This window comes from Streptomyces sp. NPDC002018, assembly GCF_042890865.1.
Classification (GTDB): Bacteria; Actinomycetota; Actinomycetes; order Streptomycetales; family Streptomycetaceae; genus Streptomyces.
Genome location: NZ_JBIASO010000032.1, coordinates 1 through 53419, shown reverse-complemented (window position 1 = coordinate 53419; position 53419 = coordinate 1). Strand labels below are relative to the sequence as shown.

General features: G+C 72.5%; 40 protein-coding genes. 20 read left to right on the top strand and 20 right to left on the bottom strand.

Annotated features, from left to right (window positions below; all coding sequences use genetic code 11):
* Positions 1 to 452 precede the first annotated feature (452 nt).
* Positions 453 to 905, top strand: a complete 453-nt coding sequence (locus ACFYYH_RS32670) for a PTS glucose transporter subunit IIA (RefSeq protein ID WP_388558922.1) — start codon at positions 453 to 455, stop codon at positions 903 to 905.
* Positions 906 to 995: 90 nt separating this feature from the next.
* The gene (ptsP, locus tag ACFYYH_RS32665; RefSeq protein WP_388558919.1) at positions 996 to 2666 is read left to right on the top strand and encodes a phosphoenolpyruvate--protein phosphotransferase; all 1671 of its coding nucleotides are present in this window, start codon (positions 996 to 998) and stop codon (positions 2664 to 2666) included.
* Positions 2667 to 2743: 77 nt separating this feature from the next.
* On the opposite strand, the gene ACFYYH_RS32660 is transcribed toward ptsP, so the two are convergent.
* Both ACFYYH_RS32660 and ACFYYH_RS32655 read right to left on the bottom strand, forming a co-directional pair.
* On the bottom strand, positions 2744 to 3724 hold the full coding sequence (locus tag ACFYYH_RS32660; protein ID WP_388558916.1) for a hypothetical protein: 981 nt from the start codon (positions 3722 to 3724) through the stop codon (positions 2744 to 2746).
* A gap of 112 nt (positions 3725 to 3836) precedes the next feature.
* A complete protein-coding gene (locus tag ACFYYH_RS32655) occupies positions 3837 to 5828 on the bottom strand; it encodes an acetoacetate--CoA ligase (RefSeq protein ID WP_388558913.1) in 1992 nt (663 codons plus the stop codon).
* Positions 5829 to 6116: 288 nt separating this feature from the next.
* Between ACFYYH_RS32655 and ACFYYH_RS32650 the strand changes: the two genes are divergently transcribed.
* Positions 6117 to 8465 carry a TIM-barrel domain-containing protein gene (locus ACFYYH_RS32650; protein ID WP_388558931.1) on the top strand — a complete coding sequence of 783 codons (2349 nt, stop codon included), beginning with the start codon at positions 6117 to 6119 and terminating at the stop codon, positions 8463 to 8465.
* A 194-nt stretch (positions 8466 to 8659) separates the two neighbouring features.
* On the opposite strand, the gene ACFYYH_RS32645 is transcribed toward ACFYYH_RS32650, so the two are convergent.
* The gene (locus ACFYYH_RS32645; RefSeq protein ID WP_388558910.1) at positions 8660 to 9253 is read right to left on the bottom strand and encodes an NUDIX domain-containing protein; all 594 of its coding nucleotides are present in this window, start codon (positions 9251 to 9253) and stop codon (positions 8660 to 8662) included.
* Between the two features lie 61 nt (positions 9254 to 9314).
* Between ACFYYH_RS32645 and ACFYYH_RS32640 the strand changes: the two genes are divergently transcribed.
* The 4 genes from ACFYYH_RS32640 (at position 9315) to glpK (ending at position 13396) form a co-directional block, all read left to right on the top strand.
* A complete protein-coding gene (locus tag ACFYYH_RS32640; protein WP_388558907.1) occupies positions 9315 to 10259 on the top strand; it encodes a M15 family metallopeptidase in 945 nt (314 codons plus the stop codon).
* A 119-nt stretch (positions 10260 to 10378) separates the two neighbouring features.
* On the top strand, positions 10379 to 10726 hold the full coding sequence (locus tag ACFYYH_RS32635) for an Mpo1-like protein (RefSeq protein ID WP_388558904.1): 348 nt from the start codon (positions 10379 to 10381) through the stop codon (positions 10724 to 10726).
* 310 nt (positions 10727 to 11036) lie between these two features.
* Entirely contained in the window at positions 11037 to 11795 is a 759-nt protein-coding gene (locus ACFYYH_RS32630; RefSeq protein WP_388558902.1) for an MIP/aquaporin family protein, read from the top strand.
* 89 nt (positions 11796 to 11884) lie between these two features.
* Positions 11885 to 13396: a glycerol kinase GlpK gene (gene glpK, locus ACFYYH_RS32625; protein WP_388558899.1), complete on the top strand. Its 1512-nt coding sequence runs from the start codon at positions 11885 to 11887 to the stop codon at positions 13394 to 13396.
* 156 nt (positions 13397 to 13552) lie between these two features.
* Here the strand turns inward: glpK and ACFYYH_RS32620 are convergent, their stop codons facing one another.
* The 4 genes from ACFYYH_RS32620 to ACFYYH_RS32605 are packed head-to-tail and all read right to left on the bottom strand — an operon-like array spanning position 13553 to position 17843.
* Entirely contained in the window at positions 13553 to 14161 is a 609-nt protein-coding gene (locus tag ACFYYH_RS32620) for an ATP/GTP-binding protein (protein ID WP_388558896.1), read from the bottom strand.
* Positions 14142 to 14537 carry a DUF742 domain-containing protein gene (locus tag ACFYYH_RS32615; protein ID WP_388558893.1) on the bottom strand — a complete coding sequence of 132 codons (396 nt, stop codon included), beginning with the start codon at positions 14535 to 14537 and terminating at the stop codon, positions 14142 to 14144. The genes ACFYYH_RS32620 and ACFYYH_RS32615 overlap by 20 nt, the downstream gene beginning before the upstream one ends.
* 10 nt (positions 14538 to 14547) lie before the next feature.
* Entirely contained in the window at positions 14548 to 14991 is a 444-nt protein-coding gene (locus tag ACFYYH_RS32610) for a roadblock/LC7 domain-containing protein (protein WP_388558890.1), read from the bottom strand.
* Positions 14988 to 17843, bottom strand: a complete 2856-nt coding sequence (locus tag ACFYYH_RS32605) for a nitrate- and nitrite sensing domain-containing protein (protein WP_388558928.1) — start codon at positions 17841 to 17843, stop codon at positions 14988 to 14990. The genes ACFYYH_RS32610 and ACFYYH_RS32605 overlap by 4 nt, the downstream gene beginning before the upstream one ends.
* Before the next feature lie 418 nt (positions 17844 to 18261).
* On the opposite strand from ACFYYH_RS32605, the gene ACFYYH_RS32600 reads away from it, so the two are divergent.
* The gene (locus ACFYYH_RS32600) at positions 18262 to 18711 is read left to right on the top strand and encodes a hypothetical protein (RefSeq protein WP_388558887.1); all 450 of its coding nucleotides are present in this window, start codon (positions 18262 to 18264) and stop codon (positions 18709 to 18711) included.
* A 147-nt stretch (positions 18712 to 18858) separates the two neighbouring features.
* Here ACFYYH_RS32600 and ACFYYH_RS32595 read toward each other — a convergent pair whose 3' ends face one another.
* From ACFYYH_RS32595 to ACFYYH_RS32580, 4 genes are all read right to left on the bottom strand, one after another.
* The gene (locus ACFYYH_RS32595; protein ID WP_388558884.1) at positions 18859 to 23643 is read right to left on the bottom strand and encodes a hypothetical protein; all 4785 of its coding nucleotides are present in this window, start codon (positions 23641 to 23643) and stop codon (positions 18859 to 18861) included.
* A 43-nt stretch (positions 23644 to 23686) separates the two neighbouring features.
* Positions 23687 to 24574, bottom strand: coding sequence for a hypothetical protein (locus tag ACFYYH_RS32590; RefSeq protein WP_388558881.1), 888 nt, complete (start codon positions 24572 to 24574; stop codon positions 23687 to 23689).
* Positions 24575 to 24793: 219 nt separating this feature from the next.
* Entirely contained in the window at positions 24794 to 26341 is a 1548-nt protein-coding gene (locus tag ACFYYH_RS32585; protein ID WP_388558878.1) for a hypothetical protein, read from the bottom strand.
* Positions 26342 to 26412: 71 nt separating this feature from the next.
* Complete coding sequence (locus tag ACFYYH_RS32580; protein WP_388558875.1) at positions 26413 to 27138, bottom strand: GntR family transcriptional regulator; 726 nt, start codon at positions 27136 to 27138, stop codon at positions 26413 to 26415.
* Between the two features lie 146 nt (positions 27139 to 27284).
* Between ACFYYH_RS32580 and ACFYYH_RS32575 the strand changes: the two genes are divergently transcribed.
* From ACFYYH_RS32575 to ACFYYH_RS32550, 6 genes are all read left to right on the top strand, one after another.
* Positions 27285 to 28562, top strand: coding sequence for an MFS transporter (locus ACFYYH_RS32575; protein ID WP_388558872.1), 1278 nt, complete (start codon positions 27285 to 27287; stop codon positions 28560 to 28562).
* A gap of 25 nt (positions 28563 to 28587) precedes the next feature.
* A complete protein-coding gene (locus ACFYYH_RS32570) occupies positions 28588 to 29352 on the top strand; it encodes a LamB/YcsF family protein (RefSeq protein WP_388558869.1) in 765 nt (254 codons plus the stop codon).
* A complete protein-coding gene (locus ACFYYH_RS32565; RefSeq protein WP_388558866.1) occupies positions 29349 to 29978 on the top strand; it encodes an allophanate hydrolase subunit 1 in 630 nt (209 codons plus the stop codon). The genes ACFYYH_RS32570 and ACFYYH_RS32565 overlap by 4 nt, the downstream gene beginning before the upstream one ends.
* Positions 29975 to 30853, top strand: coding sequence for a biotin-dependent carboxyltransferase family protein (locus ACFYYH_RS32560; RefSeq protein ID WP_388558863.1), 879 nt, complete (start codon positions 29975 to 29977; stop codon positions 30851 to 30853). The genes ACFYYH_RS32565 and ACFYYH_RS32560 overlap by 4 nt, the downstream gene beginning before the upstream one ends.
* A gap of 151 nt (positions 30854 to 31004) precedes the next feature.
* Positions 31005 to 32987 (top strand): hypothetical protein, encoded by a 1983-nt coding sequence (locus tag ACFYYH_RS32555; RefSeq protein WP_388558861.1) that lies wholly within the window; start codon positions 31005 to 31007, stop codon positions 32985 to 32987.
* Between the two features lie 5 nt (positions 32988 to 32992).
* A complete protein-coding gene (locus ACFYYH_RS32550) occupies positions 32993 to 34477 on the top strand; it encodes an ABC transporter substrate-binding protein (protein ID WP_388558859.1) in 1485 nt (494 codons plus the stop codon).
* A gap of 8 nt (positions 34478 to 34485) precedes the next feature.
* Here ACFYYH_RS32550 and ACFYYH_RS32545 read toward each other — a convergent pair whose 3' ends face one another.
* The 6 genes from ACFYYH_RS32545 to ACFYYH_RS32520 all read right to left on the bottom strand — a co-directional run bounded on the left by ACFYYH_RS32545 (position 34486) and on the right by ACFYYH_RS32520 (position 44136).
* Entirely contained in the window at positions 34486 to 38100 is a 3615-nt protein-coding gene (locus tag ACFYYH_RS32545; protein ID WP_388558856.1) for a hydantoinase B/oxoprolinase family protein, read from the bottom strand.
* Positions 38097 to 38978: an SGNH/GDSL hydrolase family protein gene (locus tag ACFYYH_RS32540; protein WP_388558925.1), complete on the bottom strand. Its 882-nt coding sequence runs from the start codon at positions 38976 to 38978 to the stop codon at positions 38097 to 38099. Before ACFYYH_RS32540 ends, ACFYYH_RS32545 begins: the two co-directional genes overlap by 4 nt.
* Positions 38979 to 39232: 254 nt before the next feature.
* Positions 39233 to 40405, bottom strand: coding sequence for a glycosyltransferase (locus ACFYYH_RS32535; RefSeq protein ID WP_388558853.1), 1173 nt, complete (start codon positions 40403 to 40405; stop codon positions 39233 to 39235).
* Positions 40402 to 41520 (bottom strand): glycosyltransferase family 4 protein, encoded by a 1119-nt coding sequence (locus ACFYYH_RS32530; protein WP_388558850.1) that lies wholly within the window; start codon positions 41518 to 41520, stop codon positions 40402 to 40404. The genes ACFYYH_RS32535 and ACFYYH_RS32530 overlap by 4 nt, the downstream gene beginning before the upstream one ends.
* Positions 41521 to 42054: 534 nt before the next feature.
* Complete coding sequence (locus tag ACFYYH_RS32525; RefSeq protein ID WP_388558847.1) at positions 42055 to 43473, bottom strand: HEAT repeat domain-containing protein; 1419 nt, start codon at positions 43471 to 43473, stop codon at positions 42055 to 42057.
* Positions 43474 to 43743: 270 nt separating this feature from the next.
* Positions 43744 to 44136: an ankyrin repeat domain-containing protein gene (locus tag ACFYYH_RS32520; protein WP_388558844.1), complete on the bottom strand. Its 393-nt coding sequence runs from the start codon at positions 44134 to 44136 to the stop codon at positions 43744 to 43746.
* A 252-nt stretch (positions 44137 to 44388) separates the two neighbouring features.
* On the opposite strand from ACFYYH_RS32520, the gene ACFYYH_RS32515 reads away from it, so the two are divergent.
* Both ACFYYH_RS32515 and ACFYYH_RS32510 read left to right on the top strand, forming a co-directional pair.
* Positions 44389 to 44583, top strand: a complete 195-nt coding sequence (locus tag ACFYYH_RS32515; protein ID WP_388558841.1) for a hypothetical protein — start codon at positions 44389 to 44391, stop codon at positions 44581 to 44583.
* 40 nt (positions 44584 to 44623) lie between these two features.
* On the top strand, positions 44624 to 46288 hold the full coding sequence (locus ACFYYH_RS32510) for a hypothetical protein (RefSeq protein ID WP_388558838.1): 1665 nt from the start codon (positions 44624 to 44626) through the stop codon (positions 46286 to 46288).
* 78 nt (positions 46289 to 46366) lie between these two features.
* On the opposite strand, the gene ACFYYH_RS32505 is transcribed toward ACFYYH_RS32510, so the two are convergent.
* Complete coding sequence (locus tag ACFYYH_RS32505) at positions 46367 to 47866, bottom strand: PLP-dependent aminotransferase family protein (protein WP_388558836.1); 1500 nt, start codon at positions 47864 to 47866, stop codon at positions 46367 to 46369.
* 271 nt (positions 47867 to 48137) lie between these two features.
* On the opposite strand from ACFYYH_RS32505, the gene ACFYYH_RS32500 reads away from it, so the two are divergent.
* From ACFYYH_RS32500 to ACFYYH_RS32485, 4 genes are all read left to right on the top strand, one after another.
* The gene (locus ACFYYH_RS32500; RefSeq protein ID WP_388558834.1) at positions 48138 to 48761 is read left to right on the top strand and encodes a YitT family protein; all 624 of its coding nucleotides are present in this window, start codon (positions 48138 to 48140) and stop codon (positions 48759 to 48761) included.
* Positions 48758 to 49522 carry a glycerophosphodiester phosphodiesterase family protein gene (locus ACFYYH_RS32495; protein WP_388558831.1) on the top strand — a complete coding sequence of 255 codons (765 nt, stop codon included), beginning with the start codon at positions 48758 to 48760 and terminating at the stop codon, positions 49520 to 49522. Before ACFYYH_RS32500 ends, ACFYYH_RS32495 begins: the two co-directional genes overlap by 4 nt.
* Positions 49523 to 49563: 41 nt before the next feature.
* Entirely contained in the window at positions 49564 to 50928 is a 1365-nt protein-coding gene (locus tag ACFYYH_RS32490) for an MFS transporter (RefSeq protein WP_388558828.1), read from the top strand.
* A gap of 254 nt (positions 50929 to 51182) precedes the next feature.
* Positions 51183 to 51557 (top strand): RNA polymerase-binding protein RbpA, encoded by a 375-nt coding sequence (locus ACFYYH_RS32485; protein ID WP_003959706.1) that lies wholly within the window; start codon positions 51183 to 51185, stop codon positions 51555 to 51557.
* 113 nt (positions 51558 to 51670) lie between these two features.
* Here the strand turns inward: ACFYYH_RS32485 and fxsA are convergent, their stop codons facing one another.
* Together fxsA and ACFYYH_RS32475 are read right to left on the bottom strand one after the other, a co-directional pair.
* Positions 51671 to 52279: an FxsA family membrane protein gene (fxsA, locus tag ACFYYH_RS32480; protein WP_388558824.1), complete on the bottom strand. Its 609-nt coding sequence runs from the start codon at positions 52277 to 52279 to the stop codon at positions 51671 to 51673.
* A gap of 48 nt (positions 52280 to 52327) precedes the next feature.
* Positions 52328 to 53113: a polyprenol monophosphomannose synthase gene (locus ACFYYH_RS32475; protein ID WP_388558822.1), complete on the bottom strand. Its 786-nt coding sequence runs from the start codon at positions 53111 to 53113 to the stop codon at positions 52328 to 52330.
* Positions 53114 to 53419: the final 306 nt, after the last annotated feature.

Sequence of the window (53419 nt, the reverse complement as noted above, 5' to 3'; positions counted from 1 at the left end):
ACTTTTGGCACGCTGTTGAGTTCTCAAGGAACGGACGCTTCCTTTGTACTCACCCTCGCGGGCTTTCCTCCGGGCTTCCCTTCGGTCCTGCTGTTCTACTTGTCTTGCTCTTTTTCCGTGTTGCTGTCTTGCGTCTCCGACTCTATCAGTCCTTTTCCCTCTCCTTGACCACCGATTCGCAGGCATGCCGATACGGTGTCCGAAGAATGATCGAGAATTGATAGCCGCCTCCGACCCCCGACTCAAAGTCACGTTGGGGTCAGGCAGGAGTACGACCCTACATGCCGTCGACCGACGCAAGCAAATCGTTTCCGGTCTCCGGCAGGGTCCACCAACCGGATGGTCTCCCTCGGAACCGGCACTTCCTATGACTTACCCTTCTGAACAGCACGTCGTCCCCTCACGGAGGGTGACGGCGGCCCCCGATCTCCGCCCCACTGGGAGGCTCCCCCATGACCACCATCGTGACCGCCCCACTGCCCGGCCGTGCCATCGGACTCACCGCTGTTCCCGACCCGGTGTTCGCCGGCGCGATGGTCGGACCGGGTATGGCCATCGATCCGGTCCGGGAGCCCGGTGAGGCCGTCTCTCCGGTCGAGGGGGTCGTGGTCTCGCTGCATCCCCATGCTTTTGTCGTCGTGGACGCCGAAGGCCGTGGAGTGCTGACGCACCTCGGTATCGACACCGTCCAGCTCAACGGTGAGGGGTTCGAGCTGCTCGTCAACAAGGGGGACAAGGTCACGCGCGGGCAGGGGGTCGTCCGCTGGGACCCGGCCGCCGTCGAGAAGGCCGGGAAGTCGCCGGTCTGCCCCGTGGTGGCGCTCGAAGCCACCGCCGACTCGCTCTCCGACGTCCGTGAGGACGGCGAGGTGGAGACCGGCGACACGCTCTTCGGCTGGCAGTGACGCCGGTGCCGTATGTCAGGGGCGAGCGTCGGGCGCTTGTCGTACTTCCCTCGCGGCGACCGGCTCGCCGCATAACCGGAGACGGGTGAGATGGAGACAACGCTGCGAGGCGTCGGGGTCAGCCACGGAGTGGCGATCGGCGAGGTCAGGCATATGGGGACCGCGGTGCTCGAACCGCCGGCCAAGCAGATCCCGGCGGAGGAGGCGGAGCGGGAGCAGGGCCGTGCCCGTCAGGCCGTCGACGCGGTGGCGGCCGATCTGATCGCGCGCGGCAATCTGGCCGGCGGAGAGGCCCAAGGGGTCCTCGAAGCCCAGGCGATGATGGCCCAGGACCCCGAGCTGATGGCCGATGTGGACCGGCGGATCGCGGTCGGGAGTACGGCCGAGCGCGGGGTGTACGACGCGTTCGCCTCGTACCGCGCGCTCCTCGCCAACGCCGGGGAGTATCTGGCCGGGCGGGTCGCGGACCTGGACGATGTGCGGAACCGTATCGTCGCCCGTCTGCTGGGCGTGCCGATGCCCGGTGTGCCGGACAGCGACGAGCCGTATGTACTGATCGCCCGTGATCTGGCGCCCGCGGACACCGCGCTGCTCGACCCGGCCCTGGTGCTGGGTTTTGTGACCGAGGAGGGCGGGCCGACGAGCCACAGCGCCATTCTGGCGCGTGCCCTCGGGGTGCCGGCCGTGGTCGCGCTGCCAGGTGCCCAGGAGCTGGCCGAGGGCACGGTGATCGCGGTCGACGGCAGCACCGGTGAGATCTTCGTCGAGCCGAGTGCGGAGAAGCGGGCGGAGCTCGAACGGGCCGCCGCCGAGCGCAGGGCCGCGCTGTCCGCCTCCACCGGGCCCGGTGCGACCTCGGACGGTCACACGGTGCCGCTGCTGGCGAACATCGGTGGCCCCTCGGATGTGCCGGCCGCTGTGGAGGCGGGCGCCGAGGGTGTCGGGCTGTTCCGTACCGAGTTCCTCTTCCTGGACGACAGTGAGCGGGCGCCCTCGGAAGAGAAGCAGGTCGAGGCGTACCGCGCGGTGCTCGAAGCGTTCCCCGAGGGCCGGGTGGTCGTACGGGTGCTGGACGCCGGCGCGGACAAGCCGCTGGCGTTCCTCACTCCGGCCGACGAGCCGAACCCGGCGCTCGGGGTACGTGGTCTGCGGAGCCTGCTGGACCATCCGGACGTGCTGCGGACGCAGTTGACCGCGCTGGCGAAGGCCGCCCAGGGGCTTCCGGTGCATCTGGAGGTCATGGCGCCGATGGTGGCGGACCGTACGGACGCGAAGGCGTTCGCGGACGCCTGCCGTGAGGCCGGGCTGCACGCGAAGTTCGGTGCCATGGTGGAGATTCCGTCGGCCGCTCTGCGGGCGCGTTCCATCCTCCAGGAGGTCGAGTTCCTTTCACTGGGGACCAACGATCTGGCGCAGTACACCTTCGCGGCGGACCGGCAGGTGGGCGCGGTGTCGCGGTTGCAGGATCCCTGGCAGCCCGCGCTGCTGGACCTGGTGGCGCTGTCGGCGGAGGGTGCCAGGGCCGAGGGCAAGAGCTGTGGGGTGTGTGGTGAGGCGGCCTCCGATCCGCTGCTCGCGTGTGTGCTCACCGGTCTCGGTGTGACCTCGCTGTCGATGGGTGCGGCGTCGATTCCGTATGTACGGTCGGCGCTCGCGAAGCACACGCTGGCGCAGTGTGAGCGTGCCGCTTCCGCGGCGCGCGCCGCGGACACCGCCGAGGGGGCCAGGAAGGCCGCGCAGGCGGTGCTGTCCGGCGAGTGACCTGGGCGGTCCGACGCCGGTGACGGTCCGACGAAGGGGCTTCCCGCCGTGCGTGCGGCGGGAAGCCCCTTCCGCCTTCAGTGATGGGTGCCGGTGTCGTCGAGATGGAGGGCGAAGCCCGCGCGGTACTCCACGCCGGATTCCGGGGAGAGCGGCTCTCCGGTGTCCGCGTCGGTGCAGTACGCGTTGAAGACCTCGGCCTCGGTGAGCGGGACGGGTTCGCCGCGGTCCAGACGCCAGCCGTGCAGCCGGTCGGGGAGGTCCGGTCCCGTGGTGCGCAGGACGATTCCGCCGGGGCTCTCCAGGGCGATGCCCAGGGCCAGGACACTGACGAACTCGGCTCCTTCGGAGGAGCCGAGCAGGGCGGGTGCTCCTTCGGGCCGGTCGGTGTGCAGGACGGCCAGGAGCTGTTCGCCGGCGGCGGGGACGCTGCACACGAGATGGTGGGCGCCGGGTCCCGCCGCGTCCAGCAGCCTCAGCAGGATGTGGGAGGCGCGGTCGAAGGCCGCGCCTCCGATGTCCTGTCCGCACTCGGCGCACTCCCCCAGATCGCCGAGGACCGCCGTCGCGTACTCCCAGGTCGCCCTGCGGACGGCGGTGCTGATGAGCAGGGGCACGAGACGGTCGACGGGCTGTCCCGTATGGGCGAGGGCGGCTCCGCTCGCGGGGATCGTGGCGGTGAAGCGGTTGCGGGCGGCAACGGAGTCCGGGTCGAGTCCCCTCTCCGCGCAGTACTCCGCGAACTCCTCGGGGTCGAAGAGGCCGACGGTGGTGTGCACGCCCCGGGACGCCAGGGAGGTGAGCAGCCCGTCGATCTGCCGCAGATAGGCGGCGTGGTCGTCGAAGGTGAAGGTGCGGTAGCGCCGCATCGCGGTGAAGTCCTGTTCGTCGGCGAGCAACCCGACGGTGCTGGGGATCTCCCGGCGCAGTCTGCGCCGGGTCCTCCTGGCCGTCCCCCTCGGTCCTGGCCCGCCGGACCCGGACCTCTTCGGGCTGTCGGGCCGCGGCTGTCCGGTCCGGGGCCGTTCGGTCCGTCGGTGGCGTTCGGTGTGCGTCATGTCTCCCCCTGAGCGCTGTCGATCACTGTTCACTCACCGTAACCGGGGGGTCGGACAATGGTGCTCCGCCGCGGGCCGGCGCCGGTGGTGGGCCGGCGCCGGGGAGCGGCCGTCAGGAGCGGGTGCGGGCCAGTTCCTCGTAGAAGCGCAGCAGTTCGAGGTTGTCGACGGAGCCCGCGTTGACGGCCTTGTCCAGCGCCGTGCCCTGGAGGAGGCGTTTGACGGGGACCTCGATGCGCTTGCCGGTCAGGGTGTGCGGAATACCGGGGACTTCGATGATCTCGTCGGGGACATGACGGGGGGAGAGCCGCTCACGGATGGTCTGCTTGACCTGTGCGCGGAGTGTGTCGTCGAGGACGGCGCCGGGGGCGAGATGGACGAAGAGCGGCATCCAGTAGCCGCCGTCCGGCTCCTCCAGGCCGATGACGAGGGATTCGCGGATCTCGGGGAGGCGTTCGACGGCTTCGTAGATGTCGGCGGAGCCCATCCGGACTCCCTGGCGGTTCAGCGTGGAGTCGGAGCGGCCGTGGATGACGACCGAGCCGTGGCCGGTGAGGGTGATCCAGTCGCCGTGGCGCCAGACGCCGGGGAACATCTCGAAGTAGCTGTCGCGGTAGCGGCTGCCGTCGGGGTCGTTCCAGAAGCGCACCGGCATGGACGGCAGCGGGTTGGTGACGACCAGTTCGCCGACCTCGCCGACGAGTGGCTTGCCCTGGGGGTCCCATGCCTGGAGGTCGGTGCCCAGACAGGGGGCCTGGAGTTCACCGATCCGGACGGGCAGGGTGGGTACGGCTCCGGCGAAGCAACTGCACACGTCGGTGCCGCCGCTGACGGAGGCGATCCAGAGGTCCTCGGCGACATCGTCGTGGAGCCAGCGGAAGCCGTCGGGCGGCAGTGGCGAGCCGGTGGTGGCGACGCACTTCACCCGGGAGAGGTCGTGGTCGCGGCCGGGGTGCGCCTCCGCCTTGCGGCAGGCCATGACATACGCGGCGGAGGTGCCGAAGACCGTGGTGCCGGTGCGCTCGGCGACGGCCCACTGCGCGTCGACGGCGGGATGGCCGGGGCTGCCGTCGTACAGCACGATCGTGGTGCCGGTGAGCAGCCCCGAGACCAGGAAGTTCCACATCATCCAGCCGGTGGAGGTGTACCAGAAGAAGCGGTCCTCGGGGCCGAGGTCGAAGTGGAGGCCGATCTGTTTGAAGTGCTCCAGCAGGATGCCGCCCTGGGACTGCACGATCGCCTTGGGCAGGCCCGTGGTGCCGGAGGAGTAGAGGACCCACAGCGGGTGGTCGAAGGGGACCTGTTCGAAGACGGGGCCGGGGCCGCCGGGCGGTGTGGCGGCCGCGGTGAGGGCCGACCATTCGAGGGCGCCTTCGGGGGCCGGGGTGCCGAGCAGCGGCACATGGACGACGGCGCGCAGGGTGGGCAGCTCCCGGCGGAGTTCGGCGACCGTCCCGGTGCGGTCGTGTTCCTTGCCGCCGTAGCGGTAGCCGTCGACGGTGAACAGGACGACGGGTTCGACCTGCTGGAAGCGGTCCAGGACACTGCGCGCGCCGAAGTCGGGGGCGCAGGAGGTCCAGACCCCGCCGACGGCGGCGGTGGCGAGGAGGGCGACGGCGGCCTGCGGGATGTTGGGGAGATAGCCGCTGACGCGGTCACCGGGGCGTACGCCGAGGGCGCGCAGTTCGGTGGCGAGGGAGAGCACCTGGCGCTGGAGCTCGGCCCAGCTCATCGAGATCTGTTCGTGTGTCTCGTCCAGATACAGGATGGCCGGCTCATGGGCGCGGGCCGGATCCTCGGCGGTGCGCAGTGCGTGTTCGGCGTAGTTGAGGGTGGAGCCGGGGAACCACTGGGCGCCCGGCATGGTGCGGTCGCCCAGGACCTGGGTGTACGGGGTGGAGAAGCGTACGTCGAACCAGTCGGCGACGGCCCTCCAGAAGGTGTCGAGCTCCTCGACGGACCAGCGGTGCAGCGCCGCGTAGCCGCCCTCGGCCGGGGCTCCGTACCGCTCGGCCGCCCAGGCCTGGAAGCGGGTGACGCGTGCCGCGGCGATACGGCCGGGATCCGGCTGCCAGAGGGGGGCAGGGCTTGCTGCTGCGGTCATGGGGCGGCTCCCGGCGGGCTCGGCGCCGGTGTACGGCGCTGGTGTACTCGTCGCTCGTGCTGGTCGCTTCGTGCTCGACGCTGATCTGCTCGACGCTGGTGTGCGTCGGTCGCCGCGCACGGGCGGGGGTGTGCGCGTGACACGACTGACACGGACGATGCCATGTGATCGTCCTACACACCAGGTCTCACCACCCATGGTCGTCAGGGCGGATATGTGCTCTGACCACGGGTGAACGGAAGCTGAACGATGCCCCACACGTCTGGACCGGGTGGCAGGCTGATCATCATGGACGGTCGTGAACTGGTGCGTTCGATGAAAGTGGTCGGTTCGGTGCAGGGGCTGCGCGCCGTGCGGTCGGCGTGGCGCCAACGGCGTACGGATGCCAGGGAGCTGGTACCGCGCGGCGCGGAGCGGGCCCGGGTGCCGGGGCCGGTCAGTGGCGCGGAGCCGCTGCCCGGCGGTGGCACCGTACGGTTCGCGCGCGCGGAGCTGCATGTGTGCGTCACGGTGGGCGGAGCCGTGTTCTGGGGATGGGACGGCGCCGAGCCGCTGCCCTCGTACGCGCTCGCCGGGACTCCTCCGGAGCCGGACACCCGGGCCGCGCTGGAGCCGGACACGGACGGCGGCTGGCGGGTGGTGTCGGAGCGGGTGACGGTGGCGGTCTCACGCCACGGAGGTGTGGAGGTCCGTACACCGGGCGGTGTGGTGCTGCGCCGGGAGCTGCCGCCGCGCTGGTGGGAACCGGTCGCGGGCGGTCCGGCGCGCTGGGTGCAGCGGAGCGAGGTGGCGGCGGACGCGCGGTTCTTCGGACTGGGCGGGCGGGCGTCGGGGCCCCGGCTGCGGAACGGTACGTACCGGCTGTGGAACACCGATCCCGGCGGCCGCTTCGGTCCCGGGGACGATCCGCTGTATGTGACGATGCCGGTCCAGCTCGTGGTGGCCGACGGCGGCACGCATCTCGCCTTCCACGACAACTCCTGGGACGGCCGGGTCACCCTCCGGGAGGGCGAGGAGGGCGCGGGCTCGGGTCATGACCGGCCCGGCACGAGCGAGCTGCGCATGGACGGCGGGCCGCTGCGCTGCTGGGTGGTGACGGGGACGCCCGCGCGGGTGCTGCACGGCTGGACGGCGCTGACCGGAGCGCCCGTTCCCCCGCCGTCCTGGGCGCTCGGGCCGCAGCACGCCCGCTGGGGTTTCGGCAGTGAGCGGGAGGTCCGGCGGATCGTCGCGGGCTACCGGACGCGTGGTCTGCCGCTCTCCGCGCTCCATCTCGACATCGATCACTACGACGCGCATCAGGTCTTCACCGTCGACCGTGGGCGCTTCCCCGATCTGCCGGGGCTGGCGGAGGAGCTGCGCGCGGACGGGGTGCGGCTGGTGTCGATCGTCGATCCCGCCGTGAAGGCGGAACGCGGCAACGCGGTGTACGACAGCGGTTCCGCGGCCGGGGCGTTCGTACGGGACGCGCGGGGACGGGATGTCCAGGGGGTCGTGTGGCCCGGCGAGTGCGTCTATCCGGACTTCACGGATCCGGAGGTGCGTGACTGGTGGGGCGGCCTCTACGAGGAGCGGCTGGCGCAGGGCTTCGCCGGGGTGTGGCACGACATGAACGAGCCGGTGTCGTTCGCCCCGTTCGGCGACACGACGCTGCCGCGTTCGGCCAGGCACCAGTTGGAGGGCCGGGGCGGGGACCACCGTGAGGCCCACAACGTCTACGGACTCACCATGGCACAGGCCGGTTTCGAGGGGCTGCGCCGACTGCGTCCGGACGAGCGGCCCTTCCTGTTCTCGCGTTCCGGCTGGGCCGGTATGCAGCGGTACGGGGGCACCTGGTCCGGCGATGTGTCGACGGGCTGGCCGGGGCTGCGGGCCTCGCTCTCGCTGGTGCTGGGGCTCGGGCTGTGCGGGGTGCCGTACTCGGGTCCCGATGTGGGCGGTTTCGACGGCAGTCCCTCGCCCGAGCTGTTTCTGCGCTGGTTCCAGCTCGGGGCGTATCTGCCGCTGTTCCGTACGCACGCGGCGATCGACGCGGGGCGCAGGGAGCCGTGGGAGTTCGGCCCCGAGGTGCTGGAACACGCGCGGGCCGCGCTGGTCGAGCGGGAGCGCCTGCGGCCGTACTTCGTGACGCTCGCCCAGCTCGCCCGGCTCACCGGGGCGCCGTACGCGCGACCGCTGTGGTGGGGCGCCCCTGAGGACCGGGCGCTGCGCGACTGCGAGGACGCGTTCCTGCTCGGGGACTCGCTGCTGGTCGCGCCGGTGCTGGAGCGCGGTACGGACCGGCGGGCGGTGCGGCTGCCGCGCGGGCGGTGGTACGACACGGCCACGGAGCAGGCGTACGACGGCCCCGGCCAGGTGCTGCTGGACGCGCCGCGCTCCCGTATCCCGGTACTGGCGCGGGCGGGCGCGGTGATTCCCATACGGGGAGCGGACGGCGGTCCGGAGCTGGAGGTGTGGGCCCCCGCGGCGGGTCGTTCGGGCGGCGGTCTGGTGGTGCGGGACCCGGGCGACGGCTGGGGGCGGGCGGAGGTGGAGCGGTACTCCTCGCGTGTGGTGGACGGCCGGGTCCGGGTGACGCGTGTGACGGGGCAGGGGCCGGTGGAGCCGGAGTGGCCGGTACGGGTCCGGGGGCGGTGAGACCGGACAGCGGGGGCGCGGGCGCGGAGGGGTACGGCAGGGCGGGGCGCGGTCACCGCGCGGCAGGTCACGGTCCTGGTCGCGGCAGGGCGGGGTCATGGCCACGGCGGGGCGGGGTCGGCGTCGCGACGGAAGCGCCCTGCGCGGCGGCCGTGCGGCTCGCTCCGCCCGTCCCCCCGTGTCAGGCGCCCGTGTCAGGCGCCCGGCGCGGTGGCGTAGCGGCCGGCGAACCAGGACCGTACGGCCTCGGTGTGCAGCGGGAACGCCAGCCGCGCCGGGGCCCGCAGAACATGCCAGCCCGAGGTCTCGTCCGTGGGTACCGAGGGCGGCAGTCGATCGGCCCGCCGCTCCGGGAGCAGTCCGAAGAGCAGCAGATGACCGCCGGGCGAGCTGAGCGCGTCGGCCAGCCGTACGTCCGCGCCGTCCGCCTCGATCCCGGTCTCCTCGCGCAACTCCCGTACGACCGCGTCCCGCCAGTCCTCCGCGTGGTCGACGAAGCCGCCGGGAAGGGCGACACCTCCGTACGCGGGCTCGATGGTGCGGGTGATGACGACCAGTCCGCCGCCCCGTCCGTCCGTCACCGGCAGCAGCGCCACGGCGACGGGCAGCGGATTGCGGTAGGCGGTGGCGCCGCAGGCCGCGCAGGTACGGGGCCAGCCGGCGTCCGCCGGATACGGCGTACCGCAGCTTCCGCAGTGGGAGTTCGGCACGGGTCTGTTCGCCGGCTCCGGCACGCTCTCGGGGCCGGGCACGTTCTCGGGCTGGGACGCGTTCTGGGGCTCGGACACGCGCGGACTGTATCCGATCACCCTTCCCCGGAGTCCCCGGAACTGATAGACGAAGGTGCTCATGACCAGACTTGAGTCCGTGCTCCGCGTCCTGGCCGCCTCGGCCGCCGCCGCGCTGTTCGCCGTCACCGGCCCCGCGCCCACCGCCCAGGCCGCGCCGGAACGGTCCGTACCCGCACCGTCCGTAGCCGTTCCGCCCACGCCGGGGCCCTTCACCTCGGGGCCCTTCACCTCGGAGCCCTCCACCACGGAGCCCCTCGCCTCGGAGCCCTCCACCACGGAGCCCCTCGCCTCGGAGCCCTCCGCGCCGGAGGAATTCGTGGCCCTGCGTACTGTCGCACCGACGATCATCCAGGAGATGCGCTACCTCACTCCGCACACCTTCCTGGGCGAGCCCGTGGACGGCTACCGGCAGCCGGTCTGCATCGTCACCCGCTCCACCGCGGAGGCGCTGCGCCAGGCGCAGCTCCACCTGGTGCGCCAGGGGTACTCCCTGAAGGTGTACGACTGTTACCGGCCGCAGCGGGCCGTCGACCACTTCGTACGGTGGGCGCGGGATCTCCAGGACGAGCGGATGAAGGCGGAGTTCTATCCGCGCGTCGACAAGTCGCGCCTGTTCGCGGACGGTTACATCGCGGAGAAGTCCGGGCACAGCAGGGGCAGCACGGTGGATCTCACCCTGGTGAAGCTGCCGGCCCTGCCCACCCGGCCGTACATACCGGGCGAGAGGCTGGCCCCCTGCTACGGCCCGCGGGCCGAGCGGTTCCCCGACAACTCGGTGGACATGGGCACCGGTTTCGACTGCTTCGACACCCTCAGCCACACCGACGACCCCCGGATCCAGGGCGAGCAGCGCGCGAACCGGCAGTTCCTGAAGACAACGCTGGCCGCGGTCGGATTCACCAATCTCCCCGAGGAGTGGTGGCACTTCACCCACAAGCCGGAGACGTTCCCGGACACCTACTTCGACTTCCCGGTGGCGTGGCCCTCCGTCCTGCGGAACTGACGGCGGGAAGGGAGGGCGACGGACGGCCGGGACCACCCCCGTGGGCTCCGGTCGCCCGTCCGCACGAGGGACGCGCGAGACCCGTATCCGGTTGTGCCGTCAGCGGTTACGGTGCCTTCATGGCGCAGCAGGAGTTTGATTCGTACGAGGAATTCTGGCCCTACTACGTCGCCATGCACTCCAGGGCGGCGACCCGCTGGGTCCATCTGACCGGCACGCTCACCGGACTCGCGGTCAGTGCCTACGGCCTGGCGCGCGGGCGGAAGCGGTATGCGGCGGCGCTGCCGCTGATCGGGTACGGAACGGCCTGGCCCGCGCATTTCCTGATCGAGAAGAACAATCCCGCCACCTTCGGGCATCCGGCGTGGTCGCTCCGCGGTGATGCGCGGATGATCCGGATGATGCTGGCGGGCCGGGACGGGGAGCTGGCGGAGATCGCGGAGAAGTGGCTCGCCGAGCACCGCTGAGCCACGCCCGGGACGCGGTCCGGCACCGCTCGGCCACGTCGCTCGGCCACGCCGGGCCCGAGCGCGGTTCCGTACGCACGGGACCCGGCGGGCCGGCGTGCGGGGCGCCTCCGCGCGCGACGGAACTTTACGTTCCGGACGTCCGTGTCAAGACCGTCCCTGAACAGGGTGTGCTGTCCATGACCTTGACGCTCCCTCACGAGCCGGTGAAAACTTCCTCTTCGCCGTCAGCGCCGCAGGTCGGCGCGCTCAGCACGCTCGTCACGGAGATCCGGGGCCGACGGGTCCCGGGCCAGGTCTAGGAGCCGCCTTGAGCAATGGGGACATATTCGTCGGTGAGTTCATCGGTACGGCCATACTCATCCTTTTCGGCGCGGGGGTCTGCGCCGCGGTCACGCTGCACCACTCCAAGGCGAAGGCGGCCGGCTGGGTGGTGATCGCCTTCGGCTGGGGCTTCGGCGTACTGGCGGGCGCGTACACCTCCGCACCGCTGTCGGGAGGCCATCTCAATCCGGCGGTGACCGTCGGTATCGCGGTCGACACGGGCGAGTGGGGCAAGGTCCCGCTCTATGTCCTCGGGCAGATGACGGGCGCGATCCTCGGCGCGGTGCTGTGCTGGCTGACGTACTACGCGCAGTTCCGGGCCAACGCCGACGCCGCGCTGGCACAGCCGACGCTCGGGATCTTCTCGACGGCGCCGGAGGTCCGCAGCCCGGTGGCCAACGTGGTCACCGAGGTGATCGCCACGACCGCGCTGGTCCTGCCGATCCTGGCCTTCGGGAGGAACGCGGGCATCGGTATCGGTGAACTCCCCGGCGACGCCGGTGTGTACGGCTCCGGGATCTCCGTCCTGCTGGTCTCGCTGCTGGTCGTCGGCATCGGCCTGTCGCTCGGCGGACCCACCGGCTACGCCATCAACCCGGCCCGCGATCTGGGCCCGCGGATCGCGCACGCGCTGCTGCCGATACCCAACAAGGGCGGTTCGGACTGGGGTTACGCGTGGGTCCCGGTGGCCGGGCCGCTGATCGGCGGGGTTCTCGCCGGAGTCGTCTTCAACGTGGCGTTCTGACGCCGCTCCGCACGCGCCGCTCCGACAACTGCACCGCACCACGCCACTTCACCCGTGCCGCTTTCCGACCCACCGATCAAGGGGACGTCATGACGGAGAAGTTCGTCGCCGCCATCGATCAGGGCACCACGTCGAGCCGCTGCATCATCTTCAGCCACGACGGGGCGATCGTCGCCGTCGACCAGCGTGAGCACCGGCAGATCTTCCCCAAACCCGGCTGGGTGGAGCACGATGCCGCCGAGATCTGGTCCACGGTGCAGGCCGTGGTGGCCGGGGCCCTGGACCGGGCGGGGCTGCGGGCCGATCAGCTCAGCGCGCTGGGGATCACCAATCAGCGGGAGACCACCGTCCTGTGGGACCGGGCGACCGGTGAACCCGTGCACAACGCGATCGTCTGGCAGGACACCCGTACCTCCGCGCTCTGCCGTGAACTTGGCGGCGAGGACGGCCAGGACCGGTTCCGTGACACCACCGGGCTGCCGCTGGCGAGCTACTTCTCCGGTCCCAAGGCGGCCTGGCTGCTCGACCATGTGCCGGGGCTGCGGGAGCGGGCCGAGCGCGGCGAGATCGCCTTCGGGACGATGGACTCCTGGCTGATCTGGAATCTCACGGGCGGCACGGACGGCGGGGTGCATGTCACCGATGTCACGAACGCGTCCCGCACCCTGCTGATGAATCTGGAGACCCTCCAGTGGGACCCCTCCATCCTCGCGGCGATGCGGGTGCCCGAGGCCGTTCTGCCGGAAATCCGGTCCTCGGCCGAGGTGTACGGGACGGCTGTGGGCCTGCTCGCCGGGGTGCCGGTGGCGTCCGCGCTCGGCGACCAGCAGGCCGCGGTCTTCGGCCAGGCCTGCTACGACACGGGTACCGCGAAGAACACCTACGGGACGGGCAGCTTCCTGCTGCTCAACACGGGCGAGCGGCCCGTACCGTCGAAGAGCGGACTGATCACGACGCTCGGCTACAAGATCGGTTCGGAGGCGCCCGTCTACTGTCTGGAGGGGTCGATCGCCATCACCGGAGCCCTGGTCCAGTGGTTCCGTGACCAGCTCGGCCTCATCGACAGCGCGGGGGAGATCGAGTCGCTCGCCGCGAGCGTGGACGACAACGGCGGGGCGTATGTCGTACCGGCCTTCTCCGGGCTGTTCGCACCGTACTGGCGCTCCGACGCGCGCGGGGTGATCACCGGTCTGACCGGCTATGTCACCAAGGCGCATCTGGCCCGCGCGGTGCTGGAGGCGACGAGCTGGCAGACGCGTGAGGTGGTCGACGCGATGTACCAGGACTCGGGCGTACGGATCACCACCCTGAAGGTGGACGGCGGGATGACCGCCAACAATCTGCTGATGCAGCATCAGGCGGATGTGCTGGGGGTGCCGGTGATCCGGCCGAAGGTCTCGGAGACGACCTGTCTGGGCGCGGCGTACGCGGCGGGGCTCGCCACCGGTGTCTGGTCGGATCTGGACGAGCTGAAGACGCACTGGCGGCGTGACGCGCAGTGGTCGCCCCGGATGGAGCCGGAGGTGCGCGAGCGTGAGTACGGCAACTGGCGCAAGGCGGTGGAGCGCAGCTTCGGCTGGCAGGAGGAGGACAGCCGGTAGAGTCATCCGGGAGGACGGCTGGCGGTCCGCCGGGCGGGTGTCCCGTACGGCCCGTACCCCGCTCCGGGGGTACGGGCCGTTCCCTCACGGGTCACGGGCTACGGGTCACGGGCTACGGGTGGGGTACGGCCGGCCCCGGGCCCGGTACTGGTCCGGTCAGGTGCCGGCGGCGTGCGCGCGTTGCAGCGCCGCGCGGGTCATGGCGTGCTCGACGACCGTGACCAGGACCTCCTTGACGGATTCCCGCTCACGCGCGTCGCACATCACCAGCGGGACCTCGGGATCCAGGTCGAGCGCCGCCCGTACGGTCTCGGCCGGGAACCGGCCCGCGCCCTCGAAGCAGTTGACGGCGACGGTGAACGGGATGTCACGCCGCTCGAAGTAGTCGACCGCCGCGAAGGAGTCCGCGAGACGCCGGGTGTCGGCCAGGACGACCGCGCCGAGGGCGCCCTGGGCCAGCTCGTCCCAGAGGAACCAGAAACGGTCCTGGCCCGGGGTGCCGAAGACGTACAGCACCAGATCCTCGCGGAGGGTGATCCGGCCGAAGTCCATGGCGACCGTGGTGGTCGTCTTGCCCTCGACCCCGTCGACATCGTCGACGGGCCGGCCCGCCTCGCTCAGCATCTCCTCGGTACGGAGCGGCCGGATCTCGCTGACCGCTCCCACCAGCGTGGTCTTGCCCACGCCGAAACCGCCCGCGACCAGAATCTTCAGCGTCACCGGATCGACCGGACGCTGCCCGTGGCTAGAGCGCCCGAAGACCATTGATCACCTCGCGGAGAATGTTCACGTCCGGCAGCTCGGCCGGCGGAACGGGACGGGTTACATGCACGATCTCGCTCTCGACGAGATCGCCGACCAGCACCCTGACCACCCCGACGGGGAGGTCGAGGCTCGCCGAGAGTTCGGCGATCGACTGGGGCATGGCGAGGCAGCGTTCCACGATCTCCACGTGTTCCGGGGAGAGCGTCTGGTCCCGGGTGGGATCCTCGGCCGCCGGTTCGGGGACGACGATCGCGATCAGGTCGAGCCGGTGGCGCGTCGCGCTGCTGGTGCGGCCACGCGTCATCGCGTACGGGCGTACCACCGGTCCGGCCTCGCCGTCGAACCAGTGCTGCGGATCCTGACCTTCGTCACTCATCCCAGCCCACTCACCCTCCGGCGGGCAGACCGGTCCGGGGCGCCGTGCCGAGATGGACGCCCACCCTCTTGACCATCAGCGTCATCTCGTAGGCGACCTGGCCGACGTCGGAGTCCGCGTCGGAGAGCACGGCCAGACAGCTCCCGTCGCCCGCGGCGGTGACGAAGAGGAACGCGTCGTCCAGTTCCACGACGGTCTGCCGGACCGAGCCCGCCTCGAAGTGCCGGCCCACGCCCTTGGCGAGACTGTGGAACCCGGAGGCGACGGCGGCGAGATGCTCACCGTCCTCACGGGTGAGGTCCTTGGACGTACCGGTGGCAAGGCCGTCGCCGGAGAGGACCACGGCCTTGCGGATGCTGGCGACCCGCTCGACGAGTTCGTCGAGCAGCCAGTTCAGCTCCCCCGAGGCGTCGGGATCGATGGAGTTGCGTGCTGCGGCGTTCGGTGCGGTCATCGACCGTCCCCCTCCGATGTGGTTCCTTGTGTATCGCCGGGGCCGGTGGAGTCCTCGGCATCGTTCTGCCGACGACCGCGCTGCCAGCCCCGTTGGAGCGAAGCCATACGGCTGCGTACTTCGTCCGCGTCCCGCTCGGTGTCGTGGAGCGCGGCCGAGGCCTGGGAAGGGGTGCGGTCCGGGGTGATGTCCCGCAACTGGGGGGCGAGGCTGGCCTGCCTGATCCGGCGGGGCAGCCCGTCCAGCAGTAGCGGTGCCCCGTCGGACGGCGGCCGGGTGTCCGGACCCGACGGCTGTGCCGGTACGCCGGACCAGCTACGGCCCGTTCCGCCGACGCCCTGTTCCCGGACGGGCTGGACACGGTCCGGTTCGTCCACGCGCCGGCCGCGGTCCGCGACCAGGGTCGGGGGTTTGCGGCGGGGCAGACCGACCGGGCCGCCGGAGCGCCGGCCGGAGTCGCCGGCCTGCTGGTGCTGTTCGTGGAGACCGCGCTCCGGGGAGACACGTCCGTCCCGCCGGTCGCGGAAGTCGCGGCCGCCGTCCCGTGTGTCCCGTACGTCCCGTCCCTCGCGCGCGTCGCGCGGAGCGCGGGCCTCCCGCATGTCGCGTGTGTCGCGCAGGTCACGGGCATCGCGCAGCTCGCGGGCGTCGTTGCCGGAGTCGCGCAGACGCTCACGGGCGCGGAAGAGCCCTCCGCGCTCGCTCCCGGTGTCCTCCGGATCGGCGATGCGGTCACCTCCGCCGAGTATGCCGTCGCCGCCGAGCACCGGTCCGCTCCCGACTCCCAGGGTGCCGACCGGGGCTTCCAGTTCGACCGGGCCGTCGAGCACGGACGGGCCGCCGCCGCGACCGGTGGGGACCTGTGCCAGCGCGGTGCGCCGGCCGCCGCCCTCGGCGCGGTGGCGTCCGCCGCCCGTGGCCCTCTTGCGGTCGAGGCGGAAGCCGGTGCCCTCGGTCTCGGGGGCGTCGGTCAGCAGCGCGACGGGCAGGAAGACGACCGCGGTGGTGCCGCCGTACGGGGAGGGCTGGAGCGAGACACGGACGTTCTGCCGCTGGGCGAGGCGGCTGACCACGAAGAGGCCGAGCCGGTCGGTGTCGGACAGTTCGAACTCGGGGGTCTCCGCGAGCCGCAGATTCGCGTCGAGCAGCACTTCGGGTGCCATGCCGAGACCGCGGTCGTGGATCTCCAGGGTGAAACCGTTGGCGACCCGCTCGCCGTGGACCTGGACCGCGGTGTGCGGCGGCGAGAACACCGTGGCGTTCTCCAGGAGTTCGGCGATGAGATGGGTGAGGTCGGCGACGGCGGGGCCGCCGACGCCGATCCGGGGCAGCCGGCGGACCTCGATGCGCTCGTAGTCCTCGACCTCGGCGACGGCGGCGCGCACCACGTCCATGAGCTGTACGGGCTTGCGCCACTGCCGGGAGGGCGCCGCTCCGGAGAGGATCACCAGGCCTTCGGCGTGCCGGCGCATACGGGTGGTGAGGTGGTCGAGCCGGAAGAGGTCGGCCAGCTCCTCGGTGTCCTCCGTACGGCGCTCCATGGTGTCCAGGAGCGTGAGCTGACGGTGGAGCAGGACCTGATTGCGGCGGGCGAGGTTGACGAACACCTCGGAGACACCACGGCGGAGGTCGGCCTGCTTCACGGCGGCCTCGACGGCGGCGCGCTGGAGGGTGTTGAGCGCCTGGCCGACCTGGCCGACCTCGTCACGCTCGTAGTCGAGCCGCGGTGCCTCGGTCTCCACGTCGACCTGTTCGCCCGCGGCGAGCCTGCGCATGACGCTGGGGAGCCTGACGCCGGAGACCTCGTGGGCCTCCTTGCGGAGCTGGGTCAGGTCACGAATCAGGTCGCGGCCGACGCGTACGGACACGATCACGGAGACGAGGAGCGCGACGAAGCCCACCGCGGCGGCGACCATGAGCCGGATGAACACCTCGTCGCGCACGGGGTCGATATGAGCCTGGTAGAGGGCGTGGGCCTGGGCGCTCTCGCTGGTCAGGTCCTCCAGGACCGGGGCGGTCATCTTCTGCCAGCGCGCGATGTCCACGGTGTCAGGACCCTCGACGGGGCCGGCCGCGATGAGGTCGTCCTCCGTCTGGCGCAGCGCGAGCGTGGCGGGGGTACGCCAGTACTGTTCGAGCGTCACCCGGTCCGTGAGGGGCAGGTCGGCGAGGTTGGTCTGATACAGGACGGTGCGGTTCGCGACCAGATCGGTGAGCGCCCGGACGTCCTGGGCGGTGAACCTGCGCGCGATCAGCGCGGAGGCGACCACGGCGTCCTCGCGGGAGAGCATCTCCTTGGCACGGCCGAGACCGACCAGCGCGCGGCCCCAGTTGTCCCCGTCCACGTCCTCGTGGCCGTACAGGGACGCCAGGAAGTTGTGGCTCGGGTCGACGAGCTGGTTGTAGAAGTCCAGCGCCTTCTCACGGGTGACGGTGCTCTCGTCCACGGAGCGGCGCATCAGGCCGAGACCTTCGAGGGATCCGGTGAACGCGTTGAACCGCTCACGCGTAATGGAGTCCATACGGTCGAGAACCGTGGCAGTGGCGTTTCTCCTGACGAGCGCCACGGCCTGGTCGGTGTCGGCGCGGCGGCTTCGCAGTTCGGTCAGCGAGTCCGCGGCGCGTGGGTCGGAGAGATAGACGAGTGTCTGCCGGCGCTCGCTCTGGAGGACGAGGACGGCGTCCTCCACCGGGTGGCCGACCTTCTTGATGACATGGCCGACATCGAGGAGCTGATTGGCCTGGCCGCCGGTGAGGACGGTGACGAAGGCCCACATGACGGTGAGCGCGACGAGCGGCACGAGCAGCAGCGCCACGATCTTCCGGCGGATGGATTTCCCGCGAAAGCGCATGGCCTCCCCCAGCTCGATCCCCGCCCGGTGCGGGAGATACTCCGTCAGCAAACGGCGCGAGCCTACTACTGTCACACCGGCAACTCGAAGACACATCCGGATGATTTTCGGCCGCTCCCCGATGCCTTGATCATGAGTTGTCCCGGTATTCGGCGAGATGACTTCGGCCGTGGCGAGACCGGCGGAGAGCCGGGGAGACAAGTACCGGCCGAGCCGGTTGGCTTGAACCATTCGGTCGGCGGGTTGACGGGAATCTTCACGCGCCGCCATTCGTCCTAGTGTGCGGGGATCAGGGGGAAGTGGAGAGCACTGCGGGCGGTTCGTGTATCACATTCGGTTCCATGGCCGGCGTGAAGCGCGACGAGGCGGGCAGTCACCCTTGAGTCGGACAGTGGACAGTGGGTGGGGAGTGACGTCCATGGAGACGGATGAGCGGCGTGACGCGACGTCGGCGGGTGGGGTCGCGGAGGTGTCCCGGGGGCTCTGGGTCGAGGAGCCGGCGGTGCGCTACCGCATGCCGGATCCGGTCAGGACGGCGGCCGTCCGGGCGGTGATCATAGCGGCGGTGACACTGATTCAGGCCATGGTCGCCTTCCTCAGCACCCTCGCGGGGTCCTGGCTGGCGTTTCCGATGGTCCTGAGCAGTGTGGCCTCCACGGTGGTGGCGACCTGGGGCGTGCTGGACGTATGGGTGACCCGCCAGGTGTGGAACCAGCGCAACGGCGTGGTGTCCGCGCCCAGCAGCACGGCCCGGCAGCTCCGCAGGGAGCGGCGCAGGGCCAGGCGCGCGGCGAGGAGCGCGGCCCGTGAGGCGGCGCGGATACGCAGGCGGGGCCGGCGGCATCAGAACAGGCTGAGCGAGGCCTGAGCCCGCGGGCCGACGAGCCCGCCGTCGGCCGGCGCGAGGGCGGGCCCGCCGTCGCGCCGGCCGCCGGCGGCCGGGCCGGCCGGGGATCGGACCGGCCGGGGATCGGGCCGTCGGCCTGTGCCGTGCTCGTCCCGGCGGCGGGGCCGGTCAGTCGGCGGCGGGTTCGGGGGTCCGGCGGAACATCCGTGTCGCGGTGATCTCGCCGTGCACGCTCTCGGCGTCCGTCTCCCGCTGGGGCAGGCCGGGGCGCAGATGTTCCTCGACACTGATGTATTTGAGTCCCGCGCGCAGATCGGCGTCATTGCGCAGCCGGATGACCAGGGGGAACTCCGCCAGCGCCGTCGTGTCGAAGAGACCGGTGGTGTAGAGGAGCTGCACACCGAGGGCGTCCGAGACGGCGCGCTGGAGCTCCAGCAGATAGGTGGCGTTGGCGCGGCCGATCGGGTTGTCGAGGAAGAGCGTGCCCGCGTGACGGTGCTTGTCACGGCCGCGGTCGTTGCTGCGCAGCGCGGCCATCGTGCAGTACAGCGCGATCGCGGCGGTGAGGAGCTGGCCGCCGGAGAAGACATCGCCCATCTGCCCGACCGGGACCCGCTCGGCGCGCAGTACGGCGTCGGGCTTGAGGATCTCCACGGCGACCCCCTTGGGCTGGAGCGCGGCCTGCACACCGCGCAGCAGCAGGGACATACCGTCCCTGCGGAGGTCCGAGTTCTTCTTGAGGGCGGCGCGGGTCGCCTCGTCGACGACCTCGCCGAGCCGCTCGATGAGCGTCGACCGGTCCGGCTCCTCGAAGCGGATACGGAGGAATTCCTGGCCCGACCACTCCCCCAGGCCCTCGGGCAGCCGGGAGAGCCGCTGCGCCGAGCGGAGCGTCGTCAGCGCGGACTCGACCAGGCCGCGCAGCCGGTCGACGATGGAGTCACGGTTGCGTTCGAGCTGTGCCAGTTCGTCCGTCAGCACCCGCAGCCGGGGGGCGAAGGCCTGGGCCCAGGCCGCGGCGTGCTCCGGCAGCGCGGACGCGGGCAGTTCGCGGATCTGCTGGCGCGCGGGGGTGCGCACCTGTTCGTAGCGGGTCGAGTTGGCGTGCCGTACGAGCACGTCGGAGGCTTCACGGACGGCGGCCTCGGCGGCGGAGAGGTCGGAGGCGCAGCCGCGCAGTGAGCGGCGGGCCTCGGCCGTGGCCTGCCGTGCCTCCTCCGGGCTGCCGGGATAGGGCTCGGGCCGCTGGGACGACTCCTCGTCCCCGTCGTCCTCGGCCACGGCGCCCCGGAGCAGATCGCGCAGCAGGGCGGCCGTCTCGTCGAAGCCGCCCGCCGCGTCCTCGGCGGCCCGGTGGGCGTGGAGCAGTTCGCCGTGGGCGGCGCGGGCCGTCTCCAGGGCGTCGGACCTGACGGCGAGTTCGGTGGTCGCGGTACGCAGGAGGCTCTGTGCCTTCTCCGCGTCGGCGGGCACCAGTTCCCCGGGCAGTTCGGTGTGCGCCTCACCGTCCTGCGGGGCGAGCCGCTCCGCCTCGCCCCGGAAGCGGCCGAGCTGCTCGCTGGCGGTGGAGGCGCGCGACTCCAGCATCTGCACCAGTGACTCGGCGCGGGCCGCCGCCGCCTGCCGGGACGGGCCGTCGGCGCCGTCGGTGGATTCGAGGAGCTGGGCGGCGCGGGTGCGCACCTTGTTGGTGAGCCGGTCCAGTTCGGCGAGCGCGGCGCTCTCGTCGCTCTCGGCGCGGGCCTGTTCCGCCCGCAGATCGGCGCCGACGCCCACCTTCTCGTAGAGCTGGGAAGCGGCGCGGTAGGCCTCGCGCAGGGCGGGCAGCGCGGTACGCGGTGCGTCGGGCTCCCGCTCGGGGAGGTTCTCGGGCGCGCCGGCGATCTCGGCGCGCTCGGCCCGCAGGGCGCGGGCGGTACGGCGGGCGTCGTCGGCGGCGCGCTGGGCCGCCCTGCGGTCCTCGTCGGCGGCGCGGGCGCGCTCCAGGCACACGGCCGCACGGGCCTCGGACTCGGCTGCCTCGTCGGCCAGTTCACGGAGTTTCGACTGCCACGCGGCCCGCTCCCGGAGCCGGAACGCGAGCCCCGCCAGGGCGTCGGCGGCGCGGCGGGCGCGCTGGGCGGCCTCCTGCTGTTCGTCACGGACCCGCGCGGTGTCGGCGGCCGCCTCGTCCGCCTCGGCCCGTACCGTACGGGCCTCGGAGAGGACCGCAGCCGCCGTCTCCGCCGCGCTGGTGGCCGTACGGGCCGCCTCGGCCAGCTCCAGGAGCATGCCGGGCGGGCAGTCCGCGCGCCAGGAGCCGAGCCGGGCGGCGAGGGCGCGGTCACCGGCGAGCCGGGCCGCGAGCACCCGGATCTCCTCGTCCCGGGCGGCGGCGCGGCTGCGCAGCGCCTGCCGCTCCTCGTCGGCGGCGTGCTCGTCGTGCATGGCCGGGTTCGGCGGTACGAGGAAGACCCCGCTGTCGTCCGTCCCTTCGGCGCCGGGCCCCGGCACGGGAGCGAGCAGCGCGGCGGCGGTGCCCACGGCGACGGCGGACCTCGGCAGCAGGGCCGCGCCCGCGAGGGTCTCCCGGGCACGGGCGTGCGAGGCCGGGTCGGTGATCACGACGCCGTCGACCAGTTCGGGCCGCGCGGCCAGCACGGCGGCGTGGTCGGCCGGGTCGACGGCCTGGGCGAGATAGCGCCAGCCGGGGAGCGCGGGGATACCGTGCTCGCCCAGATACTCGACGGTGGCGAGGACATCGGGGCCCGGCGGCAGCAGTCCGCCGTCCCCGAGCGCGCCCAGGATGCGGGAGTCGTCGGCGGCGGCGGTGCGCAGATCGAAGAGCTGCCGTTCGGCCGCGGTGACGCCCTGGTCGAGCAGCTCACGCAGTTCGTCGGCGGAGCGGTCCAGTTCCTCGGCGCTCAGCGGGCCGTCGGCGGGGCGTCGGCGCGCGGGAGCCGAGGGCCCGCCCCCGGTCGTACCGCGCCCGCCCCCGGTCGTACCGCGTTCGGCGTCGGCCGTACCGCGCTCGGCGTCGGCCGGTGCGCCCCGGCCGGGGGCGTCGGCCGGTGAGGAGCCGGTCCGCGGTCCCGGCACCCCGGCCCGGGTGGGGGCGGTGGGGGCGGCCATGGGCAGGCTCAGCAGCGCGGTGAGGCGCTCGTCCCCGGCGATCGACTCCGCCGCGCGGCGCTCCGCGTCGTACGCGTGCTCCGCGGCCAGCGCCGCGTCGGCGGCGCGGGCGGCGGCCAGTTCGGCGCGGGATTCGGCGGAGGCCGCTTCCCTGGCCCGGTCGGCGGCCGTACGCGCGGCCTCGCGTGCCGTGTCCCAGCTCGCGACGGCGGACTTCTCGGCGTCGCTCGCGGCGAGCGCGGCGCGGGCCGGGTCCGCGTCGGGCGCGGTGTCGTCGAGCCAGCCCGCCCGTACCGCCTCGGCCGTCTCCTGCTCCACCTCGGCGAGGCGCTGGCGCAGATGCCCGGCCTCGCTGCGGGCGCGCTGCGCCTCGGTGGCGGCGGAGGTCGCGTCGCGGTGGGCGGCCTCGCCCGTCTCCTGGAGGACGGCGGAGCGCTCCTCCTCCTCGTTCGCCAGCCGCTCGCCGTCCTCGGCCGCCGCGTGCAGGGCCCGTACGAGATCGGCCGCCGCGGTCGCCCGCGCGGCCAGCGCGGGCGCGGCGTCGCGCTCGGCCTCACGGATCGCGACGGCCACCCGCGCGGAGCGGTCGGCGGCGGCGCGGTGGCGCAGCACGGCCTCGGCGGCCTGCCACGCCGAGTGCAGCGTACGGGCGTCGGTCAGCTCGCGGCGCTGGGCGGCGGCGCGCTTCTCGGCGGCGGCGAGGGCCAGGGAGGCGTGCCGGTAGGCCAGTTCGGCGGCGATCAGCGAGCTGTGCCCGCGGGTCTGCTCGGCCGTGGTCACGGTGTGCGCGGCGGCGGTGACCCGCTGGGCGAGATCGGCGGCGCGTCCGCGCTCCTCGGCGGCGCGCGCCTGGAGCCGTCGTACGAGCGTACGGGCCCGGCGCTCGGCGCCCGCGTGGATGTCCCGGGCGCGTGCGCGGGTCCCGGCGGCCTCCACGATCCGGCCGAGCAGATCGACGGAGCCCGCGGTGAAGTCGCGCTCGGCGGTGAGCTCGGCGCGGCGGCCCAGCTTGTTCCCGAACCCGCCGACGAGGTCGGCGAGTCCGTCCGTGTCCCGGGTGTCGGTGACGGCGCGCAGCAGCAGATCGGTGAAGTCGGAGTCCTTCTTGACCGCGAAGAGGCCCGCGGCCTCGCCCTCGTCGGCGTTCATCTCGCGCTGGTAGCGAAAGAGTTCGGGGTCGAGCCCCAGATCGCCGAGGTGCTCGTTCCAGCGGTCGTGGATCTCCTCCCAGTGGATGTCGAGATGCGGATAGACCTTGCCGGCCTCGGTGAGGGCGTCCCGGAAGCCCTTCATGGTGCGGCGTCTGCCCCGCGCGCCCGAGACACCCTCGACGGGCGGCCGTACGGCGGTGGACTCGGCGACCGGCAGGGAGTCCAGGCTCAGCCCGGGGCCCGGCCGGAAGGAGTACCAGCCCTCGGCGAACCTCCTGGGGTCGTTGGACACCTGGCGGCCGCGCCACTCGCTGGCCTTGCCCACCACCACGAGTTCACCGGTGAGGGTGTGCTGCCACTCCAGGGCGACATGGCCGCAGTCGTCGGCCAGCAGGAACTTCCGCAGCACACCGGAGCTGGCGCCGCCGAGGGTGTTGCGGTGTCCCGGCAGCATCACCGAGAAGATCAGCTTGAGCAGCACGGACTTGCCGCCGCCGTTCTCCAGGAAGAGCACGCCCGCCGGGGCCGGGCGGCGCGGCGGCCCCACCGGCTCCTCCTCGAAGAACTCCGCCTGGGCGGGCGCCGGATGCGGCACGGGCGCGCCCACTCCGCGCAGATCGAGCACGGTGTCGGCGTAGCGCGCACCGGCAGGCCCGATGGAGTAGAGGCGGACCCGGGACAGCTCGTACATGGCGGCGGACTCTCGTTGTGGTGAGCGGCGGTGGGGGGTGCGGTCAGGCGTGGAAGGGCAGGCCCGCGTCGGCGGCCAGCTCCAGGTCGTCTCCCTCGGGCGGCGGGAGCAGGGTGGCGGAGCCGTCGCTGACGGGCACGACCCCCAGATCGAGCAGTTCGGCCATGGCCGCGTGGCCCGCCATGTCACGGACCTGGAGCTGGTAGCGGGCCGTGGTGCGGTACGCGCCTCCGGCGTCGTCCCCGGTGCGCTGGAGGAAGCCGGAGTCGGTGAGGAAGGCGACCGCCTTGCCGACGATGCCGGTGGTCGAGCCGGCGAGCCTGCGGGCGTCCTTGGTGGCGCCGGTGGCGCTGCGCCGTGCGTAGATCCGCCACGCGGCTTCGAGACCGGGGGCGTCGGTCGACGGGTCGGTGTTCTCCCCCTCCGCCTCGGCGCGCTCCTCCAGCCTGCGGCAGGCCTGCCGTACGAACGCGTCGACCCCGTTGACCGTGATCCGGCCGATGTACCCGTCGTCGGCGAGGTCCTCGGGCCGGGGGAACGCCATGGCGGCGACGGCGAGATGGGCGAGGCCGTGCAGGAAGCGGTCGGCGGAGTCCGTGGAGGCGCGGCGGGCGTAGTCGCCCATGCGGACCGCGAAGACCGAGTCCTCCGCGGCGGTCACGGCCATACCGGCGCGGGCGGAGACCTCCAGGACGACCAGGCCGAAGCCGGTGGCGACGGCGTCGGCGACACGTGCGAAGGCGGGGTCCTCGCGGTAGCGGCGCAGGAGTTCGGTGTACTCGATGTCCCGCGCCGGCAGCAGCTTAGGCTGGAGCCCGAAGGAGACGAGCCGCGCGGCGTCGGCGGCGTCGGCGGGGGTGACACCGCCGGTCGCGGGGGGTGCCGCGTCGACGGCGGTCGCGCCGGTGCGGTCTGTGTGCGGGTCGCTCACGGGGCGGTGCTCCTTGGTGCGGGTCGGGGTGCGGCGGTGGGCGTTACGCGCCTGCGGGGCGAGGCCGGCGCGGAGTGGGCGCGGAGGCCGGCGCGGAGGCCGGGGCGGAGTGGGCGCGGAGGCCGGGGCGGACGCCGATGGGGACGCCCCCTCCCCGACCGCCCCCCCCTCCCCGACCGCCGCGGACACCGGCCGCCGGATGTCCGGAACCATGCGCGCTCACCCCGCCGGGACCGCACGGGCCGCCGTCATGCCCGCCACGTCCAGTCGCGCCGTGCCCACCACGAGGTCCGCGCCGCCGAACTCCGGGTCGTCCAGCGGCGTGCCGTCGTCGACGGCGAACAGCAGACGCTCCTCGCCCTGGCGGTACGCCGTACCCACCGGAGGACTGGCCGCGTGGATGGCCAGCAGCGCGACCAGATACGGCAGTTCCGGATCGCGGCGGCGGGCCTCCGCCAGCAGGCCGGACAGCCGGCGCGGGGCGTCGTGCTCCAGATCGAGCAGTTCCTTCGCGCTCGCGAGCTGCTCCTCGCTGAAGCGGCTGTCGTCCGGAGTGGCGATCAGATCGGGTTCGGGCATCTCCGCGCCGAGATGCTCCCGCTCCACCGGCGGTGTCAGCAGCAGGTCGATCAGATCCCCGACCCGGACGGAGGCGGGTGTCCGCAGCCCGGTGCCCCGGGCGAAGAAGGCGTCCGTCACCCGTGTCGCCCGCTCGACCGGCAGCGGCAGCAGCGGGGCGACGAGCTGTCCGTAGAGATCGAGGCCCGTGTGGGCGGTGGGTGCGGCGAAGGCCTGCCGGTCCTGCTCCGCGCGGAACAGCGGGCCCGCCTCCAGCAGCCGCGACTGGAGCTGGGTGTGGCGGCGGATGCAGTCCTTGACGATGTCGACCAGCTCGGCGGCGCGCCGCTTGTGCTCCGCCGTTCTGGGGTCGGCGCCGGTCTCTGCCTCGTCACGCGCCTTGCGGATATTGGTCAGGATCGCGTTCTCGTGGCGGTAGCGGTCGGCGACATGGTCGAGTGCCTCGTCGATCATGTCGGGAACGGAGTGGAGCCAGTCGACCGCCCGTACATTGCGGCGGGTCGCCTCCAGTGTCCTGCGGAGCGTCTCCGCGTACTGCACGGTGCGGTAGCGCGCCTGCTCGGCGGCGAGCTGGGCGTCGGCGAGCCTGCCGCGGTTGATCAGCACCTCCAGCTTGACCTCGGCGGCGATCTGCGCGCTGGTGACATCGGTGTCGAGCGCGCCCACCAGGACGTTGACCGCTTCGTCGGTCGTACGGAGATAGACGCTGCCGCCGTGGCCCGGGACCTCCTCGATGAGCTTGAAGTCGTAGTCCCTGCGGGTGTAGACCCCGTCGGTGCCGAACGTGCCGTAGACCGCGCGGAAGCCGCGGTCCACGCTGCCGACGTTGATCAGGTTCTCCAGCACCCAGCGGGCGACCCGCTCGTGCTCGGCGGCCGGGCGGGCCGGTGCCTGGGCGGCGACCCGGGGCAGCAGCCGTCCCACTATCTGCTCGTGGTCGGCGCCGGTGTCGAAGTCCATGTTCAGCGTGACCAGGTCGATGGCGGCGAGCGCGACCTCCGCCATCCCGTAGACGGCGTACTCCCCCGCGAGATTGGCCTTGCGGGTGTCCAGGTCGTGCAGGGGCGCGGTGCACGCGAGCGCGCGCAGCCGGCGCGCCAGCCCTTCGTCGGCGGCCGGGCCCTGCGCGGGCCGCGGCCCCGCGCTGAGCTGGGGCGGAACGGAGTCCGTCGAGGCAGGCGAAGTCACGGGGTTCAGATTAGGTCCTCGGACCGACATCGGTCGAAACGGTGCGGAAGCGACCGCCGGCCGCGGACCTCCTACGAGAGCGGTCCCGACGCCGTTCCGTCCGCCGCCACGAGTCCCGCGTACACCTCGACGAGCCGTTCGCGGGAGTCGTCCAGATACTCCGCGAGCATCCGTTCCGTGCCGTCCCGGTCGCCCGACCCGAGCGACTCCAGGAGCTGCCGGTTGCGTACGAGATACGGCTCGTGCAGCCCGCGCGGATCGTCCACCACATGGAAGGCGAGCCGCAGTTCGGCGAGCACACCGCGCATCAGTTCGTCGGTGCGCGCGCTGCCCGCCAGCGCGACCAGCTCCCGGTGGAAGTGGATGTTCGCCGTCGAGACGCCCTTCCAGAGCCCCTGTTCGGCGGCCCGCTCGCCCCGCGAGACCGCCTGTTCCAGTCCGCTCACGGGGAAGGGCGGCCCGTCGAGCCCCCGTACGACGGCGCATTCGACGAGCCGGCGGGTGCGGTAGATGTCCTCGACGTCCTCCACCGCCAGCACCCGTACGAAGACGCCGCGGTTGAGTTCATGGACGAGCAGCCGCTCGTGGGTGAGCAGCCGGAACGCCTCGCGCAGCGTGTTGCGCGAGACGGCGAGCGCCTTGCCGATGCCGTCCTCCGAGAGCCGCTCGCCCGGCTGGAAGTAGCCCTCCGCGATACGGGTGCGCAGGATGTCCGCGACCCGCTCGGCCGTACTGGTGCGGCCCAGCAGCGGTCGGTCGTCCGCCAGTTCGCCGAGTCCGGCCCCGTTCGTCCCCACAGCAGCCTCTCCTGATGTCCGTCCGCCTACAGGACTCATCGTAGAAGCAAGAACGAAACAACATGTCTCTTGTCGGATCGTTGAACAATCCCCTACGGTAAAACCGGCTCACGGTCCCAGCACACTCACCCTCCTGCGAGGTGCAGATGAGCACGACCCAAGCACGGCTGAGCAAGGACGAACTCCCCGAGGACACCGGCGCGCTGGCATGGCTGCGGGCCCTGGGGCCGCAGGGGCGCCGCGCCTTCGCGGGCGCGTTCGGCGGCTACGGCCTCGACTCCTACGACTTCTTCACCCTGCCGCTGAGCATGGTGGCGATCGCCGCCTACTTCAGCCTCGACAGCGGCCAGACCGGACTTCTCACCACCGTCACGCTGGTCGTCTCGGCCGTGGGCGGTGCGATCGCCGGGGTGCTCGCCGACCGCATCGGCCGGGTGCGGGCCCTGATGATCACCGTCATCACCTACGCGGTCTTCACGGTGCTCTGCGGTTTCGCGCCCAACTACGAGACGCTGCTGGTCTTCCGCGCCCTCCAGGGCCTCGGCTTCGGCGGCGAGTGGGCGGTGGGCGCGATCCTGGTCGCTGAGTACGCCTCCGGCAAGCACCGCGGCCGTACGCTCGGCGCCGTCCAGAGCGCCTGGGCGGCCGGCTGGGCGCTCGCGGTCATCGTCTACACGCTGGTCTTCCAGTTCCTCGACGCGGACACCGCCTGGCGCGTGATGTTCTGGACGGGCGCGCTGCCCGCCCTGCTGATCGTCTATGTCCGGCGGAACGTCAGCGACGCCCCGGCGGCGGCCGAGCAGCGCAGGACCAGCACGGAGAAGGGCTCGTTCACCGCCATCTTCCGCGGGGGCCTGCTCCGTACGACGTTCTTCGCGACCCTGCTGTCCACGGGCGTCCAGGGCGGCTACTACACGCTCGCCACCTGGGTCCCCACCTATCTGAAGACCGACCGGGGGCTGACCGTCGTCGGCACCGGCGGCTATCTCACCTTTCTGATCTCGGGGGCCTTCGCGGGCTATCTGACCGGCGGCTATCTCACCGACCGGCTCGGCAGGAAGAAGAACGTCGCGATCTTCGCGGTGCTCTCCGCCCTCGCGATCCTCGCCTATGTCAACATCCCGGCCACCGCCGACGGGCTGCTGCTCGTCCTCGGATTCCCGCTCGGCTTCTGTATGTCGGCCATCTTCAGCGGCTTCGGCTCGTACCTCAGTGAGCTGTATCCGACGGCGGTACGCGGCACGGGCCAGGGATTCACGTACAACACCGGCCGTGCCGTGGGCGCGGTCTTCCCCACCGTGGTGGGTTTTCTGGCCACGAGCTGGGGAGTCGGCGGCGCGCTGGTCTTCGGCGCCGTCGGCTACGGTCTCGCGGTACTCGCCCTGCTCGGGCTGCCCGAGACACGCGGACGCGAACTGCTCTGACCCGATCCGATCGGAAGGTGACTCCATGACCTGGGCGTCCATCGATCTCAACGCCGACCTCGGCGAGGGCTTCGGCCGCTGGCGGCTGACCGAGGACGAGCAGTTGCTCTCGGTCGTCACCAGCGCCAATGTCGCCTGCGGGTTCCATGCTGGGGACCCGGTCACCATGCGCCGGGTCTGTGCCTGGGCCGCCGAGCGCGGGGTACGGATCGGCGCCCAGGTCTCCTACCGCGATCTGGCGGGGTTCGGGCGGCGCTCCATGGACGTGCCGTCCGACGAGCTGGCCGCCGAGATCGCCTACCAGATCGGCGCACTGGACGTGTTCGCGAAGGCGGCGGGCACCCGGGTCTCCTACGTCAAACCCCATGGCGCGCTCTACAACCGGGTCGTGCGCGACGAGGAACAGGCCGGGGCCGTCGTGGAAGGCGTGCTGCTGGCCGGTGAGCGGCTGCCGGTGCTCGGGCTGCCGGGCTCCCGGCTGCACGAGCACGCGGAGAGGGCCGGACTGCCCGTCGTCACCGAGGCGTTCGCCGACCGCGCGTACACCTCGGACGGCACCCTGGTGCCGCGCGGACAGGACGGCGCGGTGATCACGGACCCCGCGGCCGTCGTGGAACGGTCGGTCTCCATGGCGCGGTCCGGCGTGGTGACCTCCCGGTGCGGGCGGTCCGTCGCCGTCCGCGCGCGCTCGCTCTGTCTGCACGGGGACACCCCGGGCGCCGTCGGCCTGGCCCGCCGCGTCCGCGACCGGCTCGAAGCCGCGGGCGTGCGGGTGGAGGCCTTCGTATGAGAACACTGCCGGTCGGCGACCGGGCGCTGCTGGTCGAACTGGCCGACGCCGAGGAGACCGCGGCGCTCCACGCCGAACTGCTGCGCCGCCGCGCCGAGGGCACCCTGCCGCCGGTCGGGGAGATCGTGCCCGCCGCCAGGACGGTCCTGCTGGACGGCCTGGACGATCCGGCCGGGTTCGCCGCGGGGCTGGACGGCTGGGAGATCCCGGCGGCGGGCCCGCGGACGACGGACACCGTCGAACTGCCGGTCCGTTACGACGGTCCCGATCTGGCCGAGGTCGCGGCGCTGTGGGGGGTGGGGGCGCGGGACGTGGCACGGATCCACTCGGCGGCCGAATTCCGGGTCGCCTTCTGCGGGTTCGCGCCGGGCTTCGGCTATCTGACCGGACTCGGGGAGCAGTACGCCGTGCCGCGCCGGTCCACTCCGCGTACGGCGGTGCCCGCGGGCTCCGTCGCGCTCGCGGGGCCGTACACCGGGGTCTATCCGCGCTCCTCCCCCGGCGGCTGGCAGCTCATCGGGACGACGGACACCGTCCTGTGGGATCCGGCGCGCGCCTCCGCCGCGCTGCTCACGCCCGGCGCGCGGGTGCGGTTCACGGCGGTGGACGAAGGCGCGGCCCGATGACGGACCGGGCCTTCGCGGTCGTCCGCGCCGGGGCGCTGACCACGGTGCAGGACACCGGGCGGTACGGACACGCCCATCTGGGGGTGCCGCGCTCCGGGGCCCTGGACCCGCCCGCGCTGCGCCTGGTCAACCGGCTGGTGGGGAACGCGGCGGGCGCGGCGGCGCTGGAGACGACGCTCACCGGATGCGCGGTGCGGCCGCGCTGCCCGGTCGTCGTGGCGGTGACGGGGGCGCCGTGCGCCGTGTCCGTCGACGGACGGCCCGTGGCCTGGGGCGCGCCCGTACGGGTCCCCGCGGGCGCGGTCCTCGACATCGGACCCGCCGTCCGCGGTGTGCGCGCCTATGTGGGGTTCGGCGGCGGGATCGCGGTGGAGCCGGTGCTCGGCAGCCGGTCCACGGATCTGCTGTCGGGGCTCGGGCCGGCCCCGCTGCGCGAGGGCCACGTCCTGCCGCTGGGCCCCTCGACGGGCCGGTACGCGCCGGTGGACTGGACGCCGGCGCCGGCGCCGCCCGCCGAACTGGTGCTGCGGATACGGCTCGGCCCGCGCGACGGCTGGTTCACCCCCGCCGCACTGCGCACCCTGGCCACCCGTGTCTACCGGGTGTCGTCCGCGAGCAACCGTATCGGGCTGCGCACGCAGGGCCCGCCCCTGGAGCGTGCCGTACGGGACGAACTGCCCAGCGAGGGGCTGGTGACGGGGGCGGTGCAGGTCCCCCCGGACGGCCGCCCCGTGGTGTTCCTCGCCGACCACCCCACCACGGGCGGCTATCCGGTGGCCGCCGTCGTCCTGGCACGGGACCTTCCGGCGGCGGCCCAGGCGGCCCCCGGGACACCCATCCGTTTCGTCCCGGTGCGGGGCAGGATCGCCGGATGACCGCCGACCGGTCCCCCGCGCCCGGTACGTTCCCCGCCGGTCCCGTCAACCACCGTAAGAACAGCGGTGGTTCCCCGGCTCTCCGCTAGACTTGACGATCCAGCCCCACCGGTGCCGATCGGGTGGCTGAGGCTCGGGGGGGCTGACGCGCATGACGGAGTCCGGAGTGCGCATGGGGATGAGGGGCCGTCAGGGGATCATCTCCCTCGTCGGCGAGTGCCTGAGACAGCCACCCACCGCGGAGCGCCCGGTGACCGTGCTCCTCGGTCCGCGCGGCAGCGGCGCCAGCGAGGCGCACAGCGCGCTGATGGAACAGTTCGGCCCCGAGAACCCCTTCGCGTACGTCAATCTCGCGGCCGAGCACGCGCTGCTGCCGCGCTACGGCCTGGGACTGCTCGCCCGCCAGCTCGAACGGAAGCTGCCGAGGTACCGCCGCTCCCACTTTCCGCGGCTGACGCTGGGGCTGCTCGCCTCCGACCACGATCTGCGGATGACGAGTCTGGCCGAGGGACGGCGCAACATCCGGCGGGAGCTGGACGCGTTCCAGGAGCGGGCCGAGGCCCGGTACGGCGACTATCTGGCCGCGTTCCTGGAGGTGGCGGGCGGGGCCGTGGGCGCCCCCGACGGCGCGTCCACCGCGGCTCTCGCGCTGCTGCGGGACGCCGCCCGGCGCGGCCGCCGCCGGCTGCCCGGCCGCAAGTTCACCGGAAGCGCCGCCTGGTACGGCGGTCATCCGCTCATCCGCAGCCAGGACCCGTGGGAGGCCCTGGTCGAGCTGAACCTCTGGCGGCACGGCGGTGACGCGGACGACGAGGTCAGACTGGACCAGGTGCTGTTCTCGGCCTTTCTGGCCGATCTGCGCGACAACACGGGCCACTCGTTCATGCCCCGCTCGTATCTGCTCCTGCTGGACAACTCCCACTCGGAGTACGGCCGGCGCTTCCTCGATCTGCTGATCGACGCCCGGCACCGGGACACGGTGGTGGCGGGTGCGGACTGCGACCCGCTCACCATTGTCGCCAGCTCCAACCGCTGGCTGCCCCGCTGGGGCCCGGCCACCGGCGACCAGTGGCCCTGGCGGCTGCGCGGCCCGGACAGGGCCTCCCTGGCGGACTGGAGCGAGCACCGGCCGGCCAGGGACAGCGCCGACACCTGGTGGTATCCGCTGCGGCTGCGGGACCTCAACCTCGACGAGGTGCGGATCCGTATCGAGCTGGAGCTGCGCCGCCACTCCGATCTCGCGCCCTTCACCCGCCTCGCGCCGTTCGTGCACCGGCTCACCCACGGGCTGCCGAGCGCGGTGCACCAGGTGCTCGAAGTGCTGCGGCACTCCGATGTCCCGGCGGAGGACGGTTCCGCGCAGGACCGCTGGCTGCGCACGCTGCCCGAGCGGACCCTGCGCGACGGCGAGAACGCGGTCACGCTCGCCGACGCCGCGCTCGGCCCTCTCCTCCAGGGCATCGACGAGCCGCAGCGCTCCGTCCTCGCGGAGTGCGCGGCCGCCCGCGATCTGTCCATCGGCACCCGGGTGCTCAGCCCCGGGGACCAGCTCTTCGGCGAGATGCGCGCGCGCTGGCTGCTGCTCAGCCCCGAGACCGTACAGCCCGCCCTGCACCCCTGGCCGCGACGGCTGCTGCTGTGGCGGCTGGCCCGGCGGCCGGACGACTGGGACACCGTGCACGAACTGCTCGCCGAGCACTTCGCGTCCGCCGGACGCGCGGTCCAGGAGATGTACCACCGGCTGGCCTGGGGACGGATCGACGAGGTGACCGCCCATCTCGTCGCGCGCTTCCCCGCCGTGCCCGCCGCGCAGTGGATCAGCGAGTTCAACACGATCACTGCGGCGCCCAACCGGCTCACCTCCGCCGGGGGTCCGCTCGAACTGCTCGCCGGTCTCGGTCCCGGCGAGCCCGGTGAGTCGGTCACCGTCGCGGCGGTGATCCGGGAGCTGATCACCACCCGATGGGTGTGGAGCGATCCGCTGGCCGACCCGGGGATGCGGCTGAACGGTCTGCTCGCCGACGGCTTCAACCAGCTCTCACGGCTTCGCAGGAACGATGTCGTGGCGCTGTTCAACGAGGCGGAGCGCTACCGCCACTGGCGCCATCCGCTGATTTCCACGAGTGAGGGGTGAGCCGGATGCGCAGACTCGAATGGCCGTTGCACATCGTGCGCCGCGTGGTGGTCGCGGTGGTCGTCGTCGCGGTGCTCGCGGTGGCGGTGCCGCTGGCCGTCGACCGGCTCGGGGACATCCGGGCCCGGTGCGCCGACGGTGTCGTCAAGATGGGCGAGGACGACGAGTGCGTCGGGGTCACCGACGGCTCGTTCCGCTTCGCCGGCCATCTCGCGGCGGTCGAGCGGAAGATCAAGGAGGAGAACGACCTCGTCCTCGACGACGCCAAGAAGGAGTCGTACGTCAGCGTCGCGTACATGACCTCCTTCACGCTCACCAACGACGACAGCAACTCCGCGGACTCGGTGCGGCACGAGCTGGAGGGCGCCTATCTCGCGCAGTACCGGCACAACCGCGGCGATCTCGCCTCCTCTCCCAAGATCCGGCTGCTGATCGCCAACACCGGCAGCAGCTCGGCGCACTGGGAGCACACCGTGGACGAGCTGATCGACCGGAGGGACTCCGAGGACAGGCTGGTGGCCGTCACCGGTCTGGGGCCCAGCACCGCCCGGAACCTGAGCGCGCTCAGAAAGCTCTCCGGCCAGGGCCTCGCCACCGTCGCCAGCACCATGACCGCCACGAACATCAGCGACATCCCCGGCTTCGTACGGGTCTCGCCCACCAATGTGGACGAGGCGTACGCGGGGGCCGCCTTCCTGAAGCGCAAGAAGTTCCGTACGGCGGTGGTCGTCCAGGACTCCGCCAGGAACAACCTCTACGCCGCCACCCTGGGCACCGCATTCACCCGTGCGTTCCCCGACGGCGAGGGCGGTCAGAAGCTGCTCGCGGAGCGGCTCACCTACGACTCCTCGCTGGCCGGGAGCTGGAAGAACGAGCTGCGTTTCTTCCCCGCCCAGCTCTGCGACCTGCGGCCGCAGGTGATCTACTTCGCGGGCCGCGGCCGGCATCTGACCAACTTCCTGGACGCGCTCGCGAACCGGGTCTGCACGGACCACACGTTCACGGTCCTCGCCGGCGACGACACCTCGAATCTGGAGCCGCAGCAGATCGCGAACGCCGTCGAGAACGACGTCCAGGTGTTCTTCACGGGGCTGGCGCACCGGGACATGTGGCGTGCCGAACCCGACCGGGTCTCCGGACGTTCCGCCGCGTACTTCCAGAAGAACGGCCGGCTGGACACGTGGTTCCCCCACGACGACCGCTACGACGGCCAGGACATCATGGCCCATGACGCCGTCCTGACCGCCGCCGAGGGCATCCGCATGGCGGCGGAGGGAGACAGCAGCAAGGTGACCGGGGAGGCGGTGGGCCGGATGTTCCACCAGATGAACGGACCGTTCCAGCTCGCCGGGGCGAGCGGATTCATCTCCTTCCAGAACAACGGCAATCCGCGCAACAAGGCCGTCCCGATCCTCAGCCTCAACGCCCGGGGCCGCACCGAACTCGTCGAGGTCTCCGCCGCCCGGGGAAAGCCGCCGGAGGGGCAGTGACCCGAGCCCTACGGGGGCGCCGTGCCGTAGCCGCCACCGCCGGGCGTCCGCATGACCAGCACATCGCCGGGGCCCACCTCCACCGAGTCGACGCCCCGCAGCGGCTCGGCCGTACCGTCCGCGCGTTCGATCACATCACGGCCGAGCGCGCCCGGCCGCCCGCCCGCCATGCCGTACGGCGCGACCCTGCGGTGCCCGGTCAGCAGCGTCACCGTCATCGGCTCCAGGAAGCGGATACGGCGCACCACCCCGTCGCCGCCGTGCCACCGCCCGGCGCCCCCGCTGCCCCGCCGTACGGCGAAGGCGTCGACCCGCACCGGATGGCGCCACTCCAGCACCTCGGGGTCGGTGAGCCGGGAGTTGGTCATATGGGTCTGTACGGCGTCGGCGCCGTCGAAGCCGTCGCCCGCGCCCGAGCCGCTGGCGACGGTCTCGTAGTACTGCACCCGGTCGTTGCCGAAGGTGAGGTTGTTCATGGTGCCCGACCCCTCGGCCTGCACCCGCAGTGCCGCGTAGAGCGCGCCGGTGACCGCCTGCGAGGTCTCCACATTGCCCGCGACGGTCGCCGCGGGAGGGGCGGGGTCCAGCATCGAGCCTTCCGGCACACGGATCTCCAGGGGTTCCAGACAGCCGCTGTTGAGCGGGATGTCATCGGCGACGAGCGTCCTGAAGACATAGAGCGCGGCGGCCGTCACCACCGACCGGGGCGCGTTGAAGTTGCCCGGGAGCTGCGGTGAGCTGCCCGTGAAGTCCAGCACCGCGGCGCGCGCCGCCCGGTCGACCCGCAGCGCCACCTCGATCACCGCGCCGCCGTCGGTCTCGTAGCGGTACGAGCCGTCGTGCAGCCCGGCGACGATCCGGCGTACGGACTCCTCCGCGTTGCGCCGTACGTGCCCCATATAGGCCTGGACGACATCGAGGGAGAACTGCCCCACCATCCGGCGCAGTTCGGCGATGCCCTTCTCGTTCGCGGCGATCTGGGCGCGCAGATCGGCGAGATTGGTGTCGGGGTCGCGGGACGGATGGCGCGCGGTGGTGAGCAGTTCCCGGGTCTCCGCCTCCCGCAGCCGGCCGTCCCTGACGAGCGGCCAGTTGTCGAAGAGGACGCCCTCCTCCTCCACGGTCGTACTGAAGGCGGGCATGGAGCCGGGCGTGATCCCGCCGATCTCGGCGTGGTGGCCCCGAGAAGCCACCAGGAACTCCAGCCGCTCGCCCGCCTCGTCGAAGACCGGGGTCACCACGGTCACATCGGGCAGATGGGTGCCGCCGTGGTACGGGTCGTTGATGGCGTACACGTCGCCGGGCCGCAGCGTGCCCTCGTTGCGCCGCAGCACCTCCTTGATGGATTCGCCCATGGAGCCGAGATGGACGGGGATGTGCGGCGCGTTGGCGATCAGATTGCCCTCGGCGTCGAAGAGCGCGCAGGAGAAGTCGAGCCGCTCCTTGATGTTGACGGAGTGGGCCGTGTTCTCCAGCCGTACGCCCATCTGCTCGGCGATCGCCATGAAGAGGCTGTTGAACACCTCCAGCAGCACGGGGTCGGCATCGGTGCCGACCGCGACCCGCGACGGCCGCGGCCCTACCCGTGTGAGCAGCAGATGCCCCTGTTCGCCCGCGCCCGCCCGCCAGCCCGGTTCGACCACGGTGGTCGCGTCCGGCTCGGCGATCACGGCGGGCCCGGTCACGGTGTCGCCGGGACGCAGATCCTCACGGCGGTACAGCGGGGTGTCCTGGACCCGGCCGTCGCTGAACATCCTGACGGAGGCGTACGGTTCCGTCCCGCCGGGCCGGCCGTCGGACGGCCGGGTCGGGTGCGGGGTGTACGGGGTGTGCGGGCCCGTGGTCCCCACGGCCTCGACCGAGACCGCCTCCACCACCAGCGGCTTGTCCATGGTGAAGGCGTAGCGCGAACGGTGCTCGTCCTCGAAGGCCGCGGTCATGGCCGGAACACCGTCCAGATCGACCGGCAGGCCCGCGTCCGTACCGGCGTACCGCAGCAGTACCCGCGCGCGTGTGCTGATCGCGGAGTCCGGTACGGAGTCGGCGCGCAGTTCGGCGCGGGTGCGCGCGGCCAGGGAGTCGCACAGCCCACGCACCCGGTCCAGGGCGGCCTCGGTCAGCTCGGTCTCGACGGACTGCTCGCGCATGGCGGTGGCGTCGGCGAGCCCGATGCCGTACGCCGAGAGGACCCCGGCGAGCGGCGGGACGATCACCGTGCCGACCCCGAGGGCGTCGGCGACCGCGCAGGCGTGCTGTCCGCCCGCGCCGCCGAAACTGGTGAGCGCGTAGCGGGTGATGTCGTGTCCGCGCTGCACGGAGATCTTCTTCACGGCGTTCGCCATATGGAGGACGGCGATCTCCAGATAGCCGGCCGCGACCTCCTCGGGGGTGCGGTCGGTGCCGGTGGCCCTCCGTACCTCCTCGGCGCGTTCCGCGAAGAGCCGCCGTACGGTCCCGTCGTCCAGCGGCAGGTCGCCGCCCGGACCGAACACCGCGGGGAAGTGGGCCGGCTGGACACGTCCGAGCATCACATTGGCGTCGGTCACGGTGAGCGGGCCGCCCCGCCGGTAGCAGGCGGGGCCCGGTACGGCGCCCGCCGAGTCGGGGCCCACGCGGTAGCGCTGCCCGTCGAAGTGGAGGACGGATCCGCCGCCCGCCGCGACGGTGTGGATGTTCATCATGGGGGCACGCATCCGCACCCCGGCGACCTGGGTGCCGAGTTCACGCTCGAACTCGCCCGCGTAGTGGGAGACATCGGTGGAGGTGCCGCCCATGTCGAAGCCGACGACGCGGTCGAAGCCGGCCTGGTGTGCCGTACGGGCCATGCCCACGACCCCGCCGGCCGGACCCGAGAGCACGGCGTCCTTGCCCCGGAAGTGGGCCGCCTCCCGCAGTCCGCCGTTGGACTGCATGAACATCAGCCGGATACCGCGCAGTTCCCGGGCGACCTCGTCGACATAGCGGCGCAGGACCGGGGAGAGATAGGCGTCCACGACGGTGGTGTCGCCGCGCGGCACCAGCTTGATCAGCGGGCTGACCTCGTGCGAACAGCTCACCTGGGTGAACCCCGCCGCGCGGGCGGCCTGCGCGACGGCGCTCTCGTGCGCGCGGTGGCGGTACCCGTGCATGAGGACGACGGCGGCGCTGCGGAAGCCGTCGCGGTACGCCGCGCCCAGCCGCTCGGTGACGGTGTCCAGGTCGAGCGGCCGTACGGTCACCCCGTGCGCGTCGACCCGCTCGGGGATCTCGATGACGCGTTCGTACACCGCCTCGGGGAGGACGATCCTGCGGTCGAAGAGCCGGGGCCGGTTCTGGTACGCGATCCGCAGGGCGTCCCGGAAGCCCTGGGTGATGAGGAGGACGGTCGGCTCCCCACGTCGCTCCAGGAGGGCGTTCGTGGCGACGGTCGTCCCCATCTTCACGACGTCGATCCGGTCGGCCGGGACCGGATCGCCCGGACCGAGACCGAGCAGCAGCCTGATACCGGCGACCGCCGCGTCCCGGTACCGCTCGGGATGGTGCGAGAGCAGCTTCCTGGTGACCAGCTCTCCGTCGGGGCGCCTGCCCACCACATCGGTGAAGGTGCCGCCCCGGTCGATCCAGAATTCCCAGCGCCCGGTCATTCCCCCATTCTCGCAAGGGGGACGCCCGGGGACAGCGTGGCGAGCGCCCGGGAGAGCGCCTGCTCGGCGTGGCTGTCGAGGCGGGCGCTGGTCCCCCGGGCCCAGTGGCGCACCTCGTCCCCCGCGAGCCGCAGCAGCTCCGGCAGGAGGTCCTGGCAGCGGCGCGCCACCCAGGCCGCCCCCTTGGTGGCCAGCCACCCCAGGACGGCGGCGCGGGTGGGCGGCGGCTGGTCGGCCGCCAGGGACGGCGGCGGGCCGATGGCCAGCCCCCGGGCCGCGAGCGGCGCGTGGAAGCGGGCGGCGATCATGCGGTGGCCGCGCTCCCCGGGGTGCAGCCGGTCGGCGCTCCACAGGGTCCGGTCGCCGACCCAGCCGGCGTCCGCCATATGCAGATGGACGGTGTCGTACCGCGCGGCCAGGGCGTGCACCACGGCGTTGAGCGCGCGCTGGCGCCGGGCGAGCGGCCGGGCGAGCGGCAGGGGCAGCCCGAGCATGCTCCCCGGGTCGGGCAGACAGGTGGTCAGCAGGACGGCCCCGCGCGCGGTGAGCGCGGCGCAGACGCGGTCGAGACGCTGGGCGATGTCCTGGATGTCGAAGGCGCAGCGGAGCGTGTCGTTGACGCCGACGACGACGGAGGCGATGTCGGGTCCGAAGTCGAGGACGGCCGGGACCTGCTGCTCCTCGACATCGCGGGTCAGCGCGCCGCTGACGGCGAAGTTCCGGAACCGTACGCCGCTGTCGCCCCCGGCCCCGGCCGGGCGGGCGGGCCCGAGGGCCCCGCCGAGCAGGGCGGCCCAGCCCCGCCAGCCGCCGTCGACGGGGTCACCGACCCCGGAGGTCAGCGAGTCCCCCAGCGCGGCGAACCGCAGCGCCCGCACGGACGCGACGACGCCCTCCGCACGGACACCGCCGGCCGCACGCGCGCCGGCCGGCGGGAGCGGCCGCTCCGACGGCGTCGTCCCGGGGAGCACGGCCCCGGGGGGCGCGGGCGCCGGGAGCGCGTCCGTCTCCACCGGGGCCGCCGGCCGTTCCCCGTCCCGCGCTCCCCGGACGACGACGCGCGGCGGCACACCCGGGCCGGCACCGGCGCGTTCGCCGCCCGGCGGCGACTGCGCGATGTCCGCGCCCGTCGTCATCTCTGCGCCCCGTCCGGGCGCCGGATCTGCGACGGCACCTTGTTCAGCAGCGGGGCGTCGTGCGCGGCCAGGAACCCGGCCACCGCGTTGTCCCAGCTGAACAGCTCCGCGCGGGCACGGGCGGCGGCGCGGCGGTCCGCCTCCGGCCGGGTCAGCAGCTCCTGGACCGCGTCGGCGAACGACCCCGCGCTGTCCACGGCGGCCACCCCCGCGTCCCCGATGACCTCGGGCAGCGCCGAGGACGCGCTCGGGACGACCGGGGTGCCACAGGCGAGCGCCTCCAGGGCCGACAGGCCGAAGGTCTCGGCCGGGCCCGGCGCCAGACAGATGTCCGCGGCGGCCTGGAGGTCGGCCATCTCCTCGCGGTCGGCCACATGCCCGAGGAAGAGCGCGGGCAGCCGCTGGGCGCGGGCGCGACGGACCAGACCGGTCCGCAGCGGGCCCTCGCCCGCGACGACCAGCACCGCCCGGACACCCCGCTCCCGCAGTTCGGCGAGCGCGTCCAGCGCGGCGCCCGGCCGCTTCTCCACCGAGAGCCGGGAGCCGAGCAGCAGCAGTACGTCCGCGCCGCGCGCGTACCGGGCGCGCAGGGCCTCGCTGCGCCGCTGCGGCCTGCACCGGGCCAGATCGACGCCGAGCGGCGCGCGCACCACGTTGCGGGCGCCGATACGGAGGAACTCCCGCTCCGCCCACTCGGTGGTGCACACGATCCGCGAGTACGCCCAGGCGCTGCGCGTGTTGAGCCGGTCCGCGGTCCGTCCCGCCGCCATCCCGGGCACGCCCCAGGTGCGCAGCACTCCGTCCGCCGTCTCGTGGGAGACCATCACCGAGGGGATCCGGTGGCGCCGCGCCCACTCCCCCGTCCAGCGCAGGGTGGTCCGGTCGGAGACCTCCAGCCGGTCGGGCCCGAGCGATTCGAGCACCTCCCGCAGCCGCCGCCGGGCGGTCAGCACCCGGTAGCCGCCGGTGCCGGGGATGACGGGCCCCGGCAGGGTGATCACCCGCCCCTGCACGGTGTCCTCGTCGGACTCCCGCTCACCGGGCACGATGAGCACCGGCTCGTGTCCGGCCGCGAGATAACCGCTGCCCAGTTCCTGGAGCGCGGTGCGCAGTCCGCCCGAGGCCGGGGTCACGAAGTTGGCCAGCCGCACGATCCGCAGGCCGCTCACGCGACCACCGCCGTACGCGCGCCGAGGACCTCGTCGTAGTGGCCGAGGAGCTGGTCGCCGACGACGGCCCAGGTCCGGCCCTCGACGGTGGTCCGTGCCGCACGCCCGTACGCCTCACGGAGCGCGGGAGCATGGGCGAGGTCCCGTACCGCCTCGGTGACGGCGTCGGCGTCGTGCGGGGCCACCAGCGTGCCGGTGTACCCGTGGGCGACGAGATCGAGCGGTCCCCCCGCGGCGGGCGCGATCACCGGCACCCCGCTGGCCATGGCCTCCTGCACGGTCTGGCAGAAGGTCTCGTACGGTCCGGTGTGCGCGAAGACGTCGAACGAGGCGAACGTGCGCGCCAGTTCGTCACCGGTCGTACGGCCCAGGAAGACCGCGCCGGGCAGCGCGCCCCGCAGCGTGGTCTCGCTGGGGCCGTCCCCGACGATCACGACCCGGACGCCCGGCAGCTCGCAGACTCCGGCGAGGAGTTCGACATGCTTCTCGGGCGCCAGCCGGCCGACGTATCCGACGATCAGCTCCCCGTTGGGCGCGAGCCGCCGGCGCAGCTCCTCGTCACGCAGCTCGGGCCGGAACCGTACGGTGTCCACGCCGCGCGGCCAGAGCCGTACCCGGGGAACACCGTGCTCGGCGAGATCCCGTACCGCCGCGCTGGACGGTGCCAGGGTGCGGTCGGCCGCGGTGTGCACGGTACGGATCCGGCGCCAGGCGGCCGCCTCGCCCGCGCCCACATAGGTGCGGGCGTAGCCGGCGAGATCGGTCTGGTACACGGCGACGGCGGGGACCCCGAGCCGCGAGGCGGCCGTCATACCGCGCACCCCGAGCACGAACGGGCCCGCGAGATGGACCAGTTCGGCGCGGTGCGCGGCGATGGCCGCCGCGACGCGCCGGCTGGGCAGCGCCACCCGCACCTGGGGATAGCCGGGCAGCGGTACGGAGGGCACGCGTACGACGGGGCACGGTGCGAGGGTCTCGGCATCACCGGCGACGGCCGGGGCGATGACGAGCGGGTCATGACCGCGGGCGGCGAGGTGCCGGGCGGTCTGGAGCGCGCAGTGGGCGACGCCGTTGACATCCGGTGGGAAGGACTCGGTAACTATGACGACACGCATATTCGTGTTGTCGTCCCACCGAGCGTGTCCCTGCCAACGTGGATCTTTCCGCGTGGGGAACGTCCCATGAGCATTGGACGCGGGCGGCGCCGCGCGGGGCCGGCGCCGCGCGCGGAGGGTGAGGATCCCTTACGTTCCGTAGCACGGTGCGCCTCCCGGCGGGGGCCGTGGTGCGGTGCGCCGTCCGGCGGGGGGTGCGGTGGGTGGGTGGTGCCGGGTGCCGGGGCCTCCGGAGGCACATGTCCGGACGGCATGATTTACGGCGCCCCTGGCCGTGCGCTGGATACGGGCGTCCGGACGCCACAAATCACGCTTTAGTGTCCGAACACGCACCTCCTACGACCCCGACCCCCTCCCGCCGCGCTCCGGCCACCGGGTGGGTGGGCATGCACCGGCCGCGGTGGCCTCCCGCCGGTGGGCCCCGCTCGGGTTCCGGATCACCCCGGCCGCCTCGGGGTGCGGACCTGTTTCCGGCCGCTGTCGGCCGCCGGCTGTCGGCATCGACATGAGGCGCCCCGGAGGCGAACCGAGCCCTCAAAAAGAAGGCACGTCCGGGCCGATTCTGCTGCGGACCGCCGTTTGCACCTCGGCCTCCTCCGCCGGGTCCGCGGCCAGCCGTCGCAGGCGTTCCGCCACGCGTACGTCACCGGTCTCGGCGTGCAGCGCGGCGACCTCTCTGGTGGTCTCCTCGCAGTCCCACAGGCATTCGACGGCGAACCCGGTGGCGTAGGAGGGATCGGTCGCGGCGAGTGCGCGGGCGGCGCGGCCGCGCAGGTGCGAGGAGGTGGTCTCGCGGTAGACATGGCGCAGGACGGGAGCCGCGCAGACGATGCCGAGGCGTCCGGCGCCGTCGACGAGTGTCCACAGATGGGGGGCGTCGGGCCCGTCGGACCGTACGGTCTCGCGCAGCGCGCCGAGCACGAGGTGGGTGTCGCGGGTGCTGCCCCGGGAAGCGAGCACGCCCGCGGCGGACGCGCCGAGGGCGTCGGGCCGGTGCACCCAGCCGCGGGCCCGGTCGACGGCTTCCTCGCCGCTCATCCGCTCGAAGGCGGAGACCGCGGCGTCGGCGACGGTACGGTCCGCGCCGGTGGCGGCGGCCTCGATCAGATCGAGGACGACGGGGTCGGCGGCCTCGGCGAGATAGTGGAGTGCCGCGCACCGGGCGCCGTCGGGTCCGCTCCGGGCGGCTTCGACGATCACCGGCCGGTCCTCGGGCCCCGCGACCGCGCTCAGACAGCGGGCGGCGGGCACATGGAGCACGGAGCCGCGTTCCAGGGCCTGCTGGGCCCAGTCGAAGACGGCCCGCACACTCCAGCCGGGCCGGGGGCCGCTCGGCCGGAGCTGGCGCTGCCAGCGGTCGAACGAGCCCTGTTCACCGGCCGCCCTGATCCGGGCGCCGACCTCCAGGCGCGGATCGTCCGCCCAGAGGCGCCATGGCCGGGGCTCGAACGCGTCCCGTACGGCGGAGGCCAGTTCGGTCTCGCCCTCCGGGGTGGCGGGGAATCTGGCGAGGACGGGCAGCGCCAGTGAGCGCAGGCCGCTGTCGTCGTCGCGCAGCGCCAGTTCGTCCAGGGCCCAGGCCCAGTTGGAGCCGGTCGCCGCGTAGCGCCGGAGCAGTTCCAGGGCGTCGTGCCTGCCGTAGGAGGCCAGATGGCCGAGTACGGCGAGCGCGAGCCCGGTACGGGACTCGTCGGTGTCGAAGTGGTCCTCGGCCTGGAAGAGATGGTGCTCGACCGCGTCGAGTCCGCCGTGGAGATCCAGATACAGACGCGCGTAGTACAGCGACCGGTTCTCGACCTGCCAGTCGTGCCGGGGGTCGTGCAGTACGCAGTGGTTGAGCGCGGCGAGCGCCTCCGCGCGGGGCGCCGCGAGCGCGTGCAGCGTGCCGTCGCCGCGGCCCCTCTGCAACAGGCCGAGCAGAGTGCCGCTCGGCGCTATGACTGGATCGAACATGGGAAAAGCCTCACATCAAGCTGTTGACGCAACCGGGGTGTGATGCGGCACCGGGAGTCCGGTGCCGACCCTCTCGGGTCCAGGCCCTGTCTGCCGAACCGAACGCAGACAACGCAGACAGGGCCTATGCCCCGCGGCAACATGTTCGGCCGCCCGTCGTCTCCCGCTCAACGCAGACCATCTTCCCTGCCTCTCGTCGGTGGCCCCCTGCGGGCCCGTCGTCATGATGACCCAGCCATTTCGCCACCGCGACCACATTTACGACGTCTCTCACCTGGCTCCGAACAGCTCCAGGAGGTCCGTCTTCCCAAACATCCGCGCGGTATCCACGGCGGAGGGGGTGCCCTCCCGCGGATCCGCCCCGCCGGCGAGCAGGGTCCTGATGACCTCGTCCTCCCCCTTGAAGACCGCTCCGGCGAGCGGGGTCTGGCCGCGGTCGTTGGGCCGTCCCGCCTCGGCGCCCCGCTCCAGGAGGGCGGCGACCGCCGGCGCGTGGCCGTGGTAGGCGGCGAGCATCAGGAGCGAGTCGCCCCGGTCATTGGTGAGATTCACGGGTACACCGGCGTCGATGTACGCGGCGAGCGCCTCGGTCTCCCCGCGCCGGGCCAGATCGAAGATCCTCGTGGCCAGCTCCACCACCTCGGGATCCGGGGTTTCGCTCATGAGTGGACCGCCTTTCACGCCGTTGACCTGGTATGTACGGCTGCTGGGCGCCGTACGAGTGAACCGACAGGGTACTGCGCGCGGCGCTTACGGCAGACGGGACCTGTGGTGCTCGGGCCGGGCCGCGGCACTCCGTCGACCAGTGCAGTGAAATAGCCGATATTTCACTCACTTGCACCTTTTGTCGCATAGATACTTGCGGTGATTCTGGAAGAACTCATGGTGACTGTCCCCTCAACCAGGAGAACTCTCATGATTCTTTCCATTTCGGGCGTCGTCCTGCTCGGAATCATTGTGTTCCTCTTCTTCCGGAAGGACGGGCTCAAGGCCTCGCACGCGATGGTGTGCTCCCTGTTCGGTTTCTACCTCGCGGGCACCGCCATCGCCCCGAGCATCACGGCCGGGGGCGCCAGCCTCGCCGGTCTCCTGGGCGGGATCAAGTTCTGACCCCCGTCCCTCCCTTTTCCGCACCCCACAGGAGACAGACGTGGCCCGGCGACCACTCCCCCGCATTCTGAGCAGCGGCACCGACCGGATCGCGCGCGGCCGCGAGCTGGCCCGGACGGCCGCCGACAGCGCCACCGACGTTCTCCATCCGCTGATCACGATCACCCGTGGACTGCGGTTGCTCGCCGCCGCGGGGCGCCAGAAGTGGGCCGGTACGCCGAAGGACCGGCGGGGTCCCGCGCTGTTCCTGGTCGCGGCCTGCGTCCTGGTGACCGCGCTCATCCCCTACGGGCCGATGCTGGCCCTGATCACGGTGATGGCCGTGGCCGCCTGGCAGGGCCGTGACCGACCGCCGCCGGTGCGGACCGGGCCCGACGAAGCGGAGGTGAAACGACTCCAGTCCCTGTACGAGGCGCTGGTGCCGTATCTCTCCGTTCCCGAGGACCCGAGTCCGCTCTTCGCCCACGGCGGCGAGTGGAGCACGGCGTTCGGCGAGCACGCCTTCGACACCGAGGGGCGGATCATCCGGCTCCAGCTCACGTATCCCGCGTACTTCACCGACGGCGAGCCCGACGCGCGGGCCCGGATCGAGCAGTTGCTGTACGCCAAGTCCGGGCGCGGCCGTGAATACCACTTCGACTGGCAGGAAGAGGCCAACCAGTTGGTGATGACCGTCCTGCCGGCCCTCTCCACCTCCATCGCCGCCCAGCGTTTCGTCACCGCCCCCGGTGAGACGGTCCTCGGTTTCACCGACGACGGAGCGGTGTCGCGCACCGTGCCGGTCCTGGCGGGCGACGGGAGCCGGGACGCGCCCCCGGTGCTCTGGCGGACGGGTCCGCGCGCCACGGAGCCCCATCTGCTGGTCGCGGGAGCGCCGGGCGGCGGCGCCACCAGTCTGCTGCGCTCCCTCGCCCTCCAGGCCCTCGCGCACGGAGACGTACTGATCGTGGAGGGCAGCGGCACCGGCGAGTTCTCCTGTCTGACCGGACGCGCCGGCGTACTGGCCGTCGAGTGCGGACTGGCCGGCGCGCTCTCCAGTCTCGAATGGGCGGCGAACGAGACCGAGCGGCGGCTCATCACCGCCAACAACGCCCGGCAGTCGGGCCGGCCCGTTCCCGAGGACGCCAGAAGGCCGCTGTGGATCCTGGTGGACCGGCCGAGTGTGTTCACGCATCTCGCGGCGGCGGACGGACGGCGTGATCCGCTGGAGCTGCTCCGGGTGCCGCTGCGCCACGGCAGGGCCGCCCATCTCACCGTGGTGGTGGCCGAGCAGCTCGACGGCCTGGACGCGCTCGACGAGACCGTGCGGACCCACACCCGGGCCCGGGTGATCCTCGGGCCGGTCTCGGCGCCTCAGGTGGAGGCGGTACTCGGGGCGCCCCCGCACACCACGCCCACGGCGGACGTCCCTCCCGGCAGGGGCTACGCGCGGCTGGGTACGGGCCCGGTGCTCAGGCTCCAGGTCCCGGCGACGCCCGACCCGTACGACGACGGGGCGAGCGCCTCGCACCGCCGCGCCGTCCTGGATCTGCTTCCGGAACCCCTCACGCGGTTCGACGGGACGCCGTCCGAACCGCCCGCGCGGGAGCGGGCCCAGGAACGGGGGCCGGAGCGGGTGCCCGAACAGGACCAGACGCCGCAGCGCGCGGCCGAGCCGCCCCCCGCGCCAGGACAGATCGGACGGCAGCTCTCGGCGGAGGGCTGAGCCGGCCGGAGCCCCCCGACGGGGACCCGTACGCCCCTCCCCGGCGTCGCGCCGAACCGTGTCGGGCCACGAAATCCGTCAGGCCACAAAGGTGCGCGGCGTGTCCGTTCCGCTGCTCGCGCCCGTCGCCACCAGGCGCGCCGCCGCCGCCAGCCGGGCCGCCGCCTCGACGGCGACCGGGCCGCCCACGGTGAACGGCAGCCGCACATACCCCTCGAACGCCCCGTCGACACCGAAGCGGGGCCCCGACGGCACCCGGACACCGACCCGTTCGCCCACCTCGGCCAGCCGGGAACCGGAGAGTCCGCCCGTACGCACCCACAGGGTCAGCCCGCCGCGCGGCACCTCGAACTCCCAGCCGGGCAGTTGTTCACGTACCGCCGCCACCAGCGCGTCCCGGTTCTCCCGCGCCTGCGCCCTGCGCAGCGTGACCGCCTCCTCCCAGCCGCCGGTCCGCATCAGCCAGTTGATGGCGAGCTGCTCCAGCACCGGGGTGCCGAGATCCGCGTACGCGCGTGCCGCGACCAGGGACCGGATCACATCCGGCGCCGCGCGCACCCAGCCGATCCGCATCCCCGCCCAGAAGGCCTTGCTGGCCGAGCCGACCGTCAGCACCGTGCTCCCGGCGGGGTCGAAGGCACAGACCCGCCGGGGCATCTCGACATCCGCGTCGAGATACAGCTCGGACATGGTCTCGTCGACGACCAGCACCGTGCCCGCCGAGCGTGCCGCGTCGACGAGCCCGCGCCGCTGGTCCTCGTCGGCGAGCGCGCCGGTCGGATTGTGGAAGTCGGCCACCACATAGGCGAGCCGGGGCGCGGCCTCCCGCAGCACCTGGCGCCAGCGCCCCAGGTCCCAGCCGGTCAGCCCCTCGGCCATGGCGACCGGGACCAGCCGGGCCCCCGCCTCCCGCATGAGCTGGAGGATGTTCGCGTACGAGGGCGACTCCACGGCGATCCGCTCGCCCCGGCCCGCGAAGAGATGGCAGATCGCGTCGATCGCGCCCATCGCGCCCGTGGTGACCATGATCTGTTCGGGCATGGTCGGGATGCCGCGCTCGGTGTAGCGGTCGGCGAGCATCTGCCGCAGGGCGGGCAGCCCGGCCGGATAGTCGCCGTGGGTGTGCGCGTAGGGCGGCAGTTCCTCCAGGGCGCCCCGCACCCCCCGGGTCAGCCAGGGCTCGGGCGCGGGCAGGGCGGCGGTGCCGAGATCGATCATCGAGCCCAGCGACTCGGGCGGCAGCGGTTCCAGACCGCGCGCGGGCAGCGGATTGCCCGCAGGCACGGCGGTCCAGCTCCCGGCGCCCCTGCGGGACTCCAGGAAGCCCTCGGCGCGCAGCGCCTCGTACGCGGCGGCCACCGTCGTACGGCTCACGGAGAGCGAGAGCGCGAGTTCGCGTTCCGCCGGCAGCCGGGCGGCCACCGGGACCCGGCCTTCGAGGACGAGCAGCCGGATGCCGTCGGCGAGGGCCCGGTAGGCGGGTGGTCTGCGGGTGCCGGGGCCCGCGGGCGCGGCCTGCTGGGTGGTGAGCTGCCGGGCGAGCTGAGCCGCGCCGACGGCCGAGGTCCACTGCGCCATGAAAATCAGTCCGCCTTCCTCGAATTGGCCATGGATGGCCTCTGTCGGCCAGCCACAGAGTGACAGGCACCAGTCCACCATCGCATCAAGGGGCCGCATCGTGTCCGTTCCGTCTGGTCCGTCTGGTTCCTCCGGCCTCTCCAGCCCCTCCGATCCCGCTGTCCCCTCTGGCCCCTCTAGCCCCTCTAGCCCCTCCAGCCTCTCCGACCCCTCTGGCCCCTCTCGTTTCTCCCGTCCCACCCGCCTCCGGGGACGCCGGCTCCCCCGCAGGGTGACGCAGCTCTCCGCCGGGCTCGCGCTGTACGGGGCGAGCGCGGCGCTGCTGGTGCGCGGCGGTCTCGGGCTGGAGCCCTGGGGGGTGCTGCACCAGGGGCTCGCCGAGCTGACCGGGCTGACCATGGGGGTCGTCTCGATCATCGTGGGCGCGGTCGTGCTGCTCCTGTGGATCCCGATCCGGCAGCGCCCGGGGCCGGGCACGGTGGCCAATGTCTTCGTGGTCGGTGTCGCGATGGACGCCACGCTCGCTCTCGTGCCCGACGCTCATGGCCCGCTCGCCCGTATCGCGCTGCTGATCGCGGGCATCGTCCTCAACGGGGTGGCCACCGGTCTCTACATAGCCGCCCGGTTCGGCCCGGGGCCGCGCGACGGTCTGATGACGGGGCTGCACCGGCTGACCGGCCGCTCGGTGCGACTGGTCCGTACGGCGATCGAGGTCGCCGTCGTCGCCACCGGCTTCGCGCTCGGCGGCTCGGTGGGGATCGGCACGGTCGCCTACGCCCTGGCCATCGGGCCGCTCGCCCAGCTCTTCCTGCGCGTCTTCGCCATCCCCGCGGCGGACGGCGGCAGTACGCCCGTCGCCGCCGGGACACCGGCAGGGGCCATACTGCGGCGGTGACTCGCGTACCCCACCCCTATCTCGACCGGCCGGCACCGATCCCGTTCGCCCATCGCGGCGGCGCGGCGGACGGTCTGGAGAACACCGCGGCGGCGTTCCGGCGCGCGGCCGGACTCGGCTACCGCCACTTCGAGACCGATGTGCACGCCACGGCGGACGGCCGGCTCGTCGCCTTCCACGACGCGACCCTGGACCGGGTGACGGACTCACGCGGCCGGATCGTGGATCTGCCGTGGGCGCGGGTGCGCCGGGCGAGGGTGGCGGGCACCGAGCCGCTGCCGCTCTTCGAGGAACTGCTCGAAGAGTTCCCCGAGGCGCGCTGGAACGTGGACATCAAGGCGGCGCCCGCGCTGGAACCGCTGGTCGAGCTGATCCGCAGGACCGGGAGCTGGGACCGGGTGTGCGTCGGCTCGTTCTCCGAGGCCAGGGTGGCGCGCGCGGCCCGGCTGGCGGGCCCGCGGCTGGCCACCTCGTACGGGGTACGGGGGGTGCTGGGCCTGCGGCTGCGCTCCTACGGGATCCCCGCCCCGGTCCGCGCCGGCGCGGTGTGCGCACAGGTCCCCGAGACGCAGAACGGCATCCCGGTCGTGGACGAACGCTTCGTCCGCACGGCGCACGCGCGCGGCCTCCAGGTCCATGTCTGGACGGTCAACGAGCCGGATCGGATGGAGGCGCTGCTCGACCTCGGCGTGGATGGCATCATGACGGATCAACTGGAAGCGCTGCGCACGGTGTTGACCGCGCGAGGAGCCTGGCATTGACCGGGCGGGGCGCCGGCACGCAAGGAACGAGGACACCCGGGGTGACCGCTGAGACCGCCGTGGACAGGGCCGACGGGGCGGCGGACCGCAGACGCGAGCAACGCGGCTGGTACTTCTACGACTTCGCGTGCTCCGTCTACTCGACGAGCGTGCTCACGGTCTTCCTCGGCCCCTATCTCACCTCGGTGGCGAAGGCGGCGGCCGACGCCGACGGCTTCGTGCGTCCGCTGGGCATACCCGTGCGCGCGGGCTCGCTGTTCGCGTACGCGGTCTCCGTCTCGGTGGTGGTGGCGGTGCTGGTGATGCCCCTGGTGGGCGCGGTGGCCGACCGTACGGGACGCAAGAAGCCGCTGCTGGCCGTCACCGCGTATCTGGGGGCGACCGCCACGGCGTGCATGTTCTTCCTGGACGGCGACCGCTATCTGCTGGGCGCGCTGCTGCTGATCGTGGCGAACGCCTCGCTCTCGGTCTCGATGGTGCTCTACAACGCGTATCTGCCGCAGATCTCCGGATCCGAGGAGCGCGACGCCGTCTCCTCGCGCGGCTGGGCCTTCGGCTACACCTCGGGCGCACTGGTGCTGGTGCTGAATCTGGTGCTCTACACCGGCCATGAGTCCTTCGGTGTCTCCGAGTCGACGGCGGTGCGGATCTGTCTGGCCTCGGCGGGTGTCTGGTGGGGCGCCTTCACGATCGTGCCGCTGCGCCGGCTGCGGGACCGGCGGGTGGCGCGGAACGGTGACGGCTCCCCCGGCGAGGGCGCGGTGGGGGCGGGCTGGCGGCAACTGACGGCCACGCTGCGGGACATGCGGCGCCATCCGCTGACGCTCTCGTTCCTGCTCGCCTATCTCGTCTACAACGACGGTATCCAGACGGTGATCTCGCAGGCCTCGATCTACGGCTCCGAGGAACTGGGCCTGGACCAGACGACACTGATCACCGCCGTGCTGCTGGTGCAGGTCCTGGCGGTCGGCGGCGCACTCGGCATGGGCCGGATGGCCAGGGTGTACGGGGCCAAACGCACGATCCTGGGTTCGCTGGCCGTCTGGACGCTCATCCTCGCGGCGGGCTACTTCCTGCCCGCCGGGACACCGGTCGCGTTCTATGTGCTGGCCTCGGCGATCGGGCTGGTGCTGGGCGGCAGCCAGGCGCTGTCCCGTTCGCTCTTCTCCCATCTCGTGCCGCACGGCAAGGAGGCCGAGTACTTCTCCGCCTACGAGATGAGCGACCGGGGGCTGAGCTGGCTCGGGCCACTGGTGTTCGGGCTGGCGTATCAGCTCACGGGAAGCTACCGGGATGCGATCATCTCGCTGGTGGTCTTCTTCGCGCTCGGGTTCGGCCTGCTGGCGAGGGTCCCGGTCCGCCGGGCGATCATGGCCGCGGGAAACCCCGTACCGGAGCGGATTTAGACGTTGAAGTGAAAGGGCGGTAGTGTACGCGTTTGGCCTGCCAGGCGGACCGTTACTGCGTGCGCGGGAATCGGAATCGCCGGGTGACATCTCCTGTTAGATGTGACAAACCGGGCGCTGGTGGGTACAACAAGGGCGGCACGACGGGCGACGCATGACTCGGAACGGGAATCTTTACCGCCGACCGGACGTTGACCGGATGACGACGACAGCGACACCTGTCCTGTGGGCGACAAGCCCGGGAGGCACGATTCATGAGTGAGCGAGCTCTCCGCGGCACGCGACTCGTGGTTACCAGCTACGAGACGGACCGCGGCATCGATCTGGCCCCGCGCCAGGCGGTGGAGTACGCATGCCAGAACGGCCATCGATTTGAGATGCCGTTCTCGGTAGAGGCGGAAATTCCGCCGGAGTGGGAGTGCAAGGCGTGTGGCGCCCAGGCACTCCTGGTGGACGGGGATGGCCCCGAAGAGAAGAAGGGCAAGCCTGCGCGTACGCACTGGGACATGCTCATGGAGCGGCGCACACGCGAGGAGCTGGAGGAGGTGCTGGCCGAGAGGCTGGCCGTCCTGCGCTCCGGCGCCATGAACATCGCCGTGCACCCGCGGGACAGCCGGAAGTCCGCCTGACCGCGTAACCACCGCATACGACAAGCGAGACAACAGCACAGAGCCGCGGGCTGCGTCACATCGATATGTGTGCCGCAGCCCGCGGCTCTTTCCTGCCGTGCCGGGCGCACCGGTCAGGGGGTCAGCGGCGGTCGCGGGCCCTGCTCGTCCTCACCGGGGTGGCGCGTGGTCCCGTCGTCGTGCTTGATGACCTCGCCCTGCACGACCTTGCCGTCCGGCCTGCGCATACGGGCCTGCTGGAAGGCGTCACCGAGGCTGCCGGGCGGCGCCGCCGCGGCCATGCGCCGCTCCAGCGACCGCTCCGCGTACCGGCTGAGCCCCGTCCGCAGCGGCGGCACGAGCAGCAGCAGTCCCGCCACATCGGTGATCAGCCCCGGGAGCATGATCAGCAGACCGCCCAGCATCAGGAAGCCGTTGCCGCCGCTGCCGTTGGCGGGCTCCGGGACAAGAGGTTCGCCGGGGTGCTCCGCCTGCTGCTTCTGCGCCCTCTGCACGGTCTCGGTCAGATTGCGGAAGGCGCGACGGCCGGCGCGCTTGATGACCACGGCGCCGAGCACGAGCGCGCCCAGCAGGAGGAACAGCACGGTCAGACCGCCCGCCGCGTCGGCCACGACGATCAGCAGCCAGATCTCCAGCACCAGCCAGGCGGCGATGCCCAGCGGAACGAAAGTGCGGGCTCGGGAGCGCTTGGGAACGGTCCGGGGCGATTGCGCGGTCGTCATACTCCCAGTGTGCCTGGGCGGGGGCCGGGACGGCGTACGGGGGTGCGGTCAGGACGGCCGGTTCCGGCCGTCGGAACCACGGCCGAGCAGACGGTTGGCGCGCGCCCCGACCCCCCACGCGGTGACCCGCCACAGCGCCTCGATCACGATGTCGCGGCTCATCTTGGAGTCGCCCAGCTCGCGCTCGACGAAGGTGATGGGCACCTCCACCACCTGACAGCCCGCCTCGACCGCGCGCCGGGCCAGGTCGACCTGGAAGCAGTAGCCCTGTGAGGCGACGGCGTCGAGGCCGATCCGCTCCAGGGTCTCCCTGCGGAACGCCCGGTAGCCGCCGGTGACATCACGGATCGGGACACCCAGCAGGACGCGGGAGTAGGTACTGCCGCCGCGCGAGAGGACCTTGCGGGTCGTGGGCCAGTTGACGACGCGTCCGCCCGGCACCCAGCGCGAACCGAGGACGAGATCGGCGTTCTTCAGGGCGGTCAGCAGCCGGGGCAGTTCCTCGGGCTGGTGGGAGCCGTCGGCGTCCATCTCGACCAGGACGCCGTAGCCGCGCTCCATGCCCCACCGGAAGCCCGCGAGATAGGCGGCGCCGAGCCCCTCCTTGCCCCTGCGGTGCAGCACCTGGACCTTGCTGTCCTCGGCGGCCAGGTCATCGGCGATCTTGCCGGTGCCGTCGGGGCTGTTGTCGTCGGCGATGAGGATGTCGGCCTCCGGCACCGCGGCGCGGACCCGGGAGACGATCGACCTGATGTTCTCCGCCTCGTCGAAGGTCGGGATGATCACCAAGGCCGTGCCGAGCGGGCCGTACCGCCTCTGACCGCCGTCGTTCACTACTGCCCCTTAATTGCCGTACGCAGGGGCACCACCATAGCGAGCGCGCGAGGGGCGCCCATCACCCTGGTCACGGGGTGTCGAAGGGGTGGGAACGATGTCCGGAGATGCCCCACGCCCCACCGCCCCCACCCCGCTCCCGGGGTCACATCGACACCCCGGCCACCGTCGGCCGCCGGCGAGTGAGCCGAAGGGGCGCGTCGGTGCCGAGAAGGAGAGCGCGCGGAGGTTCGTGAGGTACGAGCGAACCGAGCACGGTCGACTGTCGGCATCGACATGAGGCGCCCCGGAGGCGAACCGAGCCCA

What these genes read in the sequence shown, in the direction of transcription:
- ACFYYH_RS32530 (WP_388558850.1), bottom strand. Translation starts at nt 41,520, where the DNA reads ATGCGTGTCGTCATAGTTACCGAGTCCTTCCCACCGGATGTCAACGGC.
- ACFYYH_RS32640 (WP_388558907.1), top strand. Translation starts at nt 9,315, where the DNA reads ATGACCAGACTTGAGTCCGTGCTCCGCGTCCTGGCCGCCTCGGCCGCC.
- ACFYYH_RS32620 (WP_388558896.1), bottom strand. Translation starts at nt 14,161, where the DNA reads ATGGTCTTCGGGCGCTCTAGCCACGGGCAGCGTCCGGTCGATCCGGTG.
- ACFYYH_RS32635 (WP_388558904.1), top strand. Translation starts at nt 10,379, where the DNA reads ATGGCGCAGCAGGAGTTTGATTCGTACGAGGAATTCTGGCCCTACTAC.
- ACFYYH_RS32570 (WP_388558869.1), top strand. Translation starts at nt 28,588, where the DNA reads ATGACCTGGGCGTCCATCGATCTCAACGCCGACCTCGGCGAGGGCTTC.
- ACFYYH_RS32525 (WP_388558847.1), bottom strand. Translation starts at nt 43,473, where the DNA reads ATGTTCGATCCAGTCATAGCGCCGAGCGGCACTCTGCTCGGCCTGTTG.
- fxsA (WP_388558824.1), bottom strand. Translation starts at nt 52,279, where the DNA reads ATGACGACCGCGCAATCGCCCCGGACCGTTCCCAAGCGCTCCCGAGCC.
- glpK (WP_388558899.1), top strand. Translation starts at nt 11,885, where the DNA reads ATGACGGAGAAGTTCGTCGCCGCCATCGATCAGGGCACCACGTCGAGC.
- ACFYYH_RS32520 (WP_388558844.1), bottom strand. Translation starts at nt 44,136, where the DNA reads ATGAGCGAAACCCCGGATCCCGAGGTGGTGGAGCTGGCCACGAGGATC.
- ACFYYH_RS32600 (WP_388558887.1), top strand. Translation starts at nt 18,262, where the DNA reads ATGGAGACGGATGAGCGGCGTGACGCGACGTCGGCGGGTGGGGTCGCG.
- ACFYYH_RS32575 (WP_388558872.1), top strand. Translation starts at nt 27,285, where the DNA reads ATGAGCACGACCCAAGCACGGCTGAGCAAGGACGAACTCCCCGAGGAC.
- ACFYYH_RS32485 (WP_003959706.1), top strand. Translation starts at nt 51,183, where the DNA reads ATGAGTGAGCGAGCTCTCCGCGGCACGCGACTCGTGGTTACCAGCTAC.
- ACFYYH_RS32545 (WP_388558856.1), bottom strand. Translation starts at nt 38,100, where the DNA reads ATGACCGGGCGCTGGGAATTCTGGATCGACCGGGGCGGCACCTTCACC.
- ACFYYH_RS32670 (WP_388558922.1), top strand. Translation starts at nt 453, where the DNA reads ATGACCACCATCGTGACCGCCCCACTGCCCGGCCGTGCCATCGGACTC.
- ACFYYH_RS32650 (WP_388558931.1), top strand. Translation starts at nt 6,117, where the DNA reads ATGGACGGTCGTGAACTGGTGCGTTCGATGAAAGTGGTCGGTTCGGTG.
- ACFYYH_RS32505 (WP_388558836.1), bottom strand. Translation starts at nt 47,866, where the DNA reads ATGGCGCAGTGGACCTCGGCCGTCGGCGCGGCTCAGCTCGCCCGGCAG.
- ACFYYH_RS32560 (WP_388558863.1), top strand. Translation starts at nt 29,975, where the DNA reads ATGACGGACCGGGCCTTCGCGGTCGTCCGCGCCGGGGCGCTGACCACG.
- ACFYYH_RS32550 (WP_388558859.1), top strand. Translation starts at nt 32,993, where the DNA reads ATGCGCAGACTCGAATGGCCGTTGCACATCGTGCGCCGCGTGGTGGTC.
- ACFYYH_RS32555 (WP_388558861.1), top strand. Translation starts at nt 31,005, where the DNA reads ATGACGGAGTCCGGAGTGCGCATGGGGATGAGGGGCCGTCAGGGGATC.
- ACFYYH_RS32565 (WP_388558866.1), top strand. Translation starts at nt 29,349, where the DNA reads ATGAGAACACTGCCGGTCGGCGACCGGGCGCTGCTGGTCGAACTGGCC.
- ptsP (WP_388558919.1), top strand. Translation starts at nt 996, where the DNA reads ATGGAGACAACGCTGCGAGGCGTCGGGGTCAGCCACGGAGTGGCGATC.
- ACFYYH_RS32615 (WP_388558893.1), bottom strand. Translation starts at nt 14,537, where the DNA reads ATGAGTGACGAAGGTCAGGATCCGCAGCACTGGTTCGACGGCGAGGCC.
- ACFYYH_RS32610 (WP_388558890.1), bottom strand. Translation starts at nt 14,991, where the DNA reads ATGACCGCACCGAACGCCGCAGCACGCAACTCCATCGATCCCGACGCC.
- ACFYYH_RS32595 (WP_388558884.1), bottom strand. Translation starts at nt 23,643, where the DNA reads ATGTACGAGCTGTCCCGGGTCCGCCTCTACTCCATCGGGCCTGCCGGT.
- ACFYYH_RS32655 (WP_388558913.1), bottom strand. Translation starts at nt 5,828, where the DNA reads ATGACCGCAGCAGCAAGCCCTGCCCCCCTCTGGCAGCCGGATCCCGGC.
- ACFYYH_RS32605 (WP_388558928.1), bottom strand. Translation starts at nt 17,843, where the DNA reads ATGCGCTTTCGCGGGAAATCCATCCGCCGGAAGATCGTGGCGCTGCTG.
- ACFYYH_RS32660 (WP_388558916.1), bottom strand. Translation starts at nt 3,724, where the DNA reads ATGACGCACACCGAACGCCACCGACGGACCGAACGGCCCCGGACCGGA.
- ACFYYH_RS32515 (WP_388558841.1), top strand. Translation starts at nt 44,389, where the DNA reads ATGATTCTTTCCATTTCGGGCGTCGTCCTGCTCGGAATCATTGTGTTC.